The organism is Cyanobium sp. ATX 6E8 (genome assembly GCF_024346335.1).
Lineage (GTDB): Bacteria > Cyanobacteriota > Cyanobacteriia > PCC-6307 > Cyanobiaceae > Cyanobium_A.
In genome coordinates this window covers 1-56,479 of sequence record NZ_JAGQCT010000004.1, presented here as the reverse complement: position 1 = coordinate 56,479, position 56,479 = coordinate 1, and the positions used below count along the sequence as shown (strand labels likewise).

The following is a 56,479-nucleotide window of genomic DNA, read 5'->3' as shown; positions in this document are numbered from 1 at the left end:
ATGTGCAAGACCCAGCGACCGGCGGCGACACCGTGGTGCGCCTGGCCTGTCTGGATGACGACGCCAACGGGCAGATCACCGAGGTGTTCTGGGAGCGGGAGGTGGATGCCCGGGTCCTGGGTCAGAGCACCTGGGAGACGATCGGGCAGCGGGGGTTCGATGATCCGCAGGTGTTCTCCAGCTACCTTCACACGCTGCAGTGGAACTGCGTGACGGCCACCGACCCGGGTCTGTTCCAGTCCCCTCTGCGGGCGGGGATCGATGTGAAGCCCTACCAGCTGGAGCCGCTGCGTAAGGCCCTGCGCATGCCGCGGGTGGCTCTGTTCATCGCAGACGACGTCGGCCTGGGCAAGACGATCGAAGCCGGGCTGATCATGCGCGAGCTTCTCCTGCGTCAGAAGGTGCAGCGGGTGGTGGTGGTGCCCCCGCCGTCGGTGGTGCTGCAGTGGCAGGGCGAAATGGAGAGCCGCTTCGGTTTGCCGTTTGCGGTGATGAACCGCGAGTACGTGTCGCGGATGCGGCGCGAGCGGGGCTGGGGCATCAACCCCTGGGCGACCCATACCCGCTTCATCCTTAGCCAGGCGCTGGTGCGCAATGAGGACTACGCCGGGGCCCTGCGCGATTGGCTGGGAGATGGCGAGAAAGCGCTGCTGATCCTCGATGAGGCCCACAACGCCGCTCCTTCCAGCGGCTCCAAGATTGCGGTGGACTCCAAGCTCACCCGGGCCATCCGCAGCCTGGCCGGCTGCTTCGAGCACAAGCTGTTCCTGTCGGCCACGCCCCACAACGGCCACAGCAACAGCTTCTCGGCTCTGCTGGAAATCCTGGATCCCACCCGCTTCTGCCGCGGGGTGCCTGTGCGCAACAAGGCTGACCTTGAGCCCGTGTTGGTGCGGCGCCTCAAGGAAGACCTGCGCCAGATCGGCGAGGAGCTGCCCAAGCGTGTGGTGGAGCCCGTGGTGCTGGAGGGGCTGGATCCCTCTACGCCTGAGCTGGAACTGGCCCGGTTGCTCAAGGCCTACCGGGCGATGAGGGAGCAGCGGCTCAAGGGTGCGGGAAGTAAACAGCGCGCTGCCGAGCTGCTGGTGGTCACCAACCTGCAGAAACGGCTGCTTAGCTCGATCGAGGCCTTTCACCGCACGCTTGGCGTGCACTGCGACACCTTGCGGCGGCGGGATGCGGGCGAACGCCTGCGCACGGCCCGAGACCCCCAGCAGCTGAAGCTGCTGCAGCAGGGCATCGATGGCGACGACGAGCGCGCCGACGCCGATGAAGACAGCGTCGAGCGGGAAGCTGAGCAGGAGCATCGGCTGGCCCTGGCTACCACCGAACTGGGAGCAGGGCCCGAGGAATGGGCGCTGCTCAAGGACATGCAGCGCATCAGCGAGCGCGCCCGCTACGAGCCTGATGCCCGCATCACCTACCTACGCCGCTGGATTCAGCAGCACCTCTGCCCGGATCTGGGGCAGGAGCGAGCCGAGTGGAACGGCGAGCGGCTGTTGATCTTCACCGAGTACGCCGATACCAAGCGCTGGCTGCAGGAGCAGATCGAGTCGTTAATCGCCGGCAGCGACAGGGAACGGGAACGCATCGCCACCTTCCACGGCGGCATCGGCGATGAGAAACGGGAAGCCCTCAAGCGCAGCTTCAACAGCCCGCCCGATCAGGATCCCCTGCGCATCCTGATCGCCACCGATGCCGCGCGGGAGGGGGTGAACCTGCAGAACAACTGCCGTTACCTCTTCCACTTCGACGTGCCCTGGAACCCGGGGCGGATGGAGCAGCGCAACGGCCGCATCGACCGCACCCTGCAGCGCGCCCCAGAGGTGTTCTGCCACTACTTCGTGCTGGCCGACCGCGAGGAAGACCGGGTGCTCGACGTGTTGGTCAAGAAAACCGAGGAGATCCGCAAAACCCTCGGCTCCCTGCCGCCGGTGGTGGTGGGCCGGCTGAGTGAGCTGCTGGCCAAGGGCATCAATCCCACCAAGATCAGCGAGGCGATCGCGCAGATCCAGGGTGTGGATCAGGAGGAGGGCTACAAGCACCGCCAGGCCCTGGTCAACCTGGAGCTGGAAGACAACAGCCGCGAGCGGGAGGACGAGCTCCGCCAGCAGGTGGCGCGGCTGGAGAAGGCGCTGCAGAAGTCAGAAGACTGGCTCCACTTCAGCAGTGATCTCTTCCGCGATGCGCTCAACACCAGCCTGCGGGTGAGCGCCCAGGGGAGCGGGGTAGGGAGCGGATCAGTGCCGCAGCTGACAGCCAAAGATCCAGCAGCAGCCCAGGCCGATCCCGAGCGGGCCGAATGGATCTTCCCGGCGGCCGATGAGCTGCCTGGTGGCGAGCAGAGCTGGGGAGACGTGTTGGATGCGCTGCGGCGTCCCCGCCGCCCTGGCGAGAAGCTCTGGGAGTGGCGGCGTAGCACGGTGCCGCAGCCGGTGGTGTTCAAGGACCCCAAGGAGGTGAATGCCGACCGGGTGCACCTGCATCTGGAACACCCCCTGGTGCAACGGTTGCTCAACCGCTTTTTGGTGCGGGGGTTCCAGGGAGAAGAGCTGAGCCGGGCCGCGGTGATCGCCACCCACGACGACACCGCCAAGCTGATCCTGTTGGCACGCATGTCGCTCTATGGCCACGGCGCTGCACGCCTGCACGACGAGGTATTGGAACTGGTGGCCGAATGGGACCCGGCCGATCCAGCCCGGCGGCTGCGGGTGCTGAACGCCACCAAGACGGACATGGCCCTGGCCGACCTGGAAACCAGCCTGCGTGAACGTCTCCCATCGGTGGATGAAACCATCCAGCGCCAACTGCGCGTCCAGCTGCCGGCCGACGTGGCCCAACTCAAGGACCGCCTAGAAGCCCTCGCCACAGAACGGGCTGAACGGGCCAAGGACCAGCTGGCCAGGCGTGCCGACGACGAGGCCAACGCCTTCGTGAAGGTGCTGCAGGAGCAGCGGGAGCGGATCCTCAAAACCCGCACCAAGCACGACAGCGATTTCGATCAGCTGGCCTTCGGCTTTGCCGACCACGAACTCAGGCAGCTGCGCGACAACCGCTCTTACTGGGACAAACGGCTGACGCGGATTGAGCGGGATCTGGAGCTGGAGCCGGCTGCCATCCGGCGCACCTTTGAGGTGGCCACAGCCCCCCGCATCGAGCCGGCCGGCGCGATTGTGCTCTGGCCGCTGGAGGCGGCGCGATGATGGAGCCCATGGCTGCCACTCCGCCCCCCCTGGTGACCCGTGAGGCCCTGAGGAGCTTCACCCAGCGGCTTGTGGAGCATTTTGCGCCTCAGAAAGTGATCCTGTTTGGCTCCCAGGCCCGTGGTGAAGCGCGCTGGGATTCCGACGCCGACATCCTTGTGGTGATGCCGTTTGAGGGCAGCTCATTTGAGCAGCGCCTGGCCATGCTTGAGCTGGGTGCACCCTCGTTTCCGGTTGACCTGTTGCTGTGCAGACCCGAAGCCGCAGCACAGCGATATGGCTGGGGCGATCCGTTCATCCGTGAGGCCCTGGATCACGGCGAAGTGCTCCATGGCTGAGCTCACCCCGTTGGTGGAGGCCTGGATCCGGTACGCAGATGACGACTGGCAGGACAGTCAGATCCTGGCCAGTGCTGGTGGTAACCCGCGCAGCATCTGCTTTCACCTGCAGCAATGCATCGAGAAGCTGTTCAAGGCGGAGTTGATGCGGCTGCAATCGCCTGTGCCCAAAACTCACAACCTGAAGGAGCTCTCTGATCTGTTGCAGCAGGCAGACGCCGGCTGGAGTGCTGCATCGATCGATCTCAACCGGCTGTCGTTGGCTGCCGTTGACTTTCGCTATCCCGATCCCAGTGAGCCCGAGCCCGACATTGATCTGCCGCTGATTCAGTCGATCGCTGCTGATCTGAAGGAGCGGTTGTTGGATCGTCTGGGGGGTAGCCGCTGATGCCCCCACGCACCCCTGGTGTTCACACCCACGAAGAGTGGAAGGGCATGGCCCAACCGGTGGGCCTGGTGGTGGAGCCTGTGGTGCTCAACCGGTTGGGGGTCTTCCCGGAGAGTGCCACCACCGTGCTGGCCGACTGGCAGCAACGGTTAGAGCAGCTGCTGGAAGACCAACCCGTTAGCGACCAGGCCGCGAGCGAGCAGTGGCTGAGTGTGGCCCCCAGCTTTGAGCTGTTCTGTGAGGAAGTTCTGGCCTGGCAGCCCGGCGACCTCCGCAAGCCCGAGGAGCTGCCGGCGCTGGTGGCCGTGCATCTCGATGAGTACGACGAGGTGCTCCGCCCCGATTGGTTCGTGCCTGACCCCAGCCAGGGGGAGGGGCCGCTCAAGGCCCAGCTGCTGGTGCAGGAGCTGCCCCTGGGCACCCCATTCGATGCGCTGCCCAAAGGAGCTGATGGCCGGCGCAGCTGGGAGGCCACACCGCAGCAGCGCTTGGAGCGGCTGCTCAAGGAAAGCGAACACCCGATTGGCCTGCTCTGGAATGGGGTGGCACTGCGGCTGGTGTATGCACCGCGGGGCGAATCCAGCGGCCACCTCACCTTCCCGTTGGAGCCGATGACGACGGTCGACGGGCGGCCGATGTTGGCGGCGCTGCAGATGCTGCTGGGGCCAGACCGCCTGTTCGAAGGCGGCGCCAGCAACACCCGCCTGCGGCCGCTCATGGAGCAGAGCCGCAAAGAACAGAACGAGGTGAGCACTCGCCTGGCCGAGCAGGTGCTGGAAGCGCTGTGGATCCTGCTGCGCGGTTTTGATGCCGCAGGGCTGGCGGCCAACGACCCCAGCCACATCTACGGCGGCTTGATCACCGTGCTGCTGCGGTTGGTGTTCCTGCTCTACGCCGAAGACGAAGAGCTGATGCCCACCGATTCGCGCTACGACCAGCACTACAGCGTGGGCGGCCTGGCCCAGCGGCTGCGGCAAGACCGGGCGGATTACCAAAACGCCATGGAAGGCCGGCGTGGCGCCTGGGCCACGCTGTTGAGCCTGTTCCGCCTCGTCTACGACGGCGGCGGCTCCACCGAGGCCTATCTCCCGGCCCGGCATGGCGATCTGTTTGATCCGGAGACTTACCTCTTCCTGGAAGGACGCACGGCGGACACGGCCTACACCGATGGGCCGCTGACCTCGGTGCCGTCCATCAGCGACGACGTGGTGGAGCAGGTGCTCACCAAGCTGCTGCTGCTCGACGGCCAGATCCTGAGTTACCGGGCTCTGGATGTGGAACAGATCGGCTCGGTGTACGAGGGAATCATGGGCTTCATGGTGGAGAAGGCCACCGGGCCCAGTGTGGGAATCACCTACAACCCCCCACGCCAGAAGATCAAAATCACCGTGGTGGTGAATGCCGAGGAGCTCTTGGCGGTAAGTGGCGCCAAGCGCGAAGCCTGGCTCGATGAGCAGGCCGGCGTGAAGCTGAAGCTGCCGGCCAAGGTGAAACAAGAGCTCAAAGCCGCCACCACCCTGGCCGAGCTGTGCGCGGCGCTCGACAAGAAACTCTCCCCCCACACGCCCAACGGCCTGCAGGCGGGTTCACTGATCCTGCAACCCACGGCCGAGCGGCGCCGCAGTGGCAGCCACTACACACCAAGGGCGCTCACCGAACCGATCGTGGCCGAGGCCTTCCGCCCCTGGCTGGAGCGCTGCAACCACCAGCCCACGGCGGAACAGATCCTGGCGCTGAAGGTGTGCGATCCGGCGATGGGGTCGGGCGCCTTTCTGGTGGCGGTATGCCGCTATCTGGCGGGCTGGCTGGTGCAGGCCTGGGAGCGGGATGGCTATCCCGAGGGCTTCCGGCAAGACGCGGATAAAGACACGGTGGCCCGCCGGCTTGTGGCCCAGCGCTGCCTGTATGGGGTCGACAAGAACCCGTTTGCGGTGAACCTGGCGCGCCTGAGCCTCTGGCTGGTGACGCTCAGCAAAGACCTACCGTTCACCTTTGTGGATCACGCCCTCAAGTGCGGCGATTCGCTGGTGGGGTACTCCGTGCGGGAGATCCAGGCGGCAATGCAGGAAGTGCAGCTGGGCTTCCTGAATGAGCAGAACCAGGTGTTTGATCGGATGGGCCTGGCCCGGCGCGAGAGCTTCGCGGAAGACAGCCTCACCGATGCGGGCTACGACCGCAAGAAGGCATTGCTGAAAGAGCAGACCCAGGCCAGTGAAGGTCTACGCCAGGCCGGCGATCTGATGGTGGCGGCCTTCTTTGATGCACCCAAACCCAAAGACCGACCCGACAAGCAGCAGGTGTATCTGGCACTGCTCAGCGGCAACTTCAACGACGCGGCGCTGCAGGGTTCGATCCAGGAGATCCGCGAGCGACTGGCGGCAGGCGAGAAGGGGATCACGCCGTTTCACTGGGATCTGGAGTTTCCGGAGGTGTTCGGTGAGGAGCGCGGTGGTTTTGATGTGTTTGTGGGCAATCCGCCGTTTGTGGGAGGCAAGCGCGTCAGCGAGATCCAAGGGGAGACCTATAACACCTGGCTGATCGAGCTGCACTCGGAAGCCACCAAGAACGCCGATCTAGTGGCGCACTTCTTCCGTCGTTGCTTCCAGTTACTTCGCCCAGATGGCGCGATGGGGCTTATTGCTACAAATACTATTGCCGAAGGCGATACGCGAACCAGCGGCCTTCGCTGGATCTGCCTGCATGGCGGCACGATCTACGCGGCCCGCAAGCGCTACAAGTGGCCGGGCGTGGCAGCCGTGGTGGTCAGCGTGGTGCACCTGCACAAGGGTGCCTATGCCGGCGTGAAGCTGCTGGAGCGGCGACCGGTGGAGCAGATCACGGCCTTCCTGTTTGTCAACGGGGGCCATGAGGATCCGAAGCAGCTGGCGGCCAATGCCGGCAAGAGCTTCCAGGGTTCGATCGTGCTGGGCATGGGCTTCACCTTCGATGATTCAGGTCCGGCCGATGACGACACGCCTGGCATCCCCTCACCGATCGCCACGATGGAGCGGCTGATCGATGAGAACCCGAAGAATGCAGAAGTGATCTTCCCCTACATCGGGGGCGAGGAGGTCAACAGCAGCCCCACCCATGCGCATCACCGCTATGTAATCAACTTTGGGGAGCGGAGCGAGGAGGCGTGCCGGCAGGAGTGGCCAGAATTAATGACAATCTTGGAACGCAAAGTCAGGCCAGAGCGGATGAAAAAAGACGGCAAGAAATATCCTCGAATGGTCCATGAATGGTGGAAGTTCTGGAATGCGAGGCCTGCGCTTGAGGCCGCAACTGCGCATGTTGACCTAGTAATAGTTATTAGCGCTCAGGCTTATACGCATTGTGTTTTCGGCACCCTTTCCTCTAAAAGCGTATTCGCCCACTCGCTGATCGTTTTCCCCGTTGTCGATATTATATTTCGAAGCCTTGTTGGTTCGCGTATACATGAGATATGGGCTCGGTCATTCAGTGGATCCGCAATGGATCTGTCCCGCTATAACCCCTCCGACTGCTTCGAAACCTTCCCCTTCCCCGCATCACTGCTCGATGCCAACGCCAACGATCCCGCCTACGAATCCACCCGGCAGAACCTCGAAGCCATCGGCGAGCACTACCACCAGTTCCGAGCCGAGCTGATGGTCGCCAACAATGAAGGCCTCACCAGCACCTACAACCGCTTCCACGATCCAGCCGAAACCAGCCCCGAGCTGCTGGAGCTGCGCCGCCTCCACGGCGAGATGGATCAGACGGTGCTGCAGGCCTACGGCTGGAGCAATGTGCCCACCGCCTGCGGCTTCGGCCTCGACTACCTCGACACCGAAGATGACGCCCAGCTCCCCGAGGAACTGCAGGAGCGCATCGACAGTGGCGACCTGTTCTTTTGGGATGCCAACGATGCCCTCGATTTCCAGGGCCAGCTGGAGGCCTACGGCGCCATCAGCGGCCGCCGCAAACTGCCCTGGCGCTACCGCTGGCCCGATGCCGTGCGCGACGACGTGCTCGCCCGCTTACTGGCGCTGAATGCCGAGCGGTACCAGGAGGAAGTGGATCAGGGCCTCCATGGTGGTGGCCGAGGCCGTGGCGGCGGCGGAAGCTCTGGTGGTTCAGGCACTGGGCGGCGGCGCGGTCGGCCGCCCCGGAATCCCCAGCCCGATTCCGGCCAGACTGACCAGATCGGACTGGCGCTATGACCATCGCCCTCGCCCAGCCACAGCTCGACGCCATCGCTGAGGCCTGCCAGCGGCATCACGTGGCGCGGCTGGATGTGTTCGGCTCCGTTTTGAGGCCCGATTACCGGCCTGGAGAAAGCGACATCGATCTGCTGGTGGAGTTCCAGCCGCTTGATCCCGCCAGCCTTTACAAGGCTTACTTCGCGCTCCTGAACGACCTGCAGCACCGCCTGGCATCCCGCGTCGATCTGGTAATGGCCGATGCCGTCCGCAACCCCTACGTCAAGCAGGCCATCGAGGCCAGCCGGCAGCAGATCTATGCAGCGTGACCCCCGGGCTTATCTGAGCGACATCCTGGAGGCTGCAGCAGCCATCCAGGACGCAACCAACACGATTGACGAAGCTGGCTACAGCCAATCGAGGCTGATTCGTTCAGCCGTCGAGCGTGAGTTCATCATCATCGGTGAAGCCCTGAAGATGCTGGCACAGCGGGATCCACAACTGTTTGCCGCGATCCCGGAAGGACGGCAGATCATCGACTTCCGCAACCTGCTCACCCATGAGTATCTGAATGTCAGTCATGCCGTGGTCTGGGGTGCCATCCAAACGGATCTGCCGGTTCTGATCGAGCACTGCACCCGGTTGCTCAGCCAGGTCAATGAGGGGCTCCGCTGAGCGATGGCCAAAGCAGAAGCCACCGTCGAAGAACTCGTCAGCAAGATCGAGCGCGGTGAGCTTCGCCTGCCCGAAATGCAGCGCCGCTACGTCTGGCGTTCCACCCGCGTGCGCGATCTGCTCGATTCCCTCTATCGCGGTTATCCCTCGGGCGCCATCTTGATCTGGGAAACCGATGAGCCCGTTCCCGAACAAGCCTTTGCTGTGGGCCAGCAGGCCAATCCCTACGCCAAAACCCAGCTCCTGCTTGATGGCCAGCAGCGGCTCACATCCCTCTCCTCTGTGATTCGTGGCGAGCCGGTTCAGGTGAACGGCCGCCAGCGTCCCATCGAGCTGCTCTTCAACCTGGAGCACCCCGATCAGCTCAGTGTGATCACCGAGGTGGACGACAACAGCACCGATGCCGCTGATGAACCGGTCGACGTGAATGACGACGGGGAAGATCCCTCAGACGATGAAGCCGATGCCACAGAAGACGAGCTGCAGAAGCGCTTCGATCGCATGACCTTCGTGGTTGCCACCCGCAAGCTCGAGCAGCTGCCCCAGTGGGTGAAGGTGAGCGAGGTGTTCAAGATCGACAGCGACGCTCCCTTCCTGCAGCAAGCCGGGGTGAAGGGTTTCGACGATGAGCGCTATCAGAAATACAGCCAACGTCTGGCCCGTCTGCGCGGCATCCGTAAATACGTCTACCGGATGGATGTGCTGGAGCGAACCCTTTCCTACGACGAGGTCACCGAAATCTTCGTGCGGGTCAACTCCCTCGGCGCCAAGCTACGGAGCTCTGATCTTGCCCTTGCCCAGATCACCGCTAAATGGCGCGGATCCCTGAACGTGTTCCAGGCCTTCCAGGCCGATTGCACCAAAGACGGTTTTGAGATCGACCTCGGCCTGCACCTCAAAAACCTGGTCGCCCATGCCACTGGGCAGTCCCGCTTCCTCACCGTTTCCAACCTCACCCTGGATGCGCTGAGAAGCGGCTGGGACGATGGCTGCCGCGGCATGGAATTCGCGATCAACTTCCTGCGCAGCAATGCCGGCATCACCAGCCCGGCCCTGCTGGCCTCGCCGTTCCTGCTGATCAGCCTGGGCTTCTATGGCGCCCAACGCTCCTACAAGCTCGCGGCCGCAGAAGAGAAGGGCCTCCGCCGTTGGGTGTTGCTCGCTAATGCCAAGGGCCGCTACAGCCGGGGCTCCAGCGAAACCCTCCTCGACCAAGACCTCAAGACTCTGCGCGATGGCGGTGGCTTCCAGGAGCTTCTCGATCGGCTGCGCACCCAGGTGGGCCGGTTGGATGTCACCCCAGAAGAGCTGGAAGGCCGCAACCAACGCAGCGCCCTGTTCAAGACAATGTTCCTGGCCTTTCGAGCTGCAGACGCCCGCGATTGGCGCTCCAACCTGGTCATCGCCCTCAGCCATGTGGGCAATGCCCACCAGCTGCAGTTTCACCACATCTTCCCCAAAGCCGTTCTCAAGAGCACAGCCACCACCCGCGAGACCGACGACATCGCCAACCTCGCCTTCATCAGCGGCAAGGCCAACCGCAAGATCAGTGCCAAGGAGCCAGCCCTCTACTTTCCAGAGGTGCAAAAGGCCAATGGCGAGCAACCCTTCCAGAGCCAGTGCATCCCCACCGACCCTGAGGTGCTCGCTATTGAGCGCTACAAGGCGTTCCTGGCGGAGCGGAGGCGGTTGATCGCTGAGCGGCTGAACACGTTTTTGGGGTCGAGCGAAGGCACGGCGAGCCCGTGATGCTTTCAACAAATGCTGAAATGGGCTCGCACACTGAAACAGGGGTAGGCTTGCCAGGCCCGGAGGCTTTCAACATTTGCTGAAACAGGCACTAGAGCTGAAAGAGGGAGAGTCCTTGGGTCTCCAGTTGCTTTTGGAGTTGCTGGCCCAGGTCCCAGTGATCCGTAGCGTGGAGCCGGTTCTGCCGCGAACCTGGGACGCCAGCGGTATCGATGCCCTCGTCGGGCTGCAGCTGGAAGACCGGCTGCAACCACTCGCTTGTGCCGTGCTGGCCAATGGACAGCCCCGTCATGTGCGCTTGGCCCTCTGGGAACTCACCCATGCGATACGGCGGGATTGCCCTGACGCCATCCCACTGCTGATCGCTCCCTTCCTCTCCCCCGCCAGCCAGGCCATCTGCAAGGAACACAAGGTCGCCTTTCTGGATCAGCAGGGCAATGCCCGCCTGGTCTTTGATGGCGTGTTCATTGAGAGGGTGGCAGCAGGGAAGCCTGCCTCGGTACGCCGAGATCTCAAGAGCCTGTTCACCCCCAAGGCCGCCCAGGTGTTGCGGCTTTTGCTCAGAGATCCCTGGCGCCCATGGCGGGTCACAGAACTCGCGGAAAAGGCAGAGGTGAGCCTCGGACAAGTGAGTAACGTTCGAAGGGGGCTCCTTAATCGGGAATGGGCCACCGTGACGCAGGAAGGCCTGGCACTCAATGACCCCGATGCCTTGCTTGATGCCTGGAGCGAGGCCTATGCAGGTTTGGGTGGCAAGAAGATGAGCTACTACACCACGCTGCACGGGAAAGGACTGGAGGATGCCTTCCTGGAGCTGTTCCGTGATCAGCGGGATCGGCCTGGGGTGTTGCTGGCGTCCTTCACCGCCGCTAAGTGGCTGGCGCCCTATGGGCGTATTGCCACCCACAACCTCCTCAGTCAGCCTGCGGAGCTGGAGCACTTGCATCACACCTTGGCACTGCAGCCAGCTGTCAATGGCGCCAATGTTGTCGTCACCATGCCGGCTCACGAAGGTGTATTCCTCGATGCTGTGCACCCGTCCCCTGGCATCGTCTGCACAAGCCCTGTACAAACATTCCTTGATCTTTCCGCGGCAGGGGAACGCAGCAAGGAAGCCGCTGAGCATCTGCGCAGCAAACTTCTGAGGTGGACACGATGAGCCCCCTGGAACCTCAGTCGGCTGCTGACTACGACGATAGGAGTACGGAAGCTGTTAAATCAGTACTGCTGGAGATAGGCCAGATTCTGGGCAGCTACAAAGGCAAATTCGTGGTTGTGGGAGGCTTGATTCCCTGGCTACTCCAGAACGATGATGAGATGCCTCATGTGGGCAGCCTCGACATCGACCTTGGCCTTGATCCTTCAGCACTTGCCGATGGCGAGTATGCGAGTCTGATCAAATTGCTGAAAGGTCAAGGCTATCGACAGCGAAATGATCTCAACCCCGAACTCAAGCCATTCCAGCTTGTGCGTGAGCTGCCACAGGAGGACGGCTCAGCGCCGATTGAAGTCGTCGTTGATTTCCTGATGCAGAGAAACGTCAAGGTTGCCAAGAATGATCCACCTTTGCTCGAGGACTTTCGTGTCCAGGGAGTCAACGGGACAGATCTCGCAATCCGACTTGCCGAGAACTTCAGGCTGAGCGGGAGCATGCCGGGAGGAGGCACAAATACAGTCACCATCTCCGTCTGCTCAATACCCGCCTTTCTTGTCATGAAGGGATTCGCGATCCAGAATCGACACAAGCAGAAAGACGCCTACGATATATATTACGTCGTTCGTAATTATCGCGATGGCATCTCGGCCTTGGCCGAAGCATGTCGCCCTGTTTTGAACGAACCCGAAGGCCGGGAGGGGTATGGCTACATCGACGGTAAGTTCGGCGCATTCGATGACTATGGCCCAACTTCTGTCCGCAAGTTTGTGGAAGAAACCGATGTGTTGCAGGAGCGAACCCCAGATCAGTGGCAGCAGGATGCCTTTGGTGTCGTTGACCAGTGGCTCAAGGAACTCGGACTGAAAGAGTCATGAGCGATTCGATGGCGACCTCTGCGCAGATTCGCAGCCAGCTGATCCAAGCCCTCACCCTGGATCTTGTGGGTCCAACCCCACACATCCTTGCCCAGCTGGAGCTGGACGGGCGCGCGGAAGAGGCAGCGGAACTGCGCGAAGAGGTGCTCGATCGGCCCCCCATCCGCTGGTACCAAAGCGGTTTCCTCATTCCAAGTGAGACCAGCCTGGGCGATCGTGCCGATGATGCGGCCGACGACGAGTTCGCGGGCCTCGATGGCCAGAACCTCTCCGCCAAACGCAAAAGCAATGCCAGCGCCGACGACACCGGTGCCAGTGAAGCGGGGCCGGCACGGCGGGTGTTCTTCACCTGCTCCGTTGGTTTAAGCCTGCTCATACCGGCCGCAACCGGGCTCGAGGTCACGGTGCATTGGGCCAGCTACAAGCCCACCACTCCGCCAGAAGACAGCAAGGCCGACGAGGCCTGGTTACGCGAACCCCACTCCGAGCCACTCAGTCTCCCGGCCGAGCTGTTTGATCCGAGCGGCCGATCGGCTCAGTCCAAGGAGGTGCCCGGCAGCGATGGCCTGATGCTCCGCTGGCACCTCAGGCCTGCTCCTGCGGATCAGGGCTACCCCCCTGGCGCTGTTGCTGTGAGCCTGTTCCTCACCAACGAACGCAGCTTCGAAGGGCGCAGCGCAGAAGACCGTGACCGCGCCAGTGCCTACCAGGTGCAGCTGGATGTGGGCTGCAGCACCGGCTTCCTGGAACGCCACGACCCGCGCGCCGCTGATCTGGACGCCAACGCCAACGACTGGGACCATCGCGTCAACAATCTCCACTACCGGGGTGACCACGAATTCGCCGTGGGGCACAACATCTCCGTGGCTCCCCGGATTGATGCCAGCGGCCACTGCCACCAGATCAGCACCACCTGGCTGCCCCAGGCCACTGTTGAAAAGGTGCTGCCCAGGGTTGAGGAGCTGGAAGCCGGCGGTCTGGTGCTGTCGATGGCGGAGCTGGATCGTCTGGCCAGCGAAGGGGCTGGCCTGCTGCAGGCAGCCCTGAGTCCTCTCGTGACGGCTTACACAGAGTGGATCGAGAAGCAGGGCGCTACGGCGGCCACGGCCAGCAAGCAGCAGCAGGCCACCGCCACTGAACTCCTGCAGGAGGCCAGCAAGCAAGCCAGGCGGATCGAACGAGGCATCGAAGCGCTTGAAAACGAACAGGTGAGGCTGGCCTTTGCCATCACCAACCGGGTGATGGATGCTGCGGCCCGCCAGCGTTTTGGAGTCATGCGCGGCCTCAAACCAGCCGATGTGAAGCCCTGCTGGCGTCCGTTCCAGCTCGCCTTCCTCCTGATGAACCTCGTGGGGATGCTCGAGCCCACCGATGCGGACCGCGACACCATCGATCTGCTGTTCTTTCCCACCGGCGGCGGCAAGACCGAGGCCTACCTGGGTTTGGCGGCCTACACGTTGCTTCTACGCAGGCTGCGCCACGAAGGATCGATCGAGTCAGCAGGCATGAGCGTGCTGATGCGCTACACCCTCCGCCTGCTCACCCTCGATCAGCTCGGGCGGGCCTCCACCTTGATCTGCGCTCTGGAGCTGGAACGCCGCAAGGATCCCCAGCTGCTCGGCAAATGGCCCTTTGAGATCGGCTTGTGGGTGGGGCAGAGCGGCACCCCCAACAAGCTGGGGCACAAGGGAGATGGCGACGACAACAGTGCCCGCTCCCGCGTGCTGGCCTGGAGCGGTGGCGATAACAAGCCGATCCCGATCGACAACTGCCCTTGGTGCGGCACCGAGCTGGGCAAAGCCTCCCTTCTCGACGACCGCCCGGCAGTGGTGCGCGGGGTGTTCCGCTTGCTCCCCGATGCCGATCACCCGACGGAGCTAAGGGTCTGTTGCCGCAATCGTCAGTGCCGCTTCTCGGGCGACAGCACCCTGCCTCTGGTGGCCGTCGACGAGATGCTCTACCAACGCCTGCCGGCCTTCGTGATTGCCACTGTCGATAAGTTTGCCGCTCTGCCTTGGGTGGGAGCGACCGGAAAGTTGTTCGGCCGCGTGTCCCATACCCAGCCAGGCAAGGGCTTCTTTGGACCCAGTGATGGCAGTGATCAAGCAGGTGGGCTGCTGCCCCGTGGACTGGAGCCCCCCGATCTGATCATCCAGGACGAACTGCATCTCATCTCCGGGCCGCTGGGCTCGATGGGCGGTCTCTATGAAGCCGTGATCGATGAACTCTGCGCACGCCAGGTGGAGACATCCAACGGAGCGCAAACCGTACGGGCCAAGATCGTGGCCTCCACCGCCACCGTGCGCCGCGCCAGCCAGCAGATGCAGGCTCTGTTCGGCCGCTGCAGCCCACCAGCCGTCTTCCCGGCCCCCGGCCCTGATCGGCGCGATTCCTTCTTCTCCTACACCGCCTCGGTGTCAGAAGCGCAAGGGAGGATCTACGTCGGTGTGTCAGCACCGGGTCGCAACATCAAGGCCCTGCTGCTGCGGGTGGGACTGGCCTTGATGAGCACGGCCCAGAAGCTCTACGCCCAGGCCGAAAAGGAACGAAAGGCCCGCGAGAAACGAGGCGAAGACAAGGGGCCCAACCCGGTTGACCCTTACATGACCTTTCTGGGTTACTTCAACACCATCAAGGAGCTCGGCATCACCCGCCGGCTGCTTGAAGAAGAAGTCACCTCCTTGCTCACCACCTACGACCAGCGTCGTCGTCTCAACGAAAGCAGCGCGCGATACGCCCGCCGCAAGATCGCCAATGAACCCTTGGAGCTCACCTCACGGGTGCCCACCTCAGAAGTCAGCACCACCAAGGCCCGCCTCGAGCTCAGCTTCGACAACGAGAAGCAACGGGTCGATACGGCACTGGCCACCAACATGATCTCGGTCGGTCTCGACATCAGCCGCCTCGGCCTGATGGTGATGCTGGGCCAGCCCAAAACCACCGCCGAATACATCCAGGCAAGCAGCCGGGTCGGTCGCGACGACCAGCGCCCTGGCCTGGTGGTGGTTCTGCTCAACCCCAACCGCCCGCGCGACCGCTCCCACTACGAGCGCTTCAGCTTCTGGCACTCGGTCTTCTATCGCGATGTGGAGGCCACCAGCGTTACGCCCTGGTCGTCGAGAGCCCTGCAGCGGGGGCTGCCGGCCATCACGGTGGCGCTCGCCAGGCACCTCAGCCCCGAGCTCAGCTGGGCCAAAGATGCAGGCAACGCTGAGGCGATCGATGCCATCCAGGCTGAAGTGGCCCAACGGCTGGGTGATCGGGCCCGCCGCTCAGCCCCCAGCAAGGCCCTCAGCGAACACACCCAAGCTGAAGTACATCAGCGAGTGATGAACCTGCTCGACAAGTGGATCCGCATCGCCCGTGATAACGGCGGGCTGCTTCAGTACGGCCGAGAAGCGGGGGAAGTGGCTCCCCTGCTTCATACCCCGCTGGACCCCGATCTCAAGGAACTCAAAGCGATGGAGCAGGAATTCCTGGCCAACTGGAGCCTGCGCGATGTGGAACCGAGCGCTGCTCTGATCCGCCAACGCCCCGATGGCGATGGGGAGGGGAGCTGATGGCTCGCCAGCCCACCAGCCGCCCCCAGGGGGAAGTGCGGCACAGCCAGCTCATCACCACCTATGGCCCAGGCGCCATGGTGGATCTGCCCGATTGCTCCGTGGTGATCGGGGGCCTCAACTTCTGGATGTATGGCCCCGATCAGCCCCCTGAAGAGATCGATGAACCACGACTGATCGCCAAGCTGCGCCAAAGCCTCAATGTGGGCTCCCTGCGCTTGCGCAAACCCCCTGTCTACGACGTTGGACCCGGCGGTCAGAGCCGCCCGGGCGGCATCCGCAGTCCCGAGTTCCCCAATTGGTTCGTGGCCCAGCTGGATGAAACCAGGGAGTTTGATGGCAAGATCTACCGCAGCCGCCCGCTGGTGGAGGGCGCACGCCTCGACAAACGCAAGTACGTCGATGCAGACCGCAAGGCGCATCGCGTCGTACCAGTGCGCTTCGTGCAGAGCTGCCCCAATGGCCATCTCAGCGATATCGACTGGCGTGAGTTCGTACACCGCGGCAAAACAACATGCCGGTCCACACTTTGGCTCGATGAGGCCGGGGCGGGCAACGACTTCACCGAGATCTTTGTGCGCTGCTCCAATCCAACGTGCATGGAGAAGCACGGGCGCAGGCAGCTGTCGGAGGCCAAGCAAAAACTCAAAGGCGACGATGACGAGCGACCCGCGCTCGGTTTCTGCCAGGGGCATCGGCCCTGGCTGGGTCCTTTCGGCCAGGAATTCTGCGACAACGGCAAGGGCAATGGCGGCAGCTATGCCAATCGCCTGCTGGTGCGTTCCGCAAGCAATGCCTACTTTCCCGAGTTGATCTCGGCAATCTCCATCCCCGAACCGATTGACGCTGTGCGGGAGGTGATCAGTAACCATCTCAAGGCCTTTGAGAAGATCACCAGCGCCGCAAAACTCGAAGTTTGGCTGGAAGACTTCGCTCCCGACCACATCAAAGAGCCTCTGGCTGGCACAGCGCCTGATTTGATCCTCCAAGCCTTGGAAGCCATCCGTGGCGGTGAGGCTGCTCCGGAGAAGACCGAGGCCCTCAAGCGCCAGGAGCTTCGCGCCTTGATCGGCCCCATCGATGGGCTCCGGCGCGGCACGGGCAGCAGCCGCTTTGAGGCCGAAAACCTTGATCTAGCAGCCAAACCAGCTTGGTTCCGGCAGCGCGTCAACCGGGTGTTGAAGGTGCACCAGCTGCGGGAAGTGATGGCCCTGCTCGGATTCACCCGACTGGAGCCCGTGGTCAGCCAGATCGATGGTGATCCCCTCGACCTAGGCGTCAAACGCGCCCAGATCGATGTGAAGGAAGCCACCTGGCTACCGGCCGTGGAAAACCTCGGGGAGGGGATCTTCCTCAGCTTCGATTCAGACGCCATCCGCAACTGGCTCAAGAGTGACGGTGCTGCTCAGCACCTCTCAAAGCACCGTGATGCCTTCAAAACCTGGAACAAAGAGCACGGGCTCACGGAGGACAAGTTTCAGTGGCCCGGCGGCGCCTACGTGATGCTGCACAGCCTCGCCCATCTGCTGATCACCGAAGCCGCGCTTGATTGCGGCTACGGGGCCTCGGCAATCAAGGAGAGGATCTACGCCTTCGATGACATCGGTTACGGCATCCTTCTCTACACCGGTGGCAGCGGTTCGGAGGGCTCGCTCGGGGGCCTGGTGGGCCTGGCTGATCGCATTGATGAACTGCTAGCGATGGCGCTGGAGCGAGCCGCCCTGTGCTCCAACGACCCCTTCTGCGCCAGCCATGAACCCAACAGCGAACTGGAGAAGCGTTACGCCCATGGCGCTGCCTGTCATGGCTGTCTGCTGATCGCCGAAACCAGCTGTGAACGCCGTAATGAGTTTCTCGATCGCGCCCTTGTCGTGCCCACCTTGATCCAGCGCGATGCGGCCTTCTTCACGGAAGGCCCCTGATGGCAGCGGCCTTCCCCCATCTGAGTACCGCAGAACTGGAGACCCTGCTGGCGGCACTGGATCCCCAACGCGGCGACTCCGGTTCCCTCGCCGACAGCCTCGCTGATCCTCCAGCTTTTCTGGCCAGGATTGGTCTGGTGGCTGGCCCGGTTGCACTGGTCGCCTGGCTGGAGAGGTGGCGAGCTGCAGGCGGGAGCCAGGAGGCTCTGCTCATGGCCGTGCAAGCCCTTTTGGATCAGCGGCGCTGTGAAGCCGCAGCCCGCTCGATCGAACTGGTGTGGTCCGGCCCTGATGCAGGAGCAGGCTCAATCACCCGCGATCAGTCGGTGTTGATCCGTCAGTTGGTGGAGCGCGCCGAACAGCGCCTGCTGCTCACCACCTACGCCTTTTACAAAGGCCCTTTTATCAAAGAGTTGTTCCAGCTGATCCGCGAGCGCATGCTTGCGTTGCCGAAGCTGCAAGTTCGAATGGTCTGCAATATTCAGCGTGATCGAGGTGATACCGCGAGTCCAGAGACTCTGATCCGTAAGTTTCAGCAGCAAACCTGGTCACGCCTCTGGCCTGAACCGCCTGCTCCTGCCTTGTTCTTCGACCCCCGTTCCCTTGCCCTCGAAAGAGAGAAGGCTGTCTGTCACGTCAAGGCGGTAGTTGCCGATCAGGAGTTGCTCGTCACCAGTGCCAACCTCACTGATGCCGCGCAGCTGTCGAACTTCGAGCTGGGCCTGCACCTCAGCAGCCCAGCCCATGCCGATGACGTCTGGGATCATTTCGACCGTCTGATTCATCAGGGTCTCTTGCAAGCCGTTGGTTGAAGTTTGCACTTCATCAGGATGTGTATCCAGCCAAAAGCTGGTTGGGAGGCCTTCGCTGAGATTTCAGCGTCGGTGACCGACCCGCAGCAGTCCGCCTTTGTCCGCGGGCAAAGGTATCAGCTGCTGCGCACCCTGATCGGTGTCTCCAACTCGCTCCAGCCACGGCCCTCGCGCCCTGTTGCAGCTGGTAAGGAGGAGCATGGCAGCAATGACAACTCCATAAAGACCGGCTTGCGCCTGCGGCCTCCCAGAGCTGAGCGCCCTGCCCGCGTCCCAGGCAGTGGTGTAATTCCCCCGGCATCCCCACCCCGGCGTAGCCGGGGTGGGGCGCGCATCTCAGGCGATCGGCTCCACGGCTGACGTTGCAAGGGGTGGGCAGGCCCGTTTCCCTGGTTCGAGTACCACCTCAACCAGACGAACCATGCCCAAGCAACAGTTTGACGCGTCTTCCCTGCTGCCGCTACTGAATGGCAGCAGTGCAGGGGAGCTGATCCCTGAACTGGCCACACGCGGCCTGCAGCAGCTGATCGAGCTGGAGCTTGCCGCCTTCCTCGGTGCGGACTGGCACGAGCGCACGGAAGAGCGTCTCGGCCACCGCAACGGTTACCGGCCCCGCACCCTGACCACCCAGGTTGGGGATCTCGCCCTGCAGATCCCCAAACTGCGGGCCGGCAGCTTCCTGCCCACGATCCTCGAGCCCCGCCGCAGGGTCGATCAGGCCCTGTACGCAGTGATCATGGAGGCCTACATCAGTGGCGTCTCCACCCGCAAGGTCGATTCCCTGGTGGCGGCGCTGGGTTCCCAGAGCGGCATCTCCAAGTCCCAGGTGAGCCGTATCTGTCAGGACATCGACCAGCAGGTGCAGGCATTCCTGGGCCGGTCGCTGGAGAGCAGCAGCTACGCCTACGTCTACCTGGATGCCACCTACCTCAAGGGGCGGCTGGGCAAGGCCCTGCAGGTCTGCTCCCGCGCTGTCGTCGTCGCCATGGGTGTGAACGAGGACGGGCGCCGGGAGTTGCTGGGCAACTCCTGCGGAGAAGGCTTCGCCTACAAGGTGGGTAACAGTGAGAGCGAGCCCTTCTGGGCGGAGTTCATCTCCCACCTCAAAGAGCGGGGTCTGGGTGGCGTCAAGCTGGTGATCTCTGCCGCCTGCAGCTGGCGGCCAGTCAGAAAGCTGCGGTGGAGCAGGCCCTGGCCAGCAAACTGTTGGTGATTACGGGTGGGCCCGGCGTGGGCAAGACCACCTTGATCAACGCGATCCTGCAGATCCTGGCGGCCAAGAAGCTGCGCATCCAGCTCTGCGCCCCCACCGGCCGCGCCGCCAAGCGGATGGCAGAGGCCACCGGTCTGGAAGCCAAGACCATCCACCGGCTGCTGGAGTTCGACCCGGCCAGCTACGGCTTCCGGCGTGGCGCCGAGCTGCCTTTGGAGTGCGACCTGCTGGTGGTGGATGAGACCTCGATGGTGGACGTGCCGCTAATGGCCTCGCTGCTGGCCGCCATCCCGCCGGAGGCGGCGCTGCTGCTGGTGGGGGATGTGGACCAGCTGCCCTCGGTGGGTCCGGGTCAGGTGCTGGCCGATGTGATCGCCAGCGGGGCCGTGCCGGTGACGCGGCTCACCGAGGTGTTCCGCCAAGCGGCCAGTAGCCGCATCATCACCACCGCCCACGCCATCAACAGCGGCACCATCCCCGACCTGCGTGCTCCAGCTGACGGGGCGAGCAGCGATTTCTATTTCCTGCCGGCCGAAACGCCCGAGCAGGCGGTGGCCCTGATCCTCAAGGTGGTGGGCGAGCGCATCCCGGCCCGTTTTGGCTTCGATCCGGTGGGCGAGGTGCAGGTGCTCTGCCCGATGGCTCGCGGCGGTTGTGGCTCAAGGTCGCTGAACATCGAGCTGCAGCAGCTGCTCAATCCTGATCCCGCCGAGCAGGTGGAGCGCTTTGGGTGGCGGTTTGCGCCGGGCGACAAGGTGATGCAGATCGCTAACGACTACGAGAAGGAGGTGTTCAACGGCGATGTCGGCACCATCGATGCAATCGACAGCGACAACAGCGAACTGAGCGTGCTGTTCCCCGCCAGCGAGGCTGGTGTCGCCGGCAGCCGGGCGGTGATCTACGGCTGGGGAGAGCTCGACCATCTGGTGCCGGCCTACGCCTGCACGATCCACAAGAGCCAGGGCAGCGAATACCCGGCGGTGGTGATCCCGCTGCTCACGCAGCACTACGCGATGCTGCAGCGCAACCTGGTGTACACGGGCCTCACCCGCGGCAAGCAGCTGGTGGTGCTGGTGGGCAAGAAGAAGGCCCTGGCCATGGCGGTGAAGAACCACCTGGGCCGCAGGCGCTGCACCAAGTTGGCGGAGTGGCTCAGCGGCTCTTGATGCAGTAGTTTCCGGATGAATACCAGCCCAACGGGCAGGACTTGCCGGTTTTCTGAATCGCCTCGCGGTCATTGCTGGGGCTACTGACGCAGTAGTTGCCCGAGGAGTAGAAGCCCAACGGACAGCCCCCGCCCACCTTCTCAATGGCGCCGCGGGTGTTGCCACCGGAGCTGGGCACGCAGTAGCCACCGGAGATGTAGTAGCCGAGGGGGCACCCTCCCACTTTCGGCAGGGGCTGCACCGGCTGCTGAGCTAGGGCGCTGCCGGTGAAAAGCGTCCCGATGGCGAGGGCAAACAGCAGCGAAAGGGGAGCCATGGTGAGCTGGTTCAGAGCACCAGATTGGCGCCATTCCGCAGCCGGCGCAGTAGCCATGCAGGGGCTGCATTGAAAGGCTGCCCGTGCAAACTCCAGCGATGGCAAGCAAGGCTCTGCTGGTTGTAGCGGCATTGACGGCCCTGGCCTGGCCGCCTGGTGGAGCTGCCCAGGGAGTTATGGCCACGGTGCTGTCGATCGGTGACGGCGACACCATCCGCGTACGCCAAGCCGGCAAGGCCGTCACCGTGCGGCTGGCCTGCATCGATGCCCCTAAAACCGCCCAGAGTTTTTACGGCCAGCAGCCCGCACTGATCTGCAGCAACACCTCCCCCTCGGCCAGACCGGTCTTTACCGCCATTGAGTGGAGCGGCGCCATCATTGGGCGGCTCGGAAACATCAGGCCGCCCAGGGCGGAGCTGGGAAGACCGTCAGACAGTCCTCCACCACAAGGGTGTGGTCAGCCTGGCTGTCAACGCGAAAGCGTCCCCAGGTCGCCATCGGTTCAGTGCTGATCACTCGAAGCGGCCAGTCGAGGCGTTGACCGCCGTAGGTGAGCCCCACACAGGTGAGGCTGGCATCGTCGCCCAGCAGGCTCCAGAGCACGGAGAGTCTGCTGCGCTCGTAAGGCGCCGAAGCCAACTCCTCGGGGCAATCAGCGATCGAACCCGGCTGCAGGCTGAGGCGAAGGTCGCGCTCCCAGCTCAGAAAAGTGCCGTCTTGCGTGGGATAAAACCAGCAGGTGGCATTGCTCAGCTCGCCCAACGCCACGCGATCGAGGCACTGCAGGCTTGTGGGCTCCTCTGGTTCACCTTGGTAGACACCGAGCCAGTGGTGCTGTGGCTCGATCCGCAGGATCAGGGCATCACACAGCATCTCGGTGCCATCGCTGCTGCGGCGCTGCTCACCAGTGAGGCGGCCATCGACAGGGAGCCCGCCCAGGTCGGGGTGATCGGCGCCCCGATTGAAGATCCGCAAGGAGAAACCGGAGGAGGGTCCTAAAGCCTGAGCCACCTGAAGATCCTCCAGTGAGGTGTTGGCTTCTGGCAGCAGCGTGGCCGGGGCTACCACGAAGATCAGCGGTGGGGTCATGGCGACAGAAGGTATTCAAGGCATTGGCCTTGGAGGGAGGCTCGATTACGGCGAGGATCCCTCCCTCACTCTGATTGGCGCCACTGGGTTCTGGGGGGCCAAGTCGGTGGCCCCTTAGCGAGGGAGCATCGGCGCCAGCGCTGGTTGGCTCAACCCCGGGACCCTGAGTTCACGCTGATGGGGATGGCGCGCAGCTCGCCGGCTTCCACTGAAGAGACACCAGCATCAGAGGCAGCGGATTCACTGAGGTCAACTAGCAACACAGGGATGATGCCAGCATCAAAGGAGAAACGACCGGGGCCGTTGAACAGCAGGGCGAGGCTGCCGCCGAGATAGAGGAGCACCAGCTCCAGCACATAAATGTTGAGGCCGGCGGTGGAGATGTGCTGATAGGCCGCCACCGTCATCGTGCCGCTCAGGGCCAGGGCACCCACGGGCGTGAGCAGGCCAAGGATCACAAGCCAGCTGCCGATCAGCTCCGAGAAGCCGGCGGCGTAGGCGAAGAACAGCGGGAAGGGCAGGTGCAGCGAGGCCACATAGGTGTTGGCGAACTGCTGGGGATCGGCGAGCTTCTCCTGGCCATGGTGAATCATCAGCCCGCCGATGCTCAGGCGCAATAGCAGCAGACCGACGGAAGCAAGCAAACCTGGGCGCTGCAGGTAGGCGCGGACGGCAGGCGCTACTGCCGCGAGCCCAACCAGAGGTGCAGATCTAGAGGCGGGAATGTCAATCGCGACGAACCTGTTCATCGAGAAGAACCAAAGGGCGACACAGGCGGCCATGAAGCCGCCGAACAGTTCGAGCAGGGTGTACGTGGACATGGGGTGGGGTCGTTTTCAAAATCATGGCAAGCTTCGTTAAGGAACGTGAAGCGCCACGGGCACCAATGCCATCCCTGTCACGGCGTGCCTTAAGGGCGGCGGCACGGAGCCCCAGACCTCACGGACGCTCCGCCAGGCCGCCAGGATGTAACGAGTTCGTTACAAACCGATGACTACAGGCGAGCTGTTTCTTGAGAGCCTGAGCTCCGGGGTGATCACCCAGGCCGAGATCGACTGGCTGTTGAGCCAGCAAGATCACCTCCCCAGGTCTGAGCAGGCGGCGATTCAGCGGCTGGGCCGCTTGCTCGATCAAGGGCAGATCCAGCTGGGCTGCCGAGTCGCACCGCACCTGCAACGCACCGCCAGGAGCTGAACGAGTGGATCGAACCGCTGGTGAGGCGGCGCAGATCCTCCCTGGCCTGAACCGCCTGAAGCAAAACGGCTCGACAGTGCGGTGATCCGCCAGGCTTGACGCTCGCACCGTCCCATCTCTTGATTCAAAACTATCTGATATAGGAGATCCTGCAGCCCCGGCAAAAAGAGGAACTCGGCAAACACACTCCGATCCCACCACCGAGAGTGGCAAGACAGCAAGCATGAAACGCACTATCCCCTTGCAACTGTCTCGCAGCCTGCTTGAAGCCGCTCGAGTTTCAGCGTCGTTGCATCATCTTGAAAGAATACCCACCAGAAATAGACTGCTTATTGTCAGCAACCATCGCAGCCTGCTAGATGCTCCCCTGCTGATGTCGGCAATCAGTCGCCCCGTGCGATTCGTCTGTCACTATTACATGAGCCAGGTGCCGCTATTGCAGCAGGCAGTTGCGCTGATGGGTGCCTTTCCACTCGAGGCTGATCAGCGAACGCAGTCGTCGTTCTTTCAGCAGTCGGCCAGGTTTCTGCAAGCCAATGAGGTGGTGGGTGTGTTTCCTGAGGGTGCGGATCCGATGGTGAAGGTCAAACCCCCCCAGCAGCTCAGCCCGTTCCATAGGGGCTTTGCCCATCTTGCCCTGAGGGTGCCTGTGGATGGCCTGGCGATCCTGCCGGTTGCGATTGCTTCAAGGGAAGAAAAGCAGGGAAGGCTTGCTCCGCTTGCCTTGTTTCGGCGCTTCGATCCATCGGAAGCATTGTTTCAACGCGATGGCTGGCACTCTGCAATCCTTTATCGGCATGTTGATGTTTTCTTTGGCCATCCTCTGCTGATCGATGAGGGTTGGAAATCTCGGTACTGCGGCAGCAGTGGAGCTGCTCTAGCCCGAGAACTCACCCATGCCTGTTGGAGCCAGATCGCGGAAATGTTGGCCCAGTGAGACTGATCAGTCCTCCCAAACCATGAACACCACCCCCAAGTCCCTGCGGCTCATCGCTTGCACATCTGCAACACCGTCTCGGCCGCTGTTTGTCTTTTTGCCGGGCATGGATGGCAGTGGTGCGTTGCTTCAACCACAGGTTCCTGGACTCAGCAGTGGCTTTGACATTCGCTGCTTGTCCATTCCCCCAGACAACCTCAACGGTTGGGACGAGTTGACCGAGCAGGTCGCCGCTCTAATCCAGATTGAGCAGCAACGGCATCCTGGACGAATGACTACCGTTTGTGGTGAATCGTTTGGTGGTTGTTTGGCGTTGAAATTGTTCACGCGCTTTCCGAAGCTGTGTGATCAACTGATTCTGGTCAATCCCGCCTCATCAGCGCAGTGTCAACCCTGGATCGGTGTCTGTAGCTCTTTGACTCAGCTGCTGCCGGCACCGATTTACCAGCTCTCCACCTTAAGCCTGTGCAATCTGCTGATTCAATCCCATCGGGTCAGCAGGTCAACACGGCAGCAGCTGCTGACTGCCATGCAGGCTGTGAAGCCTCAAAGCGCTGCCTGGAGATTGGCATTGCTCCGACAGTTCCGCCTGGAGGATCTTTCCCTTGATCGCGTGCGTCAGCCTGTTTTAATCCTGGCCTCAGAAGCGGATCGACTCCTGCCTTCCCGAAGTGAAGCGAAGCGATTGTCACGCTTTCTTCCAAACACCACAATCGTTCACCTTCCGGATAGTGGGCATGCCTGTCTTCTGGAGGATCAACTCAATTTGTCTGCCATTCTCAAGTCGCAGGGTGTTTGTCCTGACCTTTCGCTGTCCACGTTGCCGGTGAAGGTGCCAGCCCAGGCAGCTGCAGCTCTCTGGTAGCCCGCTGGATGTGGGTGAAGCCTGCGACACCAGTGGAGGGAACCGTGCGGGAAACCGGCCGCGCCTCGCATGCCCACCGCTTAACGTTTTGTAATACTGCCTAAGAATCATGCTGGATTCAGATCTCAGCCGCCTGTTCGTTGTTGAAACCCAGGCCAGAGCCATCGATGCCTGCAACGACGTGGCCGAGCTCCGGCGCATCGCCAAAACACTGCTGACGGCCTGGCATCTGCAGGCCGACATGACGCGGCACTTTGGCGCCCAGGCGCTGGGCATCACCCCGCACTCGCCATGAGCCTGTCCACGCTGGCGGTGGGTCTGCTGGCGCTAAGTGACCCGGTGGGGTTGCTCAGCATTGTGGGCCAGGCCGGTGCCGGGAGCGATTCCCGCCTGCGGAGGATCAGTCGTCTGGCGGTGCTCACCTACCTGGCTGTGCTGCTGGTGGCTTGCTGGTGGGGATCAGGCCTGCTTGGACTATTTGGGATCAGCCTGCAGGCTTTCAGGGTTGCTGGTGGCCTGATCCTGCTGCCGTTGGGGCTGAGGTTGCTGGAGGGGCGGCCGGCGCTGCTGGGAAGTGCCTTGGCGGATGATCCGGCAGCGGCGATTGTGCCGATCGGGGTGCCGTTGATGGCAGGTCCCGGCACGATCTCACTGGTGGTTGCGGAAGCTCCCGACGCCTGGACCGGGCGACTGCTGGTGAGCCTGGTGATCTGCGCCATGGCTATGGGGCTCTACCTATTCCTGCAGCTCACGCCGCGGCTGCGGGGCTGGCTTGGTCAGACCCGCGAACGGGTGTTGCAGCGCTTGATGGGTCTCTTGATCACTGCGGTGGCGGTGCAGATTCTGGTGAACGGGCTGAAGGGCTGTTTCCCTATCCTTGCTTGAGAGGGGCTCGGAAGGACTGAGAATGAGCCTGGCCAGTTCCTGATCTCTCCTCAACACCATGCCTGCTGAAGTGGTGATCGAGGGAACAACGCTGCGATTGGCAAGACCCAGCGATGTCGCCGTTGTGCGGCGTGTTGCGGCCCATTTCCAGCGCCGCATCGCTGAGGACGACTGGCGCCCCTACCGGAGCAGAGCGGATGCGGTGCGGGCCTGGACCCGGCTGGGGGGCATCCGCCTCCAAGTGATGCAGGCGCTGAGTCTGCTGAGCGAGTCGTGAACGTTCGCTGCATCGCAGACACCAGCCGCACCCGATCTCGCAGGTGGTGCTGAACGGCCCCAGTGATGGAGCGACCCAGAGAAGGCGCTGGAGTGCTTGCCGGCTTTACAGCGGGGAGTGGAGCGGACCTGGCATCACGGGCACGCACGCAGGACAGCAGCCTGGCGGGCAGGACACTGCTGATGGCAGTGAGTAGCAGCGGCACCGGCAACCGGATCATGACCAGCCCCGACTGCCTCAGAGCCGCTGTTGCTCACCGCCGCAAACTGCCTGTGATGGGGCGACCAGCAGAGCGAGCACCAGCCCAGATCGGACGGGGAGCTGCGCACCGCCCAGCCGGCTACCGGGTGATGGTGAGCCCCAGAACCATGACTGACACCACGACACCCCTCCCAGCAATGGGCTCGCGCTGCTGGCGCGATCTGATCAGCCCCGAGACCGGAGCCAAAGTGCTCAGCCTTGCGGCCGAGACGCCCAAGGAGGATCCGATGGTGGAATTAACCTACGACGAAGGCGGCAGCGGCTAGTGGCCGCCCTCGAGCTGCTGGCGCAGCGCGGCGATGGCCTTCTTCTGATCCCGCATCACCGACATGGCGCTGATCTCCAGCCGCTCCGCCGCGGCCGAGAGGTCTCCCTCGAAGTCAAAACCACCGATCGCTACGGCCGTTCTGTGACCGAAGTGATCAGTGACACCAACATCAACCTAGTGCTGGTGGAAGACGGCCAGGCCTTTGCTTACCGCCAGTATCTGAGCGGCTGCGATGCCAAGGAGTACCTGGATGCCGAGCACCGGGCGAGTCGGCGCCGCTATGGCATCTGGCAGGTGCCCGGTGGCATCACCCGCCCCTGGAACTTCCGCCGCGGACGCCGTTCAGCCGCCATCCCTGATGGCACCACTCCCGGCGGGCGCCGCTATCGCTGCGGCGAAATCAGCTTCTATGACCGCGGCCAGGAGCTGCTGCACCAGGGGCATACCTACCTGGATGGCAATGGTGATGGAGAGGCCTGCGAAATATTGCGGCGCTGAGCAGCCAACAACAAGCAGCTGCGCAATAGCGGTGATCGCGACGCCGCCGCTCGGCTGATGGTCGAGGCGCTGTATGTCGGCTGCCGAGTGGCCGGCTACGAGCCAGTGCTCGCCTGGCTCGAGAAGGCCCACCAACGGCAGGGGCTGTCGCTGGCGGCGCTGCAGCAACGCTTCCGGCTGCCGCCCCATCGCCCCCACCCGCCACAACGCATTTCCCAACACACGCTGCAGAGCTATGACGACCTCCTTGCCCTCCATTCCGCGGCCCCAGGCGGCGGAAGCCGCCCTGCCGATCCTGTTGCGACAGCTGCGGTTGGCATGGATCCGCTGCCACTGGCAGAGCATCGCCTCGCAGGCTGAGGGCGAGGGCTGGAGCCACAGTCAGTTTCTCTATGCCCTGTGCGAGCAGGAGGTGGAGCAACGCCAGCAGGCCCGCCAGCACCGGCTGCTGCGCGCGGCCCATCTGCCCTGGAGCAAAGCGCTGGCGGACTACGACCATGGCGGCCGGATCGAGACCCACCGGTGGCAGGAACTGGAGGCCTTGAGCCGCCAGAGCGAGTGGCTACAGCGGGGCGAGAACGTGCTGCTGTTCGGCCCCAGCGGTGTGGGCAAGACACACCTGGCGGTCGGCATCGCCCTGGCGCAGATCGGTCTGGATCAGGCCTGCCGCTTCTATCCCGCCACGAGCCTGGTGCAGGAGCTGCAGAAGGCCCGCGCCGAGTACAACCTGCCGGCAGCGCTGGAGCGGCTGGATCGCTACCCGCTGCTGCTGATCGATGACATCGGCTATGTGCGGCGGGATGAACAGGAGAGCAGCGTGCTGTTTGAGCTGATCTGCCACCGCTACGAGCGCCGATCGCTGCTGATCACCGCCAATCAGCCGTTCACCGCCTGGGATGAGATCTTCCCAAGCAGCTCAATGACCGTGGCGGCGGTGGACCGGCTGGTGCACCACTGCCACATCATCGAGATCAGCGGCGACAGCCACCGCCGCGCCCAGGCAAGCCGGCGCAGCGGCAGCCAACAGCCACAGCAGCCGTAGAGAAGCGGAGAACAGCCCGGGAGATTGTCGTCCAGGGCAAGGTTCAGCGGAGGTCTCGGCGACTAACCGGCCAACGTGGTTGTCGCCTGGTGCCGATCAGAGGAACTTAGTGCTGGCAATGGCTCGGACTGATGGGTAGCTCAGTTTTCGTGTCGCCTCCAGCGTCATCGCCCCCCGGTTGTCGCCGGCGACAACCGGGGGGCGATCAGTTCCCCTAACCGGCCAACTTGATTGACGCCAATCGGCCAAGGGGCTTGACGCGGGACAGATGTTGTCGATCTCTCCGGTGTTGCTGGAGTTCAGTTCCCACCAGCTTGAAGTGGCGGAAACCCTGATTCAGGTGGGTCGCTTTGTGGTGATCTTCATCGCCGCTCGGGCCATCGCCGAAGTGATGGTGCGGCTGCAGCTGCCCACCATCCTTGGGGAGTTGGTGGCTGGGGTGTTGATCGGGATCTCGGGCCTGCATCTGATCGTGCCGCCAGAAACCCAGGCCCAGCTCAGTGCCGGAGTTGCCGGCCTGCTGGCCTCCCTGGCTCAGATCAGTCCTGAGGCGGCGCGCGAGGTCTACAGCGAAACCTTCCCCAACCTGCAGGCGGTGTCACAGCTGGGGCTGTTTGCTCTGTTGTTTCTCACGGGCTTGGAGAGCGAGCTCGATGAGCTGGTGGCTGTGGGCGTTCAGGCCACCACGGTGGCTGTGGCTGGTGTGGTGCTGCCCTTTGCCCTGGGTACGGCTGGCCTCTATTTCCTCTTTCATGTGCCGCTGATTCCAGCGGTGTTTGCTGGTGCCGCCATGACGGCCACCTCGATCGGCATCACCGCCAGCGTGTTTGGCGAGTTGAAGTGGCTCAAGAGGCGCGAGGGCCAGATCGTGATCGGTGCCGCTGTGCTCGACGACATCATCGGCATCGTGATCCTGGCGGTGGTGGTGGCGATCGTGGGCGGTGGCGCCTTCAGCCTGGGCCCGGTGTTGAAGTTGTGTCTGGCGGCGGTGGCATTTGTGGCGGTGGCCCTGGTGCTGAGCCGTAAGGCCGCACCCGCCTTCGACTGGGTGGTGGATCAGCTCAAGGCGCCCGGCGATGTGGCCGTGGCCAGCTTTTTGGTGCTCACCGTGTGCTGCTTTGCCGCCCAGGCCATTGGCTTGGAGGCGGCCCTGGGGGCCTTCGCCGCTGGCTTGATCCTGAGCGCCTCGAAGCACACCCACGACATCGATGCGGCGGTGAAGCCCCTGGTGGCCCTGTTTGCCACCGTGTTTTTGTGCTGATTGGCACCGGCCTGGATCTTTCGGTGCTCAACCCCTTCGATCCGGCCAATCGGGAGGGCCTGATCGTGGCCGCGTTCCTGCTGGTGGTGGCCATGGCCGGCAAGGTGGCCGCCGGCTGGAGCTACCTCAGCACGGAACCCACCAACCGCCTGGTGGTGGGGCTGGGCATGATGCCCCGCGGCGAAGTGGGCTTGATTTTTCTGGGCCTTGGCAGCCAGGCCGGCATCCTCACCCCCGCCCTGGAGGCCGCCATCCTGCTGATGGTGATTGGCACCACTTTCTTGGCGCCGATCCTGCTGCGGATTGTGATTCCCAGCGAGCCTGGCGAGGGCGGAAGTCTCCAGTCAGAGCAGCCAGCCTGACCCTGTGCCCCTGACACCCCCCCCCGCATGCGCTCGATTCGGAGCGCAGGTGTGGCGTTGGCGCGGAGTCATGGCACCCTTAGGCCTCGCCTTCCCTGTCGCTCGTGCGGCACGGCCACAGAGCTAACCGCTGCAGACATCTGGGGCTGCGTCGCCTGGGGCCATCAGACGAAGCGCATCAGATGGCGCGGCCCCGCCGCGATGGACTCTCGGCCGCTGATCCGGGTCATGGCCCGTGGTGCAATCCCTGAGAGCAATCAGCCGACGCTGCCGTGCCCGGGAGCCCACTGGTGGATCAGTTGTTCGAGGCGCACGAGCTGGTAGCGGGTCTGCTCGTTGGGCTGCTCGGAGTAGGCGCTGCGCAGGCTGTTGAGTTCAGCGTCGAGAGAGAGCAACACGGGATGGTTGTCGTTCACGGACTGGTCCCTAAACCAATTGCCTAAATCTTAAGCCTTCCTTTAGCGGCGGGCTTGTGAAACCGCTGTATGTGCTCAGCCGCTGACGCCGGAGGCGTGGGGAAGGGGTCCGTTTTGGTCGGAGCGGAAGCTGAGGGGCATGGCCTGAGCGTGCTGCTGAAGCAGCTCCAGCAGCCGCTCAAACACCTTGCGGGTGTGGGGAGCGGTGGCGCCCATCGCTTCGCGGCTGAGCAGCACCAGCTCCAGCTCCTTGCCGTCGGCTTTCGATTGCACATCGGCAAACAGCTGCATTCGCTGGCTTTCGCCGCCTCCGCGGATCATGGCGCTGAGGTGGGCCGGGGTGCGGTGCTCGATCTCGGCATTCAGGGCCTCAAGCACCGGATGGAGGGCCCCAAGCATCGCCTCTGGCGCCATGGCAGGGCTGGGTTTGAGCATCACCAGAAAACGGGCCACAACCACTCCCTTTGTAGAGAACGCTACTTGTTGCGACCGGCGCCAACGGCTTGGTCGGGGTCGAGCGGTAGGCCCTTGATAGCGAGGGCCAACCGCCGCGCCAGCAGCAGCAGTGGATAGGTGCGGCGGGCCCGCTGCGGCGTTGCCAGCAGGGGACCCAGCAGCTGGAGCAGGGAGGTGCTGGGGTGCAGCCGGCTGCAGATCCACTGAATCGCTTCAGCGCCGTGCAGCACCCGCCCTTCAGCGAGCACCACCGCTCCCTGGCTCAGGTCCCAGCCCTGCTGACGCAGTTGCCGGCGCAGAGCGTGGTCGCTGCGCCCATCCCGGATCGTCAGCCCCGCGATGCCACTGCGCAGTTCGCTCAGTTCGGCGAAGTGGCGGCAGAAGGGGCAGCCGCCGTCAAACACCAGCACCGGTTGCTCTGATGCCAGTTGCACAGATGCCGTTTGCAGAGACGCCGGGTGGTCAGCCATCGGCTGCAGTCTTGGGGATCGCTGTCATCCTGAAGGCAACGCAGGCTTCGTTGGTGTCGATGCCCCGATCGGGCCCTGAATCCATTGCTGTCATCGGTGCCGGGGTTGCGGGCTGCGCGTTTGTGGCCCAGCTGCGGCGGCTGGGCCATCGCGGCTCAGTGAGCCTCTGGGAGACCGGTCGCGGGCCCGGCGGGCGGGCCAGCACCCGTCGTTCCCGCCACGATGCCGCGCTGCGCATCGACCACGGTGCGCCGCTGCTCAACATCACTGGAGAGACCGATCCGCTGTTGCTCCAGCCCCTGCTGGCCGGCGGTTGGCTTGAGCCCTGGTCGGGGGTGATCGCCCAGTTGCAGGGGGAATCAACCCTCAAGTTGGGTCAGGCCGATGCCCTGGGGCTGGGACAGCTCTACCGGGGGGCCGGTGGCATGGATCATCTGGGCCAGGGTTTGCTCCACCTCGCCGGTGAGAACGTCGATGCCCACTACGGCACCCTCGTGCGCCACCTCAGCATCGAGGACGGTGTCTGGCAGTTGTGGGGCCGCGAGCGGGAGCTGCTGGGCCAGGCCCACTGGCTGGTGCTGAGCAGCACCTTGCTGGCCCACCCCCGCAGCCGCATGATCTTCGGCTGGGATGACGTGCCCCTGAAGCAGGCGGTGGCCCCGCTGGCGGATCTGCAGCTCGACCACGCCCTCACCTTGATCGCCGGCATCCGCACCGAGGCCCGCAGCAACCTGCTGGTGATGTTGGATGCCGTGGCAGCAGGCCCCTGGCGGGCTTTGCCTTTCGGCCTGCTCCATTTGGACGCGGCGGCCCAGCAGCACTGGGGGCTGCAGCGGATCACCGTTCAGCCCCTGGCTGACGGACGCTGTGCCGTGGTGGCCCATTCCACCCATGCCTTTGCCGCCGACCACCTTGATGTGTACGGCACCCATTCCGCCGTGGCCCGCATGCTGAAGTTGCCCCCGGATGAAGGCCGCGAAGACATCGTGGTGGCGGCCCTCACCACCGCCTTGGAGCAGGTGATGGGCCTCTGGTTGCCTCGGCTTGATTTGGGCCAAACCGACCGCCAGCTGATGCGCTGGGGTGCCGCCTTCCCCCTGGCGCCGGGGCTGCCCTCAGAGCTGATGTTCTGCCCCCGCAGCCGGGTGGGCTTCTGCGGCGACTTCATCGCCGGTGTCGGTTTTGGGCGCATCGAAGGGGCCCTGCGCAGCGGTGAGCTGCTGGCCCATGAGCTGTTGGCCTTCACTTGAGCGGGGCTGTTTGATGGCGACGGCTGTTTCATTTCAGACGGCTGTTTCATTTCAATTGATGCAGCGTTGCGACAGTTCCCCCGGACGGTGACCGATGTGATTGCCGCGTCTGGTCCGGGGGGGTTATCAGTTGGAGCAGAGACGTCCTTTGCGTCTTGGAGTGCCATGCGGCCGGTTCCCCCACCCACTGCTGCCTGTTCCGACCGGCATGCTCTGCCCCGGCGGTGGCGGCAATTGCCTGTGGCTCCCGCGCAGCAGCTGGATGTGGTCAACCAGGCAGCCCGCTATTTCGCCCATCACTTTTCTGAAAACATCGAACTCGAGGTGATGGCCAGCTCGATCGGGGTGAGTGCCGAGTGGCTTGATCTCTGTTTTGACCACTGCCGAGGCAAGACACCGTTTCAGGCGTTGCAGCACTTTCGCCTCAGCCGCCTGTTTGAGGGCATTGCCGAACATCCCCAATCCACCCTCCAACAGCAGGTGCATCGCTGCGGTCTGGCTTCGGTGATGGCGGCCAACCGGCTGTTTGAGGAGTTGTTTGGTATTGGCCTGGCCCCCTTCCGCCGGGTCTGCCGTCGTGCGGCCGCCGATCGGCTGCTGCACCATCGCTGCCCCTGACCTCGTGAGTGGCCTCTTGAGTGCTCTGGCCCTGGTGTCGTGCCTGGGGCTGGGGGTGATGCTGGCGTTGTTGGAGCGCACCTTCCGCACGGCGCCGGTGCTGCAAGCGGCTCCTGCCGGCGCTGGCGGCTTGGAAGCCCCCCTGTCTGGCCAAAAGCCCACCTCCTGCACCGTGGTGGTGCCGGCCTACAACGAGGCCGACAACATCGGCGACTGCGTCACGGCGATCCTCGCCAGTGAGGACCCATGCCCGCGCTGGTCGTTGCTGGTGGTGGATGACGACTCCAGCGATGCCACCGCTGAGCTGGCCCGGGCCGCGGCGGCGGGAAATCCCGGCTTTGTCCTGCTGCAGGCCGGCGCCCGGCCGGCCGGTGAGCGCTGGGTGGGCAAAAACTGGGCCTGTCACCGTGCCAGTGAGCAGCTCGACAGCGATTGGATGGTGTTCATCGATGCCGACGTGCGGGTGGAGCCCGGGGCCCTGCGGGCTGCCCTGGCGGATGCGCAGGCCCATGGGGCCGACCTGCTCACCCTGGCGCCGCGCCTGCGCTGCGGTTGCTTGGCGGAGTGGCTGGTGCAGCCGATCATCGCCAGCCTGCTGGGCCTGGGCTTCCCGATCGCGCGGGCCAACGATCCCGCCGATCCCCTGGCTTTTGCGGCGGGGCCGTTTCTGCTCTTCTGCACCCAGGCTTACCGCGCCGTGGGTGGCCATGCCGCCGTGGCTGGCGAGGTGGTGGAAGACCTTGCCCTGGCGCGGGCGATCAAGGGTCAGGGGTTCCGGCTGCGCTACCTGCTGGGCCTCGATTGGCTGACCCTGCGGATGTACGGGGATTTCGCCAGTCTGTGGGAGGGCTGGACCAAAAACTGGCTGCTGGGCCTCGACCGCGACGTGCTCAAGGCGCTGGGGGCCGGCGCCGTTGTGGTGCAGCTTTACGCCATTCCCTGGCTGCTGCTGCCCCCAGCCCTGTGGCTGGTCTGGCAGGGCCCTGCTCCACTGGCGCTCCTGCCGCTGGTGCTGGCGTTGCTGGGCATTGCCCTGCAGCTGGCGATCCGGCTGTGGAGCTGCCGTCGCTTCGCGACCCCGCTCGACTGGTGGTGGCTGGCCGGCTTGGGCGGGCTGGTGATCGGCGCCATCGCTCCGGTGTCAGTGATCAAGACCCTCAGCGGCCGGGGCTGGACCTGGCGGGGGCGCTCCTTGCAGAGCCCGGGTTAGGGCCATACGTTGAGGGCACAGCGCCATCGGGGTTGCCCCAGGGATGCAGAGCCCATTTGGCGATTGGTTGCCCGAGGTGGTGGTGTTCCACCCCACCCGCTTTGAGGAGGCGCAGTGGATCGTGCACCACGTGCGCGAGCGCAAGACCGTGGTGGTGCATGCCGGGGCGATGGAGCGCAGCGAGGCCCAGCGCTTGATCGACTTTGTGGCCGGGGGGGTGAGCGCCATCGATGGTCAGGCCGAATGCCTCGATCCGCTCACCTTCATCTTTGTGCCAGAGATCGTGGCCCTGCGTCGCGATCCTGGCGGCCCCGATCCTGAGCGCAACCTGCGCTGAGCAAGATCCGGTGCCGCAGGCTGCAGCGTTCTGCCTCCTAGGCTTTGCGATTGGTCAGGAGAGGGCTTGGTTCCCCGTCTAGGTCGCGTTCTATACGCCTTCGGCCCTGTTCTGATCATTGCCAGTCACTTCGGCTGCCTGCTGCTCCTCTGGACCGGGCTCAGCGTCGGGGCAGCCCTCTGGGGCTTGGGTCTTTACCTGGTGCGCATGCTCGCCACCACGGCGATTTACCACCGCCTGATCACCCATGCCAGCTATCGCGCCGCCCGACCGGTGGTCTGGATCGGGGCCGCGGTGGCGGCCTCGGCTGGTCAGATGGGGCCGAGCTGGTGGAAGGCCCATCACCAGGAGCACCACCGCCACGTCGATACGGCCGCCGATCCCCACACCCCCCTGGCGCCCTCGGCGGGATGGCGAGGCCTGTGGCGCTCCCAGGTGGGGTGGTTGCTGAGCTCCAGCTTCTTTCCGGCCAGCCTGCCGGCCGACGTGGAGGCGGATCCAGTGCTGCGACTGATCGATCGGCTCCATTTCGTGCCGGCACTGTTGTTGGCTGGCCTGTCCTGGCAACTGGGGGGTCTGCCTTGGCTGGCAGCCTTCTGCCTCAGCACCACGGTGCTGTTCCACGGTGTGGCCAGTGTCAATTCCCTGGCCCACCTGCTCGGGGATCAGCCCTTTGCCACCGGTGATGCCAGCCGCAACAACGGCTTTGTGGCGCTGATCACGCTCGGTGAGGGTTGGCACAATCTCCACCATGCCTTCCAGGCGTCAGTGCGCCAGGGCATCACCCTGCACGCTGGTCGCCCACGGCTGCTGATCGATCCCACCTACCGCTTCATTCGCCTGCTGGAGCGTTGTGGTTGGGCCTGGGATCTGCGCGTGCCGAGTCAACGTGCCCTACTGGCCCGCGCCGCTGACTGAGTCAGATGGCTCCGGCCACCAGGCTCAGCTGCAGCCAGCAGCCGCCTGGGGCCAGCTTCTCGACCACCATGCTCTGGAGGTGGTCGTTGGCCGCCAGGTGGGCAAAGGTGTCGGCGTCATCGCGGGTGTTGAAACGGGCCGCCTGCACCTGCAGCGGCACACTCTGCTCGCGCTCGACGACAGCGCGAACGCGATAACGACCCGAAGCGATGGGATCATCCATGAGGCAATTCTGAGTCCCTTTCGCTGGAATCGCGACGGCCTTCAGGGTTTTCGCGACATTGCGAGCGAGGTGCCACAGAACGATCGCTTAGCGGGTGGGGACTTGGCGCCCCTTCCAGTTGATTGAGCCTCGCTCCAGGTTGAGAATCGCCAGCAGGAACACCCCGAGGAAAAACAGCACCGGCACGGGGAACACCAGGTTGATCCAGCCAAAGGTGCCAAGGCGTCGGGTGATCACCAGCAGCTGCAGGGCATAACCGACGTAGACCAGCAGGTTGGGGGCCAGGGCGGGATCGCCCACCATGGGCCAGTGCAGGACGGCAGCAGGCAGGCACCAGGCGGCCCAGAACAGCCCTGAGAGCCACAGGAGCACCCCGACCATCCAGGGCCAGCGCACCTCGCCGGCTGCGGTGGCGAAGTTCTTGTCGAAGCCCACCACCATGTCGCTCAGGCCGCCCGGATACATGCGGTAAGCCAGGCTGCCGTGGCCGAGAAACGCGCTCACCGGCAAGCCGGCGGCCTCGTAACGATGGGCGAGGAACCAGTCCTCCACCACTTTCCCGGCCGCCGAGGCATGGCCGCCGATGCGCCCATAATCGCTGCGGCTGGTCACCATTGCTGGCCCGAAGGCCACCCCCACCCGCGGCCCCAGGGGCACCGCCATCAGCCCCACCAGGTTGAACAGCACCGACAGTTGCTCGTAGGGCTGTTCAGTGCGGTGAAACGGCTGCACCGACACCAACCCGCCGTACTGCTGGTGGTTGGCCACCAGCTGGGCCAGAAACGTGGGGCGGGGCTCGGTGTCGGCATCGAGGAACACCAACAGATCTCCCTGGCTGCGGTTGGCCCCCTGTTGCAAGGCCCAGGTTTTGCTGCACCAGCCTTGCGGCAGCGGTGCCGAAGCCAGCACCGTGACGCCGGCGGCGTGGGCGATGGCGGCGTGGGCGATGGCGGCGGTGTCGTCGCTGGAGTGGTCGTCAATGACGATCACCTCGAGGGGGTGCAGGCTTTGGGCGGCTAGGGCTGCCAGCAGCTGGGGCAGGGTGAGTGCCTCATTGCGAGCGGGGATCAGAACCGACACCCGGGGCTGCCCTATGGGCGTGAATTCGGGTAGGGCCGGCATGCGCAGGCACAGAAACCAGCCCAGCAGCCAGCGCACCAGCAGGGAAATGGCCAGGAGATCGGGGGAGGGCATGGCATTCAGGGAGGCTCGCTCATGGGCGCAGCAGCTCGGCCACCAGGGGCTCCAGGGCCGCCGGATGGCGCATCAGCTGCTGGTGGGTGCGCACAGGTAACGCCTCGCGCGGCCCAACCGGCAGAACGGCTCGCCAGCCCGGCAGCACCATCAGGTCACGGCTGCAGTAGTAGCTGTGGCACTCCACGTCACGGAGGCCGTCGAGGTTTTGGTTGAGTTGGCTCAGCAATGGGCTGCCCCACTTCATGTCGGCGATGCTGGCCAGCAGCCAGCGGGGCCAGGGCTGGGCCGTGAGCGTGCCCCGCTGCGGACTGCCCACGCTGATGAAGCGACGGGTGCGGCGATGGCCGCCCAGCAGCTGGATCCAGGTGCGACCGATGACCCCACCCATCGAGAAGCCCAGCAGGTCGATGGGGGTGTCGGGGCCGAAGGCGGCTTCGATGTGGCTGCCGAGCTGGCTGGCCAGTTGGGGGATCGGTGTACTGCCGAGCCCATGGGGCAGGTGGGGGATGAGCAGGGGCGTCCGCCGATCGCCCAGGGTCTGCTGGAGGCGATGGAACAGCCTGGGGCTATCCCACAGCCCGTGCACCAGCACCAGAGGGGGGTGGGTAGCCATGCTCCAAGGCTAGGAAGCTTCCAGGCTCAGCATCAAAAAACCGCCCCCTGGGGAGCGGTTGGGATATCAGCGTTGGGATCCGGACGAAACCCGAATCCTGCAAAAAAGGTGAGCTGAATAGGTGAGCTGAAGCTCAGTAACGGCCGCCGCCGCCACCGCCGTAGCCGCCGCCACCACCACCACCACCACCGCCATAGCCGCCGCCGCCGCCGCCGCCGAAATCGCGGCGACCGCCACCACCACCACCGCCACTGCCGCGGGGCTCGGCCTTGTTGACGCGGATGGCGCGACCCATCCACTCGACGTCCTGAAGATCGTCGATGGCCTTGGTTTCCTCAGCCTCGTTGGCCATCTCGACGAAGGCGAAACCGCGCTTGCGGCCGGTGTCGCGGTCGAGGGGAAGGCTGCACTTGCTCACCTGTCCGTATTGGCTGAACAGGTGCTGGACATCTTCCGCTTCTGCATCGAAGGAAAGATTGCCGACGTAAATGGTCATGAACTCAGAAACTATGAATCGATCCTTCGACGGCCCAACAGAAAGTGGTCAGCTCGCTAGAGAGAAATCTTTGAATCATCAACAATCCTACAGCGTTCGAGGCCAGGCCACCGAATCCTCGAATCTTGGCTAGGCATGTAGGGCTCCACGCCCTGCCCTGCCATGTCGAAAGCTCAGCTCACCGCCTTCATGGTCAAGGTGGACGCCGATGCGGCCCTCAAGGCCCGGGTCGACGCGGCCGGCAGTGTTGATGCCGTTGTGGCGATTGCCCTGGAGCAGGGGCATGTCTTTTCCCCGGCGTCCTGGAGCCGCGCCCAACGGGCCTGACAAGCCAACCGGCCGTTAGTTGGTCATCACGTCCACGCTTTTGAGGGCGGGGCCCAGTAGCCGGCCGAAGGCCTCGAGTTGAGGCTGACTGCCCAACACCACCAGCGTCTGGCCCGGTGCCAGGCGGGTGTCACTGCTGGGGTTGGCGATCAGCTCGGGTTCTTCGGGGCTGTAAGTCGCCCCGCGGTATTGGCGGGTGGCCCCATCCTCGCTGCGTCGGGGGGGGACGATCGCCAGCACAAGGGCGCCGGTGCGGGCACCGAGTTGGAGGTCGGCCAGGGAGGCCCCATTGAGGGGCCCCAGGTCAGCAGCATCACTGCTGAGCAGAAACTCCTCCACCTCGCAGCCTGAGCCCGCCAGCAGATCCATGAAGCTCACGGCCAGGGGGCGCAGGGCCTTGGCGGCCATGGTGCGGCCACCACTCACAAAAGGGCTGACCACCTGGTCGGCGCCGGCGAGGCGCAGCTTGCGCTCAGCTTCTTCACTGTCGGAGCGGGCGATCAGGCGGCAGTTGGGCGCGATGCCGCGGGCGCTGAGCACCACGTAGAGGTTGGAGGCGTTGTTGGGCAGGGCTGCCACCAGCGCCCGGCAGCGGTGGATGCCTGCCTCCAACAGCGTTTCGTCCAAGGTGGCGTCGGCCATCAGCACCGGAAGCCCACGCTCTTCGGCGGCTTCCCGCCGCTCGGCGTCCATCTCCACCACCAGCATGGGAACGTTCTCCCGGGTGAGCTGTTCGGCGATCTCGTGGCCGATGCGGCCGTAGCCGCAGAGGATCACATGGTTGTGCATGGTGTGCAGCCAGCGGCGGAAACGGCGCTCGCGCAGGCGCCGGAAGTACCCGGATTCAGACAGCCCCAACACGCCCTGGATGCTGATCTGCACCACCACCAGGCCGCCCAGGATGAGCAGGGTGGTAACCAGGCGCCCGTTGGCGCTGAGGATCTGGGTGTGGCCATCACTGAAGCCCAGGGTGCTGAGGGTGATCAGCACCATCCAGTAGCTGTCCCCCCAGTCCCAGCCTTCGCTGAGGCGATAGCCGATGGCGCCAGCATTGACCAGCAGAGCCAGGGCAAGGGGCGCCCGCCAGGGTTTGCGGTTGCGCGAGGAGGGTGGTCTTTGGGTGGCGTAAAGCCAGGGACGCTTGGGCATGGGATCTGGACCCGGTGCTCCAGATCACTCGGCTCAGGGTACGGGCAGTGTCCTGTTGCCGTCTGGTTGATCCCGAACATTTGGTGACGTTGTCCACCGAACGGCGGACGTCTCCGTTAACCCTGAAAGGTTCTTTCCGCAGCACGCCTGGATGGGCGCATCTTCGGTTGTTGATGATCGGCATCCTGCCCTGCTCAAAGAGAGCGGTCAGCGGGAGGTGTTCTGCGGCCTCACCTCGATTGTGTGGCTGCATCGGCGCATGCCGGATGCTTTTTTTCTGGTGGTGGGCTCCCGCACCTGCGCTCACCTGATTCAGAGCGCCGCCGGCGTGATGATCTTTGCCGAACCCCGCTTTGGCACCGCGATTCTTGGGGAGCGGGATCTGGCCGGCCTGGCCGATGCCAATGAGGAGCTCGACCGTCTCGTGACGGATCTACTGGTGCGGCGCCCGGAGATTCGCACCCTGTTTCTGGTGGGCAGTTGCCCCAGCGAGGTGATCAAGCTCGATCTGGCCAAGGCTGCCGAGCGGCTCAACACCCAGCTGGCCGGTCGGGTGAAGGTGCTCAATTACAGCGGCAGCGGCATCGAAACCACCTTCACCCAAGGGGAAGACAAGGCCCTGTTGGCGATGGTGCCGCTGATGCCCAGCAGCGATGTCGATCAGCTGCTGATTGTGGGCACCCTGGCCGATGCGGTGGAAGACCGGCTGGTGCAGCTGTTTGGCCGCCTGGGGATTCCGGTGGTCACGAGCCTGCCGCCGCGGCGCTCCACCGAGTTGCCCCCGATCGGCCCGGGCACCCGGGTGCTGTTGGCCCAGCCGTTTCTCTCGGATACGGCGCGCGCCCTGGTGAACCGCGGGGCGCGGCTGTTGGCGGCCCCCTATCCCTTCGGGGTGGAGGGCAGCCGGGCCTGGATGGCGGCGGGCGCGGAGGCCTTCGGTGTGGCGCCGGCCCAGGTGGCCGCCGTGTTGGATCCGCTTGTGGAGCGGGGCCGCCGGGCGATCGCTCCCCACCGGGAGCTGTTGGCGGGTAAACGCCTCTTCCTGCTGCCCGATTCCCAGCTGGAGCTCTCGTTGGCGCGCTTCCTGCAGCGCGAATGCGGCATGGAGCTGGTGGAGGTGGGCACGCCCTACCTGGATCGCCAGCTGCTGGATGCCGAGCTGGCCTTGCTGCCGGAGGGCACCCGCATCAGTGAAGGCCAGGACGTGGAGCGCCAGCTGGAGCGGGTGCGTGCGGCGCGGCCCGACCTGGTGGTGTGCGGCCTTGGCCTGGCCAACCCCCTGGAGGCCGAAGGGATTGCCACCAAGTGGTCGATCGAGCTGGTGTTCAGCCCCATTCACGGCTGCGACCAGGCCGGGGATCTGGCCGAGCTGTTTGCCCGTTCCCTGCGCCGTCGCGCCGCCCTGTCGTTTGCCTGAGCGCCGGCTGCATCCCGCCGCCGCCGCCGCCCCCTCCTGTTCTTCCCTCCCATGGAACTCACCCTCTGGACCTACGAAGGCCCGCCCCATGTGGGCGCCATGCGCATCGCCACATCGATGGAGGGAGTGCACTACGTGTTGCATGCCCCCCAGGGCGACACCTACGCCGACCTGCTGTTCACGATGATCGAGCGGCGCGACAAGCGCCCGCCTGTCACCTACACCACCTTCCAGGCCCGCGACCTGGGCGGCGACACCGCCGAGTTGGTGAAGCGCTCGATCAGCGAAGCGGTGGCGCGCTTCCAGCCGGAGGCCCTGCTGGTGGGCGAGAGCTGCACCGCCGAGCTGATCCAAGACCAACCAGGCGCTCTGGCAGGCGGCATGGACCTGGGCGGCATTCCGGTGGTGAATCTCGAGCTGCCCGCCTATTCCAAAAAAGAGAACTGGGGGGCCGCCGAAACCTTCTATCAACTGGTGCGGGGCCTGCTGAAGGCCCAGCTGCCCCCTCCTGGCTTTGCCAAGCCCTCGCCCCAGCGCTGGCGTGAGGAAGGCCGGCGGCCGCGGGTGAATCTGCTGGGGCCGTCGCTGCTCGGTTTTCGCTGTCGTGACGACGTGCGCGAGATCACGGCCCTGCTGGCGGAGTACGGCATCGAGGTGGCCTTGGTGGCGCCCCTGGGCGCCCGCCCCGCCGATCTGCAGCGCATCCCCACGGCCGACGCCAACGTCTGCCTTTATCCCGAGGTGGCGGGTTCGGTGTGCAGCTGGCTGGAGCGCAGCTTCGGCATGGCCACGGTGCGCACCGTGCCGATCGGCATCGGCGCCACCGCCAGTTTCCTGCGGGAGTTGCACCAGCTGCTGGGCCTGGAGCTGCCTGCCGCGCTGCAGCCTGGAGCCGATGGCACCTGCGCCGCCGAACGGCGCTCGCGCCTGCCCTGGTATTCGCGCTCGGTGGATTCCACCTATCTCACCGGCAAGCGGGTGTTCATCTTTGGCGATGCCACCCACGCCATCGCGGCGGCCCGGATCGCCAGCCGGGAGCTGGGCTTCCAGGTGGTGGGTTTGGGCAGCTACAGCCGCGAGCAGGCCCGAGAGCTGCGGGCCGCAGCGGCCGAGCTGGGCCTCGAAGCCCTGATCAGCGACGACTACCTCGCTGTGGAGGCGGCCATGGCGGCGGCAGCGCCGGAGCTGGTGCTCGGCACCCAGATGGAGCGCCACAGCGCCAAGCGCCTCGGCATCCCCTGCGCGGTGATCAGCGCGCCGCTGCATGTGCAGGACGTGCCGGCCCGCTATTCCCCGCAGATGGGCTGGGAGGGGGCCAACGTGATTTTTGATGCCTGGGTGCACCCGCTGATGATGGGGTTGGAGGAGCACCTGATCGGCATGTTCCGCCACGACTTTGAATTCGTGGATGGCCACCTCAGCCACCTGGAGGGGGCCAGTGCGCCGGCGAGGCCGCCTGAGGCCGCACCCGCCGGCGACCAACCCGCAGCGACGCCGGTTGCAACCGCGCTTCCCGGCCATGGTGAGCTGGTGTGGAGCCCCGATGGCGAGGCGGAGCTGGCCAAGATCCCCTTCTTTGTGCGGGGCAAGGTGCGCAAGAACACCGAGGCCTATGCCCGCGACCGGGGGCTGGAGGTGATCGACAGCGAAGCTCTTTATGAAGCGAAGGCCCACTTCAGCTCCTGAATCATTTCGAATCGAGGCAATCTCCGGCTCAATCTCTGCCGTGAACTCAGCCTGGGGGCGGCTTGCCCGGATTTAGGTACTTTCACCCATGCGCATGTGTGTGGATCCGCATGAATCTGGCTGGGATGTTTCGCTTTGCGCGCCTGGCCCTCGGTGGGCATCCCGCCAGCGTTTGGATGGCTGAAGCCTGTTCCTTGCGTTGGGGTTGACCTGGCGCTTTCCCCTATATGACAACCACCCTGACGCCTCCCCAGCTCTCACGCCCCGATGGTGAGGGCAGTGTTCAGGTGCATCAAGACGCCTCGATGGCGATCGAAGAGGGAGCCCTGGTCCTTGCCGTGTATGGCAAGGGCGGCATCGGCAAATCCACCACGTCGTCCAACCTGTCGGCGGCCTTCTCGAAGCTGGGCAAGCGGGTGCTGCAGATCGGTTGCGATCCCAAGCACGACAGCACCTTCACGCTCACCAAGAAGATGGTGCCCACCGTGATCGATATTCTTGAAACCGTTGATTTTCATACTGAAGAATTGCGGCCCGAAGACTTCGTGTTTGAGGGCTACAACGGTGTGATGTGTGTGGAGTCTGGCGGCCCACCAGCAGGCACGGGCTGTGGCGGTTACGTCACCGGCCAGACGGTGAAACTGCTCAAAGAGCATCACCTGCTCGAAGACACCGACGTGGTGATCTTTGATGTGTTGGGAGATGTGGTGTGCGGCGGCTTTGCTGCGCCGCTGCAGCATGCCCACTACTGCCTGATCGTGACGGCCAACGATTTCGACTCCATCTTCGCGATGAACCGGATCATGCAGGCCATCAATGCCAAGGCCAAGAATTACAAGGTGCGCCTTGGCGGTGTGATCGCTAACCGCTCCGAGGAGACCGACGAAATCGACAAGTTCAATGCCCGCACAGGCCTGCGCACCATGGCCCACTTCAAGACTGTGGATGCGATTCGCAAATCCCGTCTGAAGAAGTGCACCATCTTCGAGATGGAAAGCACACCGGAAGTGGAAGCGGTCCAGCAGGAGTATCTCAACCTCGCTCAGCGGATGCTCGACGATGTCGAACCCCTGGAGGCCGAATCGCTGAAGGATCGCGAGATCTTCGACCTGCTCGGTTTCGATTGAACCCAGGTCCGTGCCCATCTCGGAGCCCAATTCTCCCGAGCGCTGGCTGGCCCACTGGCGGGAGCCCTATCTGCTGCTGATTGAGGCCAGCTGGCCTCAGTTTCTGCTGCTGGTCACCGCGGCCTATGTGCTGATCCATCTGCTGTTTGCGGCCCTTTACCTGCTTGACCCGACGGGGATCGGGGGCCTGTCCGGCGGCATGGCTCTGCCGCTTCAGGCTTTTTTCTTCTCCGTGGAGACCATGGCCACGATCGGCTACGGGGTGATCTACCCCCTCAGCCACTGGGTGCATGTGGTGATGACCCTGGAAGCGCTGGCCGGGCTGATCCTGGTGGCCCTGATCACCGGCCTCTCCTTTGCCCGTTTCTCGCGGATGCCCCACTGCATCCGCTTCGCTGAGACGGTGCAGGTTGTCTCGGTGGAGGGTACTCCGGCCCTGCTGATCGGCCTGAACAGCAAGCGCCGCAACACGATCCTGGATGTCAGGGTTCAGGCTGTCTGGAAGCACGCCGGTGCCGGGGGGCTCACCGAGTACGAGCCGTTGCCGCTGCAGCTCCCCGATGGCCTGCCCCTGCAGGAGCAGCTCACCCTCGTCCACCGGTTGGATCCGCAGCGGCCGTTGCAGGGGCTAGAGGGCGCCTTGCTGATCAGCTTCAGCGGCGTGGACGCCACCCTGGAGCGCCCGTTCCATGCGGCCCATCTGTATGACGCCAGCCAGATTCTCTGGCGTGAGCTGCCCCCTACTCCCCTTGCCAGCCCTGCTCCCAGCCCTTGATCATCCGGTAGATCACTGGCACCACGAACAGGCTCAGCACGGTGGCCACCAGCAGTCCGAAGAACACCACTGTGCCGATGCTCACCCGGCTGCCGGAGCCGAAGCCGCTGGCCAGCAGCAGGGGCAGGAAGCCCGCCAGCGAGGAGACGGCTGTGAGCAGGATCGGCCGCAGGCGGGCGGTGGCCGCACCCCGGATCGCCGTGTCCAAATCGAGGCCTTCGGCCATGCGCTGGTTGGCGAATTCCACAATCAGGATGCCGTTCTTGGCGGCCAGGCTCACCAGCACCAGCAGTCCCATCTGGCCATACACGTCGAGCGGCAGGCCGCGCAGCATCAGGCCACCCATGGCCCCCAGCATGGCCAGGGGCACCGTGACCAAGATGATGAAGGGATCGGCAAAGTTGCCGTAGAGGGCAGCCAGCACCAGCACCATCACCACGATCGCCAGGGCGAACACGCGCACGTTGCCGCCGCCCGCTTTCGCTTCTTCCCGGGCTAGGCCCGCCCATTCCAGCGCGGTGCTGCCGCCGCGTTGCCGCTGCACCTGCTCCAGGGTGGCCATGGCCTGGCCGCTGCTCACCCCCGGCCGGGGCAGGGCGCGGATGCTGATCGAGCGCACCAGCCGGGTGTGGTTGATCGAGGTGGGGCCGCTGCCCGGCTCGATGCGCACCAGCTGGGCCAGGGGAATCAGCTGGCCCTCGCGGTTTTTCACCTGCAGGCCCAGCACGTCGTCGGCACTGCGCCGCGCCTGGCCATCGAGCTGCACGATCACCTTGCGCACCTGATCGCTTTCGAAGCTGTCGTTGACGTAGTCGCTGCCGAAGCTGGCCCCGAGGGTGTCGACCACGGTGCTCAGATCCACGCCGAGAGAGGCCATCTGCAGGCGGTCGGGCACCAGCTGCACCAAGGGGGCTCCAGCGCTGAAGCGGGTCGACACCCGCTCGAAGCGGTTGGTGGCTCGGGCGGCGCGGATGAAGGCCTGGGCCTGCTGCTCAAAATCCGAGAGGCTGAGTTGGCCGTTGCTGCTGTCGAGCAGTTCGAGCTCCAGGCCGCCTTCGGCGCTGAAGCCCCGCACGGACGGGGCCTCGCTGAGTTGCACCACGGCACTGCTGATGCGGCGGCGCAGCTGGCCATCGAGGCGCTTGGCTACAGCCCGTGTCGAGGCCTCGGGGCCCCGGCGTTGCGCGATTGGCGCCAGGCGCACGAAGAAGCTGCCTTTGTTGGGGCTGCTGTCGCCGAAGGAGCGCCCTGCATAGAAATTGGCGCGGGTGATCAGGGGCTCAGCGGCCACCACCTGGCGCACCTGGTCGAGCACCCGCTGGGTCTGCTGCAGCCCCAGGCCGTCGGCCAGGATCACGACCCCCCGCAGCTGACCGTTGTCTTCCTGGGGGATGAAGGCTTTGGGCAGGGCCTGCAGGGCGCCGCCGGTGAGCAGCAGGCCCGCCAGCAGCAGGGCTACCACCAGGCGCCGGCGTGCCATTGCCCAGTTCAGCCAGCGGCCATAGGGGGTTTCCAGGCTTTCGAACCAGCGGCGGGGTGGATCGATCCAGCGCAGCAACCAGGCCGGTTCCCGTTGCTGCGGGCCCAGCAGCCGACTGCCGGCCACCGGGGTGAAGCTGAGGGCGTTGAGGGTGGAGAAGGCGATGGCGCCGCTGATCGTGATCGCGATCGGGGCATAGAGCCGGCCGAGGCTGCCGCCAAGCCCCAGCACCGGGATGAACACCACCACCAGCACCAGTGAGGTGGCCACCACGGCGCCGCCCAGTTCGGCCATGGCTTCTCGGGCGGCCTGCAGCGGGGGCTTGCCGGTCTCCAGCCGCCGGCCGATGTCCTCACTCACCACGATGGCGTCGTCGACTACCAGGCCTGTGGCCAGCACGAGACCAAACAAGGTGAGGGTGTTGAGCGATTGGCCCGCCAGTTTCAGCACGCTCAGCGAGCCGATCAGGGCCACGGGCACCGCTGCGGCGGTGATCAGGGCGAGCCGGCTGTTGCCCAATCCGAGCAGCAGCACCACAAACACCAGCACCACTGCATCGCGCAGGCTGTTGAGGGTGCCCTGGATGCTGCCGCGCACGAAGTCGGCCTCATCCACGATCAGCTGCTGATCCACCCCCGGCGGAAACTGGGGCGCCAGCTCCTCGAGGCCGGCATTCACCGCCTCGCTGACGGCAATCGCATTGCTGCCATCGCGCTGGTAGATCACCACGGCCACCGTGGGCCTGCCCTGGAGGTTGGTGGCGATGGTGTCGTAGGTCTCGCTGCCCAGGCTCACCCGGCCCACATCGCGCAGCAGGGTGACCCCCCCGTTGGCGCTGCGGGCCACCACCAGCTGTTCAAACTCCGCCGTGCTGCGCAGGCGTCCCTCCATCCGTAGGGGCAGGGTGATCTCCTGGCCGGTCGGGGCTGGTGCCTCTCCGGTCTGGCCCAGGGCCGCCAGCACGTTCTGCTGCTGGAGGGCCGTGCGCACCTCGGCAATCGTCAGGCCCCGCTCCTCCAGTCGCGCCGGGTCGAGCCAGAGGCGGAAGGCCAGGCTGTTGCCGCCGGAGAGGGTGACGTTCCCCACCCAAGGCACCCGCTGCAGCCGCTCCTTCACCACCTGGTCAAGCCAGCCGCTCAGGAAGGTGTCGCTGTAGAGGGTCGGATCGGCACTGAAGCTCAGCACCATCAGCAGGTCGTCGGAGCTGCGCCGCACCTGCACCCCGAAGCGGGCCACCTGCGCCGGCAGTTGGCGGGTCACCACTGCCGCTTCGTTCTGGGTGTTGATCTGGTTGAGTTCGGGGTCGCCGCCCTCAAAGCCCAGGGTGATGGAGCTGCCGTTGGCGGAGCTGGTGGAGCGGATGCTGTCGAGCCGCTCCAGTCCGTTGAATTGCTTCTCGAGCAGGGCGGTCACGCCCTGTTCCACCACCTCCGGCCCGGCGCCTGGATAGTTGGCCCGCACCGTCACCCGCCCGGGCGCAATCGGCGGCAGGTTTTCCACCTGCAGGGCGGGTAGGCTCACCAAACCACCCAGCAGCACCAGCAGGCTCACCACCAGGGTGAGCACGGGCCGGCGCAGAAAGGGATCGGAGATCGATTTCATCGGCGCCGCAGCGAGCGTGCTGGCGAATCAGGCGAATGAATTAGCCCAGGTCGCGCTTCAGCACCACACAGAGGTAGTCGGGAGCTTTGTAGCGGCTCGGTAGGCAGATGTGCAGTTGCTCGAGGCGGCTCCAGCACACGGTGCGTTGAATGGCGGCCACGGTTTTGCCCTCCTTGAGCAGCAGCCGCAGCGCCTTGCAGTAGAGCGAATAGTTGGCTTCGAGTTCCCCGATGGTGAGTCCCTGGCTACTGCTCATCGCACGGGTTGCGTCCAGGAGTGGCAAAGACGCAATCTCACCTTACGGCGCCCTGGAACGGCCTTAGTCGCCGTGGCCCGAGCTCAGGACGGCCGCCTGGGCGTCGCTCAATCGGCCGGCGCGGTGCAGCACCCGGGTGATCTGCTCGATGGCCAGCACGGCATGGCAGCGATAACCGGCCGCCGCCAGACGCTCCCGGGCTTGGCGATCGTGGTCGCCGCCGTGGTCGATGAACACCACCACGTCTTCCACCACCAGGCCCGAGCTCTCGAGCTTGGCAATGCCCTCCAGCACGCTGCCGCCGGTGATCAGGATGTCGTCGACCACCACCACCCGGTCGCCCTCTTCGAAATCTCCTTCGATCAGGCGGCGGGCCCCATGGGCTTTCACCTCCTTGCGGGGGTAGATCAGGGGCTTGTGCAGTTGCAGCGAAAGGCCTGTGGCGGTGGGCAGGGAGCCATAGGGGATGCCGGCGATGCGGTCGAAGTCGAGCCCTTGCAACAGCTCGGCGTAGGCGTGCAACACCCGGTGAAACAGGTTGGGGTCGGAGATGATCTGGCGCAGGTCGACGTAGTAATTGAAAACGGCTCCTGAGGCCTGCACGTACTCCCCAAACAGCAGGCAGCCGATGTCGAACAGGTCGACGATCAGGCTTTCGAGCGGATCGCTGCTATCGGGCAACCACAGTGCACAAGTGCTGGCCTCGCTTTGCGCGCGGCTCTCCAGCCAACGCTCCCGCCTCGCCGTGATCTGGTGTTTGAGGGCCTCGGCGCGGGGGGCGATGTCGTCTTCGACCAGCAGGTTTTGGGGCAGGGGCAGCAGCAGTCCGTCGGCGGCAGCGCTCAGGCCGGCCTGCAGCATCGCCTCGAGCTTCTCCTCCTCCCCCCAGAGGCTGCGCAGGATCAGGAAGCGCTCCGGTGCTTCGGCCCGCACCCGCGCCAGAATCTCCGGATCGCTGGTGCCCACCTCCAGCAGCAGCTGGTCGGGGGTGGCCCAGAGCTGGGTTTCGCGCACGATCCGCAGATAGAGCGGCTCGGTTTCATTGGGGTGGTGCTGGATCACCCGGGCCGCCTGGTTGGAGCTGTGGCAGGTCATCACCACGGCCTTGCCCGGGTAGAGCAGGAACGGGGCGGCGATGTCCTGTCCGGCCAGGGGCGACAGGGTGACCGCATCGGCCCCGAGCTCCTTGAACAGGTAATGGGCCAGGGCGGAGGAGGAGTTGAGATCGCCGTGCTTGGCATCGACGATCAAGGGCAGATCGCGGGGCACCAGGTCGCGCACCTCCAGCAGCAGCTCAAGGCCCACCGGCCCGAGGGCCTGGTAGAAGCCGAGGCTGGGTTTGTAGGCGCACACGTGGGGTGCGGTGGCCTCGATCACCGCCTTGATCCAGTGGCGGGCCTGGCTGAGAAAGGAGCGGCCGGCCAGGCCGCGGCGCGCGGCCCAGCTCTGCAGCATCTCCGGGTTGGGGTCCAGCCCGGTCACCAGCAGCGACTGGCGCGTGGTGATCGCCTCGGTCAGCTGCACAAAAAAGCCCATGGCCAGCTCCAGGCTTGGGGATGGTGATAAGCGAGCTGGGTTGACCAGCGCGGCCTGGTGACAGATCTCTTAGCAATCCTCTCCCTAGCAATGCTTCAGCCAGCACGGCACCCTTTGCCGTTGCAGCTCATCGATCAGTAGCTCGCCTAGTCATGCTCTAGCCGAAGAGGGTGTCGCGGGGACTGATGCGGGGGCTGACGCGATAGCGCGCTCGCCGAAGTCCGTTGCGACCATGGCATCAGCCACCCGATCCATCGTGGAGATCACGGTGCCGCCCAGCAATTGCTCTAGTTGATTGGCAGCACCGAACGCATGGGGCATGCATGGCGATCCGAGCCTCGGGCCAGCGTTGCTGCAGGCTGAGTGCCAGTTGCAGCTTGGCCACCAAGTCACTGGAGAGCAGGTCCGGATCGGCCGGCCATCCTTTGCTGCTGGCCGAGCACATGCTGCAGCCGTTCCAGTAGGTCAACCCGCGGGGGCAAGGAGCGGTTGGTTGTCCAGCCGCCGGATCGCCACCACCCCCGGCCGCGGGGGGCGGCCCGGCGCGCCGGAGGGCCAGTTGGAGCCGAGCGGCACCTGGCGCAGCTGCTCAAACGGCTGGCCGTCGCGATCCACCAGCTGGTGGGCCTGCCATTCACTGGCGTCTCCCTGGCGCGTGCCATGCAGCTCCCCTGGGTGCTGCACCGCCAGGAACAGGGTGCGGCCGCTGCGATCGAAGCAGGGGCCGCACAGTTCGCAGTCCATCGGGCCGATGGCGAAGCAGAGGGCCTGGCCGGCGGCAGCTCCGGAGCGGGGCAGCAGCCAGCAGCTGTTGTTGCCGAACACATCCAGGCTGCTGGAGCTGGAGCGGTCGGTGACCATCCAGAGGTGGCCGGCTGGATCGAAGGCCAGGTTGTCGGGGTTGCTAAAGCCCAAGCCGCCCTGCCAGGGGGTGCCGCCCGTGGCCACCATCTCCCAGCGGAAGCGTGATCCTGGATCGCTGTCGGCGTCGCTGAGGCGCATCACCCAGCCGTGGGGCCAGTCCGCCTCGCCGCCAGGCCCGCGGAAGATGGCGGGGTCACTGCCGCCCTCGGCATTGCGACCAGCGGCGGTGAAGGCGATCAGCAGGTCGCCGTTCAGCGGATCGATCACCGTGTCTTCCGGACGGGCAGCTGGCGTTGCGCCTACGGCGTTGGCGGCCAGATGGGCATCCACCAGGATCGCCCCCTGCCCCGTGTACAGATCGCCCAGCGTGGCGTAGCGCTGGCAGTAAGACGCCACGGCCGCGTCGTTGACCAGGGCCTCGGAGCCGCTGCGCCGGCGATCGCTGTGGGGCAGCACGGTGGGCTGCTCGAGGCCGAAGCGGCTGAAGTGGCTTGGCCGTAGCGGTGCCAGAGGTGTGGTCGGCGTGAGGGCGATCCAGTGGCCCGTGCCATCGGGCGCAAACCGGGCCACCTCCAGCCAGCCCTGCTCCAGCAGGCGGGAGTTTGCGCGGTTGTGCGGATCGCTCACTACCCCATCGCTCACAAACCGGTAGAGGTGGCCGCCGTGGCGATCGCAGCCCGAGTACACCACCAGCGGCTGGCCGGCGCGGGCCTGCACGGCCACCGCCTCATGGCGGAAACGGCCCAGCCAGCTGTGCTTCAGTGCCGCTTGGTCTGGCAGCTGTGGATCGAATTCCACCATCCAGCCGTATTTGTTGCCGGCCAGGCCGAAGGGATTGCCCAGGCCCTCGAGACGCGCGCCATCCCAGCGGAAGGGCCGCTCAGCGGGCGGGGCTGCTGAGCCATCAGCAAATACCCCTTCGCTCACCTGGCTCTGGAAGTTCTCCTCGGCGCTGAGCACCGTGCCCCAGGGGGTGGTGCCGCCGGCGCAGTTGGCGAAGGTGCCCACGATCCGCTCGCCCAGGCCGTCGCGGTAGCCCAGTGGCTTCGGGTTGGCAAACACGGCGGCGGCCGGTCCGGTGCAGCGCAGGGCCTGCGTGGGCCGCTGCCAGCCCGTGAGGCCGGTGATGCGCCGCTCGAAGCGACTGCCAGGCTGCCGCCGCCAGCCGCCAGCAGTGCGCTGCAGCTCCAGCACGCCGATGCCCAGATCGGCCATGGCGGCCTCCGCCACAGCCAGCACCAGCGGGAGCAGGGGATCGCTGCTGCTGAGCTGGCTGGCATCCACCTGGCCGCCGCGATCGGCCAGGGCCGTGCGCAGCTGGGCCAGCGGCAGGGTTTGGCCGGTGATCTCCTGGAAGCCACTGGCCCAGGGCAGGGGGCTGATGTACTCGAAGTTCACGCTCAACAGCGCCCGATCGCCCAGCTCCAGCAGGGCGAGATAGTCGTTGTTGAAGCCAAAGCGACCGGCGGCCAGCGGATCTCCCCATACCCCCACCAGCTCGGCCCGGTAGCCCTCCGGCACCACCAGGCGGTCCTGCACGGCAACCCGCGCCAGCTCCCGGCGCTGCTCGGCAGCGCTGCGGAGGTCGTCGGCCAGCGGCAGGGGCAGGGCGGATGCAGGCAGGTGGGCGGGTGCTGCGGCCCCTGTCGCCGACGTCGGTTTGGCGGTGCCTGCCGCCAGCGCGCCGGCCGAGAGCCGGCCCAGTCCGATCCCGCTGCCGACGCCAAGGCCGCTGCCCACGCCCAGCAGCTGCAACAGGGAGCGTCGTCGCACGCCCAACCCTCCAGACTTGGTTCGATTGAAGCGTGCTGCCCGCCGCCGCCTCTGCCGCCTGCAATACCGGGGTTCTCCAGGCATGCCCGCCACAGTGACCCACCAGACTCCTCGCAACCCAGGTGGCGCCGCCGATGGCACTTCATGAGCAGCAGCACATCGGCCGCAATGGCCAGGCCTCGGCCTTCCGCTGGAGCATCTTGCTCAACTCCGCCCTCTCGGTGGGGCAGCTCATGGTGGGCACAGCCTTCGGATCCCTGGCCCTGGTCGGTGACGCCGTGCACAACCTGGGCGATGTGGCCGGTCTGGGCCTGGGATGGGGTGCGGAAGGGCTCGCTACCCGTCCGCCCACGGAGCGCTTTACCTACGGCTTTGGCCGCACCACCCAGTTGGCGGCCCTGGCCAACGGCGTGTTGATCGCGATGGCCTCGGCCGTCGTGATCGTGGAGGGAATCCAGCGCTTGCTCCAGCCCGAACCCGTTGTCAGTGGACCCGTGGCCTGGGCGGCGGCGGCCGGGATTGCTGTGAACCTCTTCTCCGCCCGCCTGTTCGGCCATGGCCACCACCACGATCTCAACCGCCGCGCCGCAGTCGCCCATCTGCTCAGTGACGCCCTTGTGTCTGTGGCCGTGCTGGTGAGTGCCCTGCTGGTGGGCCTCACCGGCTGGCTTTGGCTCGATGCCCTCACCGGCATCGGCGTAGGCCTGGCCATTGCCCTCACGGCGGTGCAGTTGATGCGCGACGCCCTGCGGGTGATGCTCGATGCCGTGCCGCCCCACATCCAGATCCGGCAGGTGCGGGATCTGCTGCAGACCCTGCCCGGGGTTGTGGATGTGCACCACGTGCACATCTGGTGTCCCAGTACCACCCAGGTAGCCCTCACGGCCCACCTCCGCCGCAACTCCGATCCGGCCAAGGATCTCGCCCTGCTGCATCGGGCCAAGGCGGCCCTGCGGGAGGTTGGGGTTGACCATGCCACGTTGCAGCTGGAGCCGGCCGATAGCGAGCTCAACCCGATCTAGGTGGACTCCATTTAGATCGAGTCCATGGTCTTGCCGGTGGTTTCGATTCGATAGATCCAGGTGATGGCGGCCCCCAGCAGAGACGTGATGGCCAGCAGGGGCAGCAGCCGTTCGGTGCCCCAGTCGGCCAGCAGGATCGGAAACAGGAAGGCCGTGAGCACCGCACCCACCTTGCCAATGGCGGCAGCCAGGCCCGCACCCAGCCCGCGCACGGGGGTGGGGAACACCTCGCCGGCCAACAGATAGGTCTGGGCGTTGGGCCCCAGGTTGGTCATGAACTGGAAGAGCACAAAGCCGGCCACGATGACCGGCAGGTTGCTCTGGCCGCCCAGATTGCCTGCGGCCGCAAGCATCAGCCCAACGGCGCAGCCCACGAAGCCAATGATCTGCAGGGGAATGCGGCCCCAGCGATCGGCTAGGGCGATGGCACAGGCAATGCCCACCAGGAAGCCCAGGTCCACCAGGGCGGTGCCGCGGGCCCCGAGCAAATCGTTGTGGATCACGGCGGCCACGGTGTGCTCCTTGGCGGTGGCCCCAAACGCCGCGGCAATGATCACCGGCGTGAAGATGCCGATGCCGTAGGTGGAGATGTCCTGGAGAAACCAGGGCACCGAGGCCAGGATCGTGGCCCTCTGCAACTTGCCCCGAAACAGGCTGCGCCAGTCGCTGCTGCGCTGGATGCGCCCCTCTTCAGCGATCTCCAGCGCGAGCAACTCCACATCGTTGCGCCCGAGCAGTTTGCGCAGCTGCTTCTCAGCTTTGTCCATCTCGCCCTGGCTCACCAGCCAGTGGCTGCTCTCTGGCAGAAACAACCGACCCCACACCACCAGCGACACCGGCACCACCGGCAGCAGGTAAAAGATGCGCCAGGCATTGAGATTGGGATCGCTGCTCAAGACCACCGCGGCGATGGCGGTGCCCAGCACAGCTCCCACTGCCTGAAAGCTGAAGGCACCCAACACCAGCCTTCCGCGACCGCTGCCGGGATGCTCTCGGAGATCACCAAGTGGGCGGTGGGGTAGTCGGCGCCGAGGGCCAGGCCGATCACAAACAAGGCTGTCACCAGCGGGACCGTGCCCGTGCTGAAGGCTGCACCCACCAACGCCACAGCCAGCAGCACCATCTCGCCAATGAACACGGGCTTGCGGCCAAACCGATCGGCCAGCCCCCCCAGAGCTAGGGCTCCGATCAGGATGCCGGCCAGGGTGGCCGCCGTCACCAGGCCCTTGTCGGTGCTGGTCATGGCGAATTGCTCGGCCACCAGGGGCAGGGCAATCCCCCCCATGAACACAATCAAACCCTCAAAGAATTTGCCGGCCGTGGCCAGCGACCACACCAGCCATTGCATGCCCGACAGGGGCGGGCCGGCCAGGTGGGCCCCCCCTTCCCAGCTGGGCACCTCCTCGATGTAGGCCTGCACGCTCCGCTTGCTCATCGCTGGCAATTCAAAGTGGAGTTAAGGGGCTTCGTTGAGGTTGAGCTGGGCCGCCAAAGCGGTGAGACATTGCTGCTCCGCCGCTGCCACGTTGCGGTTGGCATGCACCACCTGGCAGGCCATGGCGATCAGCGGTTGCACTGAGGGCAGCCTGCATCAGATTTGATGCTGTTTTCATTAAGGCCAGCTCAAGCTTGGGCTGCCAGGCATTGGCGCACCATCGTGCCCTCCTCATCGGCGGGGATGCGCAGCCAGAGCAACGGCTGCAGCCAAGCCAGGGCCTGCTCCAGCTCCCCGGCCAGAGCCATATCGTGCTCGCCGATGCCACCGGTGAGGGCGATGGCATCGGCGCCCCCCAGGCTGGCTGCCATGGCGCCGATGCCCTGCAGCAGCCGATGGCGAAACACGTTGATCGCCAGCTGGGCCCCGGGGTGGTTCTGGCTGCTCGCCTGGCGCAACGCGCGCATGTCGCCGCTCAGGCGGGAGAGGCCCAGCAGTCCGCTTTCGCGGTTGAGGGCCGTATCCAGCTCCTCCAGCTCCACCCCCTGGCGCAGCAGGTGGAGTAGCAGGCCTGGATCCACGCTGCCGCTGCGGCTGGCCATCACCAGACCTTCCAGCGGCGTGAAGCCCATGGTGGTGTCGATGCTGCGGGGGATACCATCGGCGGAGATGGCAATGGCACAGAGCGAGCAGCCGGCGCCCAGGTGGCAGCTGATCAGGCGCCGCACGGCGGGATCTTGGCGGGCCACCGTTTCACCCACGTGCTTGTGGTTGAGTCCGTGGAAGCCATAGCGCCGCAGCCCCTGGGCCCTCCAGGCAGCCGGGATCGCGTAGCTGAAGGCCGTTTCGGTGAGGGTGGCGTGGAAGGCCGTGTCGAAGCAGGCCCACTGCGGTAGGGCTTGGCCACCAGCTCCCTGCTCCTGCAGCCAGTGGATCGCCGCCTGGGCCGGCCCGTTGTGCAGCGGTGCCAGCGGCACGAGGCCCTCCAGATCCGCCACCACCTCAGGCGTGAGCTGGGTGGGGGCGGTGAAGCGACTGCCGCCGTGCACGAGCCGGTGCACCACCAGCGATGGAGCCGGATGCCAGGTTGCCAGCAATGGTGCGAGCCACTGCTCCAGCAGGGCTGGTAGGCCTGTGCCGTCGCTGGCATCCCAGCTGCGCTGCTCCTGCCAGAGGCGCTGGCCGTCGGCATCGCAAAGGGCCAGCTTCAAGCTGGAGCTGCCGGTGACGTGACCCCCTTTGTTGGTCCAAGCCTTATGAGAGTTGGTGGGTGTGGTCATGCGGCAACTCCCTGTTGAGCTGCCTCCAGGGGCGTACGCCCCTGGAGGGCCGAGTGCGGCCTGAGAGAGTT

50 protein-coding genes and 2 pseudogenes (1 of these 52 cut by a window edge) are annotated in these 56,479 nt (G+C 65.0%); 35 read left to right on the top strand and 17 right to left on the bottom strand.

Translation table 11 applies throughout. The annotated features are described in order from the left end of the window. The 14 genes from drmD to KBY70_RS05065 all read left to right on the top strand — a co-directional run. Positions 1 to 3,203, top strand: partial view of a DISARM system SNF2-like helicase DrmD gene (drmD, locus tag KBY70_RS05130; RefSeq protein ID WP_254987656.1) — the 3' portion only. Its footprint begins 76 nt before the window's first position; the window shows 3,203 of its 3,279 coding nt (coding positions 77-3,279); the start codon falls outside the window, past its left edge; its stop codon occupies positions 3,201 to 3,203. Positions 3,204 to 3,211: 8 nt separating this feature from the next. Further along, complete coding sequence (locus tag KBY70_RS05125) at positions 3,212 to 3,541, top strand: nucleotidyltransferase domain-containing protein (RefSeq protein ID WP_254987655.1); 330 nt, start codon at positions 3,212 to 3,214, stop codon at positions 3,539 to 3,541. Beyond that, a complete protein-coding gene (locus tag KBY70_RS05120) occupies positions 3,534 to 3,929 on the top strand; it encodes a HEPN domain-containing protein (RefSeq protein WP_254987654.1) in 396 nt (131 codons plus the stop codon). The genes KBY70_RS05125 and KBY70_RS05120 overlap by 8 nt, the downstream gene beginning before the upstream one ends. Beyond that, positions 3,929 to 8,113: an Eco57I restriction-modification methylase domain-containing protein gene (locus KBY70_RS05115; protein ID WP_254987653.1), complete on the top strand. Its 4,185-nt coding sequence runs from the start codon at positions 3,929 to 3,931 to the stop codon at positions 8,111 to 8,113. The genes KBY70_RS05120 and KBY70_RS05115 overlap by 1 nt, the downstream gene beginning before the upstream one ends. Then, the gene (locus tag KBY70_RS05110) at positions 8,110 to 8,421 is read left to right on the top strand and encodes a nucleotidyltransferase family protein (RefSeq protein WP_254987652.1); all 312 of its coding nucleotides are present in this window, start codon (positions 8,110 to 8,112) and stop codon (positions 8,419 to 8,421) included. The genes KBY70_RS05115 and KBY70_RS05110 overlap by 4 nt, the downstream gene beginning before the upstream one ends. Next, positions 8,411 to 8,767 (top strand): DUF86 domain-containing protein, encoded by a 357-nt coding sequence (locus KBY70_RS05105; RefSeq protein ID WP_254987651.1) that lies wholly within the window; start codon positions 8,411 to 8,413, stop codon positions 8,765 to 8,767. The genes KBY70_RS05110 and KBY70_RS05105 overlap by 11 nt, the downstream gene beginning before the upstream one ends. A gap of 3 nt (positions 8,768 to 8,770) precedes the next feature. Then, positions 8,771 to 10,516, top strand: a complete 1,746-nt coding sequence (locus tag KBY70_RS05100; protein WP_254987650.1) for a DUF262 domain-containing protein — start codon at positions 8,771 to 8,773, stop codon at positions 10,514 to 10,516. A 115-nt stretch (positions 10,517 to 10,631) separates the two neighbouring features. Beyond that, positions 10,632 to 11,675, top strand: coding sequence for a type IV toxin-antitoxin system AbiEi family antitoxin (locus KBY70_RS05095; protein WP_254987649.1), 1,044 nt, complete (start codon positions 10,632 to 10,634; stop codon positions 11,673 to 11,675). After that, positions 11,672 to 12,547 carry a hypothetical protein gene (locus tag KBY70_RS05090; RefSeq protein ID WP_254987648.1) on the top strand — a complete coding sequence of 292 codons (876 nt, stop codon included), beginning with the start codon at positions 11,672 to 11,674 and terminating at the stop codon, positions 12,545 to 12,547. The genes KBY70_RS05095 and KBY70_RS05090 overlap by 4 nt, the downstream gene beginning before the upstream one ends. Positions 12,548 to 12,555: 8 nt before the next feature. Then, on the top strand, positions 12,556 to 16,107 hold the full coding sequence (drmA, locus tag KBY70_RS05085; RefSeq protein WP_254987647.1) for a DISARM system helicase DrmA: 3,552 nt from the start codon (positions 12,556 to 12,558) through the stop codon (positions 16,105 to 16,107). After that, positions 16,107 to 18,029, top strand: coding sequence for a DUF1998 domain-containing protein (gene drmB, locus KBY70_RS05080; RefSeq protein ID WP_254987646.1), 1,923 nt, complete (start codon positions 16,107 to 16,109; stop codon positions 18,027 to 18,029). Before drmA ends, drmB begins: the two co-directional genes overlap by 1 nt. Further along, the gene (gene drmC, locus KBY70_RS05075; RefSeq protein ID WP_254987645.1) at positions 18,029 to 18,841 is read left to right on the top strand and encodes a DISARM system phospholipase D-like protein DrmC; all 813 of its coding nucleotides are present in this window, start codon (positions 18,029 to 18,031) and stop codon (positions 18,839 to 18,841) included. The genes drmB and drmC overlap by 1 nt, the downstream gene beginning before the upstream one ends. 421 nt (positions 18,842 to 19,262) lie before the next feature. Further along, positions 19,263 to 20,054, top strand: a complete 792-nt coding sequence (locus KBY70_RS05070) for a transposase (RefSeq protein WP_409996022.1) — start codon at positions 19,263 to 19,265, stop codon at positions 20,052 to 20,054. After that, positions 20,021 to 21,220: an ATP-dependent RecD-like DNA helicase gene (locus tag KBY70_RS05065; RefSeq protein ID WP_254987644.1), complete on the top strand. Its 1,200-nt coding sequence runs from the start codon at positions 20,021 to 20,023 to the stop codon at positions 21,218 to 21,220. The genes KBY70_RS05070 and KBY70_RS05065 overlap by 34 nt, the downstream gene beginning before the upstream one ends. Here KBY70_RS05065 and KBY70_RS05060 read toward each other — a convergent pair. The 3 genes from KBY70_RS05060 to KBY70_RS05045 form a co-directional block, all read right to left on the bottom strand. Continuing rightward, complete coding sequence (locus tag KBY70_RS05060; RefSeq protein ID WP_094561415.1) at positions 21,207 to 21,536, bottom strand: hypothetical protein; 330 nt, start codon at positions 21,534 to 21,536, stop codon at positions 21,207 to 21,209. The two genes, KBY70_RS05065 and KBY70_RS05060, sit on opposite strands and share 14 nt — an antisense overlap. 396 nt (positions 21,537 to 21,932) lie before the next feature. Further along, positions 21,933 to 22,625 carry a hypothetical protein gene (locus tag KBY70_RS05050; RefSeq protein WP_254987643.1) on the bottom strand — a complete coding sequence of 231 codons (693 nt, stop codon included), beginning with the start codon at positions 22,623 to 22,625 and terminating at the stop codon, positions 21,933 to 21,935. Positions 22,626 to 22,774: 149 nt separating this feature from the next. Continuing rightward, entirely contained in the window at positions 22,775 to 23,446 is a 672-nt protein-coding gene (locus KBY70_RS05045) for a DoxX family protein (protein WP_254987642.1), read from the bottom strand. Positions 23,447 to 23,615: 169 nt separating this feature from the next. Between KBY70_RS05045 and KBY70_RS05040 the strand changes: the two genes are divergently transcribed. The 10 genes and pseudogenes from KBY70_RS05040 to KBY70_RS04995 all read left to right on the top strand — a co-directional run bounded on the left by KBY70_RS05040 (position 23,616) and on the right by KBY70_RS04995 (position 30,475). Further along, the gene (locus tag KBY70_RS05040) at positions 23,616 to 23,819 is read left to right on the top strand and encodes a hypothetical protein (RefSeq protein WP_315859691.1); all 204 of its coding nucleotides are present in this window, start codon (positions 23,616 to 23,618) and stop codon (positions 23,817 to 23,819) included. Positions 23,820 to 24,042: 223 nt separating this feature from the next. Further along, positions 24,043 to 24,756 carry a lysophospholipid acyltransferase family protein gene (locus KBY70_RS05035; RefSeq protein WP_094561380.1) on the top strand — a complete coding sequence of 238 codons (714 nt, stop codon included), beginning with the start codon at positions 24,043 to 24,045 and terminating at the stop codon, positions 24,754 to 24,756. Between the two features lie 22 nt (positions 24,757 to 24,778). Further along, positions 24,779 to 25,621, top strand: coding sequence for an alpha/beta fold hydrolase (locus tag KBY70_RS05030; protein WP_254987641.1), 843 nt, complete (start codon positions 24,779 to 24,781; stop codon positions 25,619 to 25,621). Between the two features lie 109 nt (positions 25,622 to 25,730). Then, positions 25,731 to 25,916, top strand: a complete 186-nt coding sequence (locus KBY70_RS05025) for a hypothetical protein (RefSeq protein WP_254987640.1) — start codon at positions 25,731 to 25,733, stop codon at positions 25,914 to 25,916. Further along, complete coding sequence (locus KBY70_RS05020) at positions 25,913 to 26,506, top strand: MarC family protein (protein ID WP_254987639.1); 594 nt, start codon at positions 25,913 to 25,915, stop codon at positions 26,504 to 26,506. The genes KBY70_RS05025 and KBY70_RS05020 overlap by 4 nt, the downstream gene beginning before the upstream one ends. 58 nt (positions 26,507 to 26,564) lie before the next feature. Next, positions 26,565 to 26,783 (top strand): hypothetical protein, encoded by a 219-nt coding sequence (locus KBY70_RS05015; RefSeq protein ID WP_094561384.1) that lies wholly within the window; start codon positions 26,565 to 26,567, stop codon positions 26,781 to 26,783. Positions 26,784 to 27,151: 368 nt separating this feature from the next. Next, positions 27,152 to 27,310 (top strand): hypothetical protein, encoded by a 159-nt coding sequence (locus tag KBY70_RS05010; RefSeq protein WP_158217072.1) that lies wholly within the window; start codon positions 27,152 to 27,154, stop codon positions 27,308 to 27,310. Beyond that, positions 27,310 to 27,810, top strand: a complete 501-nt coding sequence (locus tag KBY70_RS05005) for a thermonuclease family protein (RefSeq protein WP_254987638.1) — start codon at positions 27,310 to 27,312, stop codon at positions 27,808 to 27,810. Before KBY70_RS05010 ends, KBY70_RS05005 begins: the two co-directional genes overlap by 1 nt. A 235-nt stretch (positions 27,811 to 28,045) precedes the next feature. Then, complete coding sequence (gene istB / locus KBY70_RS05000; protein ID WP_198953920.1) at positions 28,046 to 28,852, top strand: IS21-like element helper ATPase IstB; 807 nt, start codon at positions 28,046 to 28,048, stop codon at positions 28,850 to 28,852. A 268-nt stretch (positions 28,853 to 29,120) separates the two neighbouring features. Continuing rightward, positions 29,121 to 30,475 (top strand): annotated as a pseudogene (locus tag KBY70_RS04995) (cation:proton antiporter). A 257-nt stretch (positions 30,476 to 30,732) separates the two neighbouring features. Here the strand turns inward: KBY70_RS04995 and KBY70_RS04990 are convergent. The 3 genes from KBY70_RS04990 to KBY70_RS04980 form a co-directional block, all read right to left on the bottom strand. Continuing rightward, a complete protein-coding gene (locus KBY70_RS04990) occupies positions 30,733 to 30,891 on the bottom strand; it encodes a hypothetical protein (RefSeq protein ID WP_198953890.1) in 159 nt (52 codons plus the stop codon). Positions 30,892 to 30,966: 75 nt separating this feature from the next. Continuing rightward, positions 30,967 to 31,350 carry a hypothetical protein gene (locus KBY70_RS04985; protein WP_254987637.1) on the bottom strand — a complete coding sequence of 128 codons (384 nt, stop codon included), beginning with the start codon at positions 31,348 to 31,350 and terminating at the stop codon, positions 30,967 to 30,969. A 17-nt stretch (positions 31,351 to 31,367) separates the two neighbouring features. Next, positions 31,368 to 31,817, bottom strand: a complete 450-nt coding sequence (locus KBY70_RS04980; protein ID WP_094561387.1) for a DCC1-like thiol-disulfide oxidoreductase family protein — start codon at positions 31,815 to 31,817, stop codon at positions 31,368 to 31,370. A 59-nt stretch (positions 31,818 to 31,876) separates the two neighbouring features. On the opposite strand from KBY70_RS04980, the gene KBY70_RS04975 reads away from it, so the two are divergent. The 5 genes from KBY70_RS04975 (at position 31,877) to KBY70_RS04955 (ending at position 36,150) form a co-directional block, all read left to right on the top strand. Continuing rightward, positions 31,877 to 33,067: an NAD(P)-binding protein gene (locus KBY70_RS04975; RefSeq protein WP_254987753.1), complete on the top strand. Its 1,191-nt coding sequence runs from the start codon at positions 31,877 to 31,879 to the stop codon at positions 33,065 to 33,067. A 240-nt stretch (positions 33,068 to 33,307) separates the two neighbouring features. Further along, positions 33,308 to 33,685 carry a hypothetical protein gene (locus tag KBY70_RS04970; RefSeq protein ID WP_254987636.1) on the top strand — a complete coding sequence of 126 codons (378 nt, stop codon included), beginning with the start codon at positions 33,308 to 33,310 and terminating at the stop codon, positions 33,683 to 33,685. Between the two features lie 4 nt (positions 33,686 to 33,689). Then, positions 33,690 to 34,895, top strand: coding sequence for a glycosyltransferase family 2 protein (locus KBY70_RS04965; protein WP_315859690.1), 1,206 nt, complete (start codon positions 33,690 to 33,692; stop codon positions 34,893 to 34,895). A 43-nt stretch (positions 34,896 to 34,938) separates the two neighbouring features. Further along, positions 34,939 to 35,232 (top strand): cell division protein SepF, encoded by a 294-nt coding sequence (locus tag KBY70_RS04960; protein ID WP_094561390.1) that lies wholly within the window; start codon positions 34,939 to 34,941, stop codon positions 35,230 to 35,232. 66 nt (positions 35,233 to 35,298) lie between these two features. Next, complete coding sequence (locus KBY70_RS04955) at positions 35,299 to 36,150, top strand: acyl-CoA desaturase (RefSeq protein WP_254987635.1); 852 nt, start codon at positions 35,299 to 35,301, stop codon at positions 36,148 to 36,150. Between the two features lies 1 nt (position 36,151). Here KBY70_RS04955 and KBY70_RS04950 read toward each other — a convergent pair whose 3' ends face one another. From KBY70_RS04950 to KBY70_RS04935, 4 genes are all read right to left on the bottom strand, one after another. Beyond that, on the bottom strand, positions 36,152 to 36,373 hold the full coding sequence (locus KBY70_RS04950) for a hypothetical protein (RefSeq protein ID WP_094561392.1): 222 nt from the start codon (positions 36,371 to 36,373) through the stop codon (positions 36,152 to 36,154). 87 nt (positions 36,374 to 36,460) lie between these two features. After that, a complete protein-coding gene (locus tag KBY70_RS04945; RefSeq protein ID WP_254987634.1) occupies positions 36,461 to 37,567 on the bottom strand; it encodes a glycosyltransferase in 1,107 nt (368 codons plus the stop codon). Positions 37,568 to 37,586: 19 nt separating this feature from the next. Beyond that, positions 37,587 to 38,183 carry an esterase/lipase family protein gene (locus tag KBY70_RS04940; RefSeq protein WP_094561394.1) on the bottom strand — a complete coding sequence of 199 codons (597 nt, stop codon included), beginning with the start codon at positions 38,181 to 38,183 and terminating at the stop codon, positions 37,587 to 37,589. 133 nt (positions 38,184 to 38,316) lie between these two features. Further along, on the bottom strand, positions 38,317 to 38,679 hold the full coding sequence (locus tag KBY70_RS04935) for an RNA recognition motif domain-containing protein (protein WP_254987633.1): 363 nt from the start codon (positions 38,677 to 38,679) through the stop codon (positions 38,317 to 38,319). A gap of 162 nt (positions 38,680 to 38,841) precedes the next feature. Between KBY70_RS04935 and KBY70_RS04930 the strand changes: the two genes are divergently transcribed. Beyond that, positions 38,842 to 39,006: a Nif11-like leader peptide family natural product precursor gene (locus KBY70_RS04930; RefSeq protein ID WP_094561396.1), complete on the top strand. Its 165-nt coding sequence runs from the start codon at positions 38,842 to 38,844 to the stop codon at positions 39,004 to 39,006. Between the two features lie 15 nt (positions 39,007 to 39,021). Here the strand turns inward: KBY70_RS04930 and KBY70_RS04925 are convergent, their stop codons facing one another. Further along, a complete protein-coding gene (locus tag KBY70_RS04925; protein WP_254987632.1) occupies positions 39,022 to 40,155 on the bottom strand; it encodes a potassium channel family protein in 1,134 nt (377 codons plus the stop codon). 151 nt (positions 40,156 to 40,306) lie between these two features. On the opposite strand from KBY70_RS04925, the gene KBY70_RS04920 reads away from it, so the two are divergent. The 4 genes from KBY70_RS04920 to KBY70_RS04905 all read left to right on the top strand — a co-directional run bounded on the left by KBY70_RS04920 (position 40,307) and on the right by KBY70_RS04905 (position 45,160). Beyond that, entirely contained in the window at positions 40,307 to 41,572 is a 1,266-nt protein-coding gene (locus KBY70_RS04920) for a ferredoxin:protochlorophyllide reductase (ATP-dependent) subunit N (RefSeq protein WP_254987631.1), read from the top strand. Positions 41,573 to 41,623: 51 nt separating this feature from the next. Beyond that, the gene (locus KBY70_RS04915; RefSeq protein ID WP_254987630.1) at positions 41,624 to 43,258 is read left to right on the top strand and encodes a ferredoxin:protochlorophyllide reductase (ATP-dependent) subunit B; all 1,635 of its coding nucleotides are present in this window, start codon (positions 41,624 to 41,626) and stop codon (positions 43,256 to 43,258) included. Positions 43,259 to 43,485: 227 nt separating this feature from the next. Next, positions 43,486 to 44,385: a ferredoxin:protochlorophyllide reductase (ATP-dependent) iron-sulfur ATP-binding protein gene (gene bchL, locus KBY70_RS04910; RefSeq protein ID WP_254987629.1), complete on the top strand. Its 900-nt coding sequence runs from the start codon at positions 43,486 to 43,488 to the stop codon at positions 44,383 to 44,385. A gap of 10 nt (positions 44,386 to 44,395) precedes the next feature. Beyond that, positions 44,396 to 45,160 (top strand): ion channel, encoded by a 765-nt coding sequence (locus KBY70_RS04905; protein ID WP_158217074.1) that lies wholly within the window; start codon positions 44,396 to 44,398, stop codon positions 45,158 to 45,160. Here KBY70_RS04905 and KBY70_RS04900 read toward each other — a convergent pair. The 4 genes from KBY70_RS04900 to KBY70_RS04885 form a co-directional block, all read right to left on the bottom strand. Beyond that, a complete protein-coding gene (locus KBY70_RS04900) occupies positions 45,126 to 48,242 on the bottom strand; it encodes an efflux RND transporter permease subunit (RefSeq protein WP_254987628.1) in 3,117 nt (1,038 codons plus the stop codon). The two genes, KBY70_RS04905 and KBY70_RS04900, sit on opposite strands and share 35 nt — an antisense overlap. 40 nt (positions 48,243 to 48,282) lie before the next feature. Next, the gene (locus KBY70_RS04895; RefSeq protein WP_094561403.1) at positions 48,283 to 48,498 is read right to left on the bottom strand and encodes a DUF3136 domain-containing protein; all 216 of its coding nucleotides are present in this window, start codon (positions 48,496 to 48,498) and stop codon (positions 48,283 to 48,285) included. A gap of 63 nt (positions 48,499 to 48,561) precedes the next feature. Further along, positions 48,562 to 50,034, bottom strand: coding sequence for a bifunctional orotidine-5'-phosphate decarboxylase/orotate phosphoribosyltransferase (locus tag KBY70_RS04890; RefSeq protein ID WP_254987627.1), 1,473 nt, complete (start codon positions 50,032 to 50,034; stop codon positions 48,562 to 48,564). A 465-nt stretch (positions 50,035 to 50,499) separates the two neighbouring features. Beyond that, positions 50,500 to 52,671, bottom strand: a complete 2,172-nt coding sequence (locus KBY70_RS04885; RefSeq protein ID WP_254987626.1) for a PhoX family protein — start codon at positions 52,669 to 52,671, stop codon at positions 50,500 to 50,502. A 134-nt stretch (positions 52,672 to 52,805) separates the two neighbouring features. On the opposite strand from KBY70_RS04885, the gene KBY70_RS04880 reads away from it, so the two are divergent. Continuing rightward, a complete protein-coding gene (locus KBY70_RS04880; RefSeq protein WP_254987625.1) occupies positions 52,806 to 53,693 on the top strand; it encodes a cation diffusion facilitator family transporter in 888 nt (295 codons plus the stop codon). Positions 53,694 to 53,704: 11 nt separating this feature from the next. On the opposite strand, the pseudogene KBY70_RS04875 reads toward KBY70_RS04880, so the two are convergent. Further along, a pseudogene (locus KBY70_RS04875) lies at positions 53,705 to 54,978 on the bottom strand (MFS transporter). Between the two features lie 338 nt (positions 54,979 to 55,316). Next, complete coding sequence (locus KBY70_RS04870; protein ID WP_254987624.1) at positions 55,317 to 56,408, bottom strand: acetate/propionate family kinase; 1,092 nt, start codon at positions 56,406 to 56,408, stop codon at positions 55,317 to 55,319. Between the last annotated feature and the right edge of the window lie 71 nt (positions 56,409 to 56,479).

Excerpts from the sequence above, each read along its gene's own strand:
- KBY70_RS05125 (WP_254987655.1), top strand. The coding sequence starts at position 3,212 with ATGGCTGCCACTCCGCCCCCCCTGGTGACCCGTGAGGCCCTGAGGAGC.
- KBY70_RS05120 (WP_254987654.1), top strand. The coding sequence starts at position 3,534 with ATGGCTGAGCTCACCCCGTTGGTGGAGGCCTGGATCCGGTACGCAGAT.
- KBY70_RS05115 (WP_254987653.1), top strand. The coding sequence starts at position 3,929 with ATGCCCCCACGCACCCCTGGTGTTCACACCCACGAAGAGTGGAAGGGC.
- KBY70_RS05110 (WP_254987652.1), top strand. The coding sequence starts at position 8,110 with ATGACCATCGCCCTCGCCCAGCCACAGCTCGACGCCATCGCTGAGGCC.
- KBY70_RS05105 (WP_254987651.1), top strand. The coding sequence starts at position 8,411 with ATGCAGCGTGACCCCCGGGCTTATCTGAGCGACATCCTGGAGGCTGCA.
- KBY70_RS05100 (WP_254987650.1), top strand. The coding sequence starts at position 8,771 with ATGGCCAAAGCAGAAGCCACCGTCGAAGAACTCGTCAGCAAGATCGAG.
- KBY70_RS05090 (WP_254987648.1), top strand. The coding sequence starts at position 11,672 with ATGAGCCCCCTGGAACCTCAGTCGGCTGCTGACTACGACGATAGGAGT.
- drmA (WP_254987647.1), top strand. The coding sequence starts at position 12,556 with ATGGCGACCTCTGCGCAGATTCGCAGCCAGCTGATCCAAGCCCTCACC.
- drmB (WP_254987646.1), top strand. The coding sequence starts at position 16,107 with ATGGCTCGCCAGCCCACCAGCCGCCCCCAGGGGGAAGTGCGGCACAGC.
- drmC (WP_254987645.1), top strand. The coding sequence starts at position 18,029 with ATGGCAGCGGCCTTCCCCCATCTGAGTACCGCAGAACTGGAGACCCTG.
- KBY70_RS05070 (WP_409996022.1), top strand. The coding sequence starts at position 19,263 with ATGCCCAAGCAACAGTTTGACGCGTCTTCCCTGCTGCCGCTACTGAAT.
- KBY70_RS05060 (WP_094561415.1), bottom strand. The coding sequence starts at position 21,536 with ATGGCTCCCCTTTCGCTGCTGTTTGCCCTCGCCATCGGGACGCTTTTC.
- KBY70_RS05050 (WP_254987643.1), bottom strand. The coding sequence starts at position 22,625 with ATGACCCCACCGCTGATCTTCGTGGTAGCCCCGGCCACGCTGCTGCCA.
- KBY70_RS05045 (WP_254987642.1), bottom strand. The coding sequence starts at position 23,446 with ATGTCCACGTACACCCTGCTCGAACTGTTCGGCGGCTTCATGGCCGCC.
- KBY70_RS05040 (WP_315859691.1), top strand. The coding sequence starts at position 23,616 with ATGACTACAGGCGAGCTGTTTCTTGAGAGCCTGAGCTCCGGGGTGATC.
- KBY70_RS05035 (WP_094561380.1), top strand. The coding sequence starts at position 24,043 with ATGAAACGCACTATCCCCTTGCAACTGTCTCGCAGCCTGCTTGAAGCC.
- KBY70_RS05030 (WP_254987641.1), top strand. The coding sequence starts at position 24,779 with ATGAACACCACCCCCAAGTCCCTGCGGCTCATCGCTTGCACATCTGCA.
- KBY70_RS05025 (WP_254987640.1), top strand. The coding sequence starts at position 25,731 with ATGCTGGATTCAGATCTCAGCCGCCTGTTCGTTGTTGAAACCCAGGCC.
- KBY70_RS05020 (WP_254987639.1), top strand. The coding sequence starts at position 25,913 with ATGAGCCTGTCCACGCTGGCGGTGGGTCTGCTGGCGCTAAGTGACCCG.
- KBY70_RS05015 (WP_094561384.1), top strand. The coding sequence starts at position 26,565 with ATGCCTGCTGAAGTGGTGATCGAGGGAACAACGCTGCGATTGGCAAGA.
- KBY70_RS05010 (WP_158217072.1), top strand. The coding sequence starts at position 27,152 with ATGACTGACACCACGACACCCCTCCCAGCAATGGGCTCGCGCTGCTGG.
- istB (WP_198953920.1), top strand. The coding sequence starts at position 28,046 with ATGACGACCTCCTTGCCCTCCATTCCGCGGCCCCAGGCGGCGGAAGCC.
- KBY70_RS04980 (WP_094561387.1), bottom strand. The coding sequence starts at position 31,817 with ATGGCTGACCACCCGGCGTCTCTGCAAACGGCATCTGTGCAACTGGCA.
- KBY70_RS04975 (WP_254987753.1), top strand. The coding sequence starts at position 31,877 with ATGCCCCGATCGGGCCCTGAATCCATTGCTGTCATCGGTGCCGGGGTT.
- KBY70_RS04960 (WP_094561390.1), top strand. The coding sequence starts at position 34,939 with ATGCAGAGCCCATTTGGCGATTGGTTGCCCGAGGTGGTGGTGTTCCAC.
- KBY70_RS04950 (WP_094561392.1), bottom strand. The coding sequence starts at position 36,373 with ATGGATGATCCCATCGCTTCGGGTCGTTATCGCGTTCGCGCTGTCGTC.
- KBY70_RS04945 (WP_254987634.1), bottom strand. The coding sequence starts at position 37,567 with ATGCCCTCCCCCGATCTCCTGGCCATTTCCCTGCTGGTGCGCTGGCTG.
- KBY70_RS04940 (WP_094561394.1), bottom strand. The coding sequence starts at position 38,183 with ATGGCTACCCACCCCCCTCTGGTGCTGGTGCACGGGCTGTGGGATAGC.
- KBY70_RS04935 (WP_254987633.1), bottom strand. The coding sequence starts at position 38,679 with ATGACCATTTACGTCGGCAATCTTTCCTTCGATGCAGAAGCGGAAGAT.
- KBY70_RS04930 (WP_094561396.1), top strand. The coding sequence starts at position 38,842 with ATGTCGAAAGCTCAGCTCACCGCCTTCATGGTCAAGGTGGACGCCGAT.
- KBY70_RS04925 (WP_254987632.1), bottom strand. The coding sequence starts at position 40,155 with ATGCCCAAGCGTCCCTGGCTTTACGCCACCCAAAGACCACCCTCCTCG.
- KBY70_RS04920 (WP_254987631.1), top strand. The coding sequence starts at position 40,307 with ATGGGCGCATCTTCGGTTGTTGATGATCGGCATCCTGCCCTGCTCAAA.
- KBY70_RS04915 (WP_254987630.1), top strand. The coding sequence starts at position 41,624 with ATGGAACTCACCCTCTGGACCTACGAAGGCCCGCCCCATGTGGGCGCC.
- bchL (WP_254987629.1), top strand. The coding sequence starts at position 43,486 with ATGACAACCACCCTGACGCCTCCCCAGCTCTCACGCCCCGATGGTGAG.
- KBY70_RS04900 (WP_254987628.1), bottom strand. The coding sequence starts at position 48,242 with ATGAAATCGATCTCCGATCCCTTTCTGCGCCGGCCCGTGCTCACCCTG.
- KBY70_RS04895 (WP_094561403.1), bottom strand. The coding sequence starts at position 48,498 with ATGAGCAGTAGCCAGGGACTCACCATCGGGGAACTCGAAGCCAACTAT.
- KBY70_RS04890 (WP_254987627.1), bottom strand. The coding sequence starts at position 50,034 with ATGGGCTTTTTTGTGCAGCTGACCGAGGCGATCACCACGCGCCAGTCG.
- KBY70_RS04880 (WP_254987625.1), top strand. The coding sequence starts at position 52,806 with ATGGCACTTCATGAGCAGCAGCACATCGGCCGCAATGGCCAGGCCTCG.
- KBY70_RS04870 (WP_254987624.1), bottom strand. The coding sequence starts at position 56,408 with ATGACCACACCCACCAACTCTCATAAGGCTTGGACCAACAAAGGGGGT.